This window comes from Janibacter terrae NBRC 107853 (genome assembly GCF_001591405.1).
In the GTDB taxonomy this organism is placed as follows: Bacteria; Actinomycetota; Actinomycetes; order Actinomycetales; family Dermatophilaceae; genus Janibacter; species Janibacter terrae.
Map to the genome: position 1 here is coordinate 112,892 of NZ_BCUV01000003.1, position 55,397 is coordinate 168,288.

At 72.2% G+C, this 55,397-nt stretch carries 58 protein-coding genes and 1 riboswitch (1 of these 59 cut by a window edge); of the genes, 32 read left to right on the top strand and 26 right to left on the bottom strand.

What is annotated here, in order from left to right; all coding sequences use genetic code 11:
• The first annotated feature begins 22 nt into the window (after positions 1–22).
• Positions 23–763: a 4-hydroxy-tetrahydrodipicolinate reductase gene (gene dapB, locus JT1_RS02995; protein ID WP_068322827.1), complete on the top strand. Its 741-nt coding sequence runs from the start codon at positions 23–25 to the stop codon at positions 761–763.
• Positions 764–781: 18 nt separating this feature from the next.
• Here dapB and JT1_RS03000 read toward each other — a convergent pair whose 3' ends face one another.
• The 4 genes from JT1_RS03000 to JT1_RS03015 are packed head-to-tail and all read right to left on the bottom strand — an operon-like array spanning position 782 to position 3,088.
• Positions 782–1,102 carry an AzlD domain-containing protein gene (locus JT1_RS03000; protein WP_068322831.1) on the bottom strand — a complete coding sequence of 107 codons (321 nt, stop codon included), beginning with the start codon at positions 1,100–1,102 and terminating at the stop codon, positions 782–784.
• Positions 1,099–1,815: an AzlC family ABC transporter permease gene (locus tag JT1_RS03005; RefSeq protein WP_068322833.1), complete on the bottom strand. Its 717-nt coding sequence runs from the start codon at positions 1,813–1,815 to the stop codon at positions 1,099–1,101. Before JT1_RS03005 ends, JT1_RS03000 begins: the two co-directional genes overlap by 4 nt.
• Entirely contained in the window at positions 1,812–2,366 is a 555-nt protein-coding gene (locus JT1_RS03010; protein ID WP_068322836.1) for a GNAT family N-acetyltransferase, read from the bottom strand. Before JT1_RS03010 ends, JT1_RS03005 begins: the two co-directional genes overlap by 4 nt.
• Positions 2,366–3,088 carry an enoyl-CoA hydratase-related protein gene (locus JT1_RS03015; RefSeq protein WP_068322839.1) on the bottom strand — a complete coding sequence of 241 codons (723 nt, stop codon included), beginning with the start codon at positions 3,086–3,088 and terminating at the stop codon, positions 2,366–2,368. The genes JT1_RS03010 and JT1_RS03015 overlap by 1 nt, the downstream gene beginning before the upstream one ends.
• A gap of 77 nt (positions 3,089–3,165) precedes the next feature.
• On the opposite strand from JT1_RS03015, the gene JT1_RS03020 reads away from it, so the two are divergent.
• Complete coding sequence (locus JT1_RS03020) at positions 3,166–4,155, top strand: SMP-30/gluconolactonase/LRE family protein (RefSeq protein WP_068322842.1); 990 nt, start codon at positions 3,166–3,168, stop codon at positions 4,153–4,155.
• 11 nt (positions 4,156–4,166) lie between these two features.
• Here JT1_RS03020 and JT1_RS03025 read toward each other — a convergent pair whose 3' ends face one another.
• The 4 genes from JT1_RS03025 to JT1_RS03040 are packed head-to-tail and all read right to left on the bottom strand — an operon-like array spanning position 4,167 to position 7,390.
• The gene (locus tag JT1_RS03025; RefSeq protein WP_068322845.1) at positions 4,167–4,928 is read right to left on the bottom strand and encodes a hypothetical protein; all 762 of its coding nucleotides are present in this window, start codon (positions 4,926–4,928) and stop codon (positions 4,167–4,169) included.
• Complete coding sequence (locus JT1_RS03030; RefSeq protein ID WP_068322848.1) at positions 4,925–5,554, bottom strand: SatD family protein; 630 nt, start codon at positions 5,552–5,554, stop codon at positions 4,925–4,927. Before JT1_RS03030 ends, JT1_RS03025 begins: the two co-directional genes overlap by 4 nt.
• Before the next feature lie 37 nt (positions 5,555–5,591).
• Positions 5,592–6,584 carry a dihydrofolate reductase gene (locus JT1_RS03035; protein ID WP_068322850.1) on the bottom strand — a complete coding sequence of 331 codons (993 nt, stop codon included), beginning with the start codon at positions 6,582–6,584 and terminating at the stop codon, positions 5,592–5,594.
• Positions 6,581–7,390, bottom strand: a complete 810-nt coding sequence (locus JT1_RS03040) for a thymidylate synthase (protein WP_068322852.1) — start codon at positions 7,388–7,390, stop codon at positions 6,581–6,583. Before JT1_RS03040 ends, JT1_RS03035 begins: the two co-directional genes overlap by 4 nt.
• A 43-nt stretch (positions 7,391–7,433) precedes the next feature.
• Here JT1_RS03040 and dapA point away from each other — a divergent pair, with 43 nt between their 5' ends.
• Together dapA and JT1_RS03050 are read left to right on the top strand one after the other, a co-directional pair.
• Positions 7,434–8,327, top strand: a complete 894-nt coding sequence (gene dapA, locus JT1_RS03045; RefSeq protein WP_068322855.1) for a 4-hydroxy-tetrahydrodipicolinate synthase — start codon at positions 7,434–7,436, stop codon at positions 8,325–8,327.
• Positions 8,324–10,009, top strand: coding sequence for a ribonuclease J (locus tag JT1_RS03050; protein ID WP_068322858.1), 1,686 nt, complete (start codon positions 8,324–8,326; stop codon positions 10,007–10,009). Before dapA ends, JT1_RS03050 begins: the two co-directional genes overlap by 4 nt.
• Positions 10,010–10,156: 147 nt before the next feature.
• Here JT1_RS03050 and JT1_RS03055 read toward each other — a convergent pair whose 3' ends face one another.
• Both JT1_RS03055 and JT1_RS03060 read right to left on the bottom strand, forming a co-directional pair.
• A complete protein-coding gene (locus tag JT1_RS03055) occupies positions 10,157–11,374 on the bottom strand; it encodes an aminotransferase class V-fold PLP-dependent enzyme (protein WP_068322861.1) in 1,218 nt (405 codons plus the stop codon).
• Positions 11,375–11,416: 42 nt separating this feature from the next.
• Positions 11,417–11,532: riboswitch (SAM riboswitch) on the bottom strand.
• A gap of 73 nt (positions 11,533–11,605) precedes the next feature.
• Positions 11,606–12,250 (bottom strand): prepilin peptidase, encoded by a 645-nt coding sequence (locus JT1_RS03060; RefSeq protein ID WP_068322864.1) that lies wholly within the window; start codon positions 12,248–12,250, stop codon positions 11,606–11,608.
• A gap of 111 nt (positions 12,251–12,361) precedes the next feature.
• Here JT1_RS03060 and JT1_RS03065 point away from each other — a divergent pair, with 111 nt between their 5' ends.
• From JT1_RS03065 to JT1_RS03090, 6 genes are all read left to right on the top strand, one after another.
• A complete protein-coding gene (locus JT1_RS03065) occupies positions 12,362–15,178 on the top strand; it encodes a DNA translocase FtsK (RefSeq protein ID WP_082807433.1) in 2,817 nt (938 codons plus the stop codon).
• A gap of 67 nt (positions 15,179–15,245) precedes the next feature.
• Positions 15,246–15,950, top strand: a complete 705-nt coding sequence (locus JT1_RS03070; protein ID WP_068322867.1) for an ion channel — start codon at positions 15,246–15,248, stop codon at positions 15,948–15,950.
• A 41-nt stretch (positions 15,951–15,991) separates the two neighbouring features.
• Positions 15,992–17,395: a 30S ribosomal protein S12 methylthiotransferase RimO gene (rimO, locus tag JT1_RS03075; RefSeq protein ID WP_068322870.1), complete on the top strand. Its 1,404-nt coding sequence runs from the start codon at positions 15,992–15,994 to the stop codon at positions 17,393–17,395.
• A gap of 41 nt (positions 17,396–17,436) precedes the next feature.
• Positions 17,437–18,057: a CDP-diacylglycerol--glycerol-3-phosphate 3-phosphatidyltransferase gene (gene pgsA / locus JT1_RS03080; protein WP_068323445.1), complete on the top strand. Its 621-nt coding sequence runs from the start codon at positions 17,437–17,439 to the stop codon at positions 18,055–18,057.
• The gene (locus tag JT1_RS03085; protein ID WP_068322872.1) at positions 18,044–18,529 is read left to right on the top strand and encodes a CinA family protein; all 486 of its coding nucleotides are present in this window, start codon (positions 18,044–18,046) and stop codon (positions 18,527–18,529) included. Before pgsA ends, JT1_RS03085 begins: the two co-directional genes overlap by 14 nt.
• A gap of 60 nt (positions 18,530–18,589) precedes the next feature.
• A complete protein-coding gene (locus tag JT1_RS03090) occupies positions 18,590–18,889 on the top strand; it encodes a helix-turn-helix domain-containing protein (protein ID WP_068322875.1) in 300 nt (99 codons plus the stop codon).
• 11 nt (positions 18,890–18,900) lie between these two features.
• Here JT1_RS03090 and JT1_RS03095 read toward each other — a convergent pair whose 3' ends face one another.
• The 7 genes from JT1_RS03095 to JT1_RS03125 form a co-directional block, all read right to left on the bottom strand.
• Complete coding sequence (locus tag JT1_RS03095; protein WP_068322878.1) at positions 18,901–19,764, bottom strand: Fpg/Nei family DNA glycosylase; 864 nt, start codon at positions 19,762–19,764, stop codon at positions 18,901–18,903.
• A 2-nt stretch (positions 19,765–19,766) separates the two neighbouring features.
• Positions 19,767–24,305, bottom strand: coding sequence for an Lhr family helicase (locus tag JT1_RS03100; RefSeq protein ID WP_068322881.1), 4,539 nt, complete (start codon positions 24,303–24,305; stop codon positions 19,767–19,769).
• Positions 24,306–24,338: 33 nt separating this feature from the next.
• A complete protein-coding gene (locus tag JT1_RS03105) occupies positions 24,339–24,629 on the bottom strand; it encodes a hypothetical protein (RefSeq protein WP_068322882.1) in 291 nt (96 codons plus the stop codon).
• A 63-nt stretch (positions 24,630–24,692) separates the two neighbouring features.
• Positions 24,693–25,166 carry a DUF2306 domain-containing protein gene (locus JT1_RS03110; RefSeq protein WP_068322885.1) on the bottom strand — a complete coding sequence of 158 codons (474 nt, stop codon included), beginning with the start codon at positions 25,164–25,166 and terminating at the stop codon, positions 24,693–24,695.
• On the bottom strand, positions 25,163–25,579 hold the full coding sequence (locus tag JT1_RS03115) for a MarR family winged helix-turn-helix transcriptional regulator (RefSeq protein ID WP_068322888.1): 417 nt from the start codon (positions 25,577–25,579) through the stop codon (positions 25,163–25,165). The genes JT1_RS03110 and JT1_RS03115 overlap by 4 nt, the downstream gene beginning before the upstream one ends.
• Positions 25,580–25,582: 3 nt before the next feature.
• Entirely contained in the window at positions 25,583–26,224 is a 642-nt protein-coding gene (locus JT1_RS03120; RefSeq protein ID WP_255218239.1) for a lysoplasmalogenase family protein, read from the bottom strand.
• Positions 26,221–27,267: an agmatine deiminase family protein gene (locus tag JT1_RS03125; protein ID WP_068322891.1), complete on the bottom strand. Its 1,047-nt coding sequence runs from the start codon at positions 27,265–27,267 to the stop codon at positions 26,221–26,223. The genes JT1_RS03120 and JT1_RS03125 overlap by 4 nt, the downstream gene beginning before the upstream one ends.
• Positions 27,268–27,345: 78 nt before the next feature.
• On the opposite strand from JT1_RS03125, the gene JT1_RS03130 reads away from it, so the two are divergent.
• The 4 genes from JT1_RS03130 to JT1_RS03145 are packed head-to-tail and all read left to right on the top strand — an operon-like array spanning position 27,346 to position 30,081.
• Positions 27,346–27,600: a DUF3046 domain-containing protein gene (locus JT1_RS03130; protein ID WP_082807434.1), complete on the top strand. Its 255-nt coding sequence runs from the start codon at positions 27,346–27,348 to the stop codon at positions 27,598–27,600.
• Positions 27,597–28,529, top strand: coding sequence for an ABC transporter ATP-binding protein (locus JT1_RS03135; RefSeq protein WP_068322897.1), 933 nt, complete (start codon positions 27,597–27,599; stop codon positions 28,527–28,529). The genes JT1_RS03130 and JT1_RS03135 overlap by 4 nt, the downstream gene beginning before the upstream one ends.
• The gene (locus tag JT1_RS03140; RefSeq protein WP_068322900.1) at positions 28,529–29,296 is read left to right on the top strand and encodes an ABC transporter permease; all 768 of its coding nucleotides are present in this window, start codon (positions 28,529–28,531) and stop codon (positions 29,294–29,296) included. The genes JT1_RS03135 and JT1_RS03140 overlap by 1 nt, the downstream gene beginning before the upstream one ends.
• Complete coding sequence (locus JT1_RS03145; RefSeq protein ID WP_068322902.1) at positions 29,293–30,081, top strand: ABC transporter permease; 789 nt, start codon at positions 29,293–29,295, stop codon at positions 30,079–30,081. The genes JT1_RS03140 and JT1_RS03145 overlap by 4 nt, the downstream gene beginning before the upstream one ends.
• A gap of 13 nt (positions 30,082–30,094) precedes the next feature.
• On the opposite strand, the gene JT1_RS18835 is transcribed toward JT1_RS03145, so the two are convergent.
• A complete protein-coding gene (locus JT1_RS18835; RefSeq protein WP_255218240.1) occupies positions 30,095–30,652 on the bottom strand; it encodes an acetyl-CoA hydrolase/transferase C-terminal domain-containing protein in 558 nt (185 codons plus the stop codon).
• Positions 30,653–30,666: 14 nt separating this feature from the next.
• On the opposite strand from JT1_RS18835, the gene JT1_RS18840 reads away from it, so the two are divergent.
• From JT1_RS18840 to JT1_RS03160, 3 genes are all read left to right on the top strand, one after another.
• Positions 30,667–31,335 (top strand): hypothetical protein, encoded by a 669-nt coding sequence (locus JT1_RS18840; RefSeq protein ID WP_255218241.1) that lies wholly within the window; start codon positions 30,667–30,669, stop codon positions 31,333–31,335.
• Between the two features lie 218 nt (positions 31,336–31,553).
• On the top strand, positions 31,554–32,624 hold the full coding sequence (gene recA, locus JT1_RS03155) for a recombinase RecA (protein ID WP_068322905.1): 1,071 nt from the start codon (positions 31,554–31,556) through the stop codon (positions 32,622–32,624).
• 8 nt (positions 32,625–32,632) lie between these two features.
• Positions 32,633–33,235, top strand: coding sequence for a regulatory protein RecX (locus tag JT1_RS03160; RefSeq protein WP_082807435.1), 603 nt, complete (start codon positions 32,633–32,635; stop codon positions 33,233–33,235).
• Here JT1_RS03160 and JT1_RS03165 read toward each other — a convergent pair.
• Positions 33,192–33,803: an FMN-binding negative transcriptional regulator gene (locus tag JT1_RS03165; protein ID WP_068322908.1), complete on the bottom strand. Its 612-nt coding sequence runs from the start codon at positions 33,801–33,803 to the stop codon at positions 33,192–33,194. The genes JT1_RS03160 and JT1_RS03165 overlap by 44 nt on opposite strands.
• Before the next feature lie 95 nt (positions 33,804–33,898).
• Here JT1_RS03165 and JT1_RS03170 point away from each other — a divergent pair, with 95 nt between their 5' ends.
• The 4 genes from JT1_RS03170 to miaB are packed head-to-tail and all read left to right on the top strand — an operon-like array spanning position 33,899 to position 38,807.
• Positions 33,899–35,449, top strand: a complete 1,551-nt coding sequence (locus JT1_RS03170; RefSeq protein ID WP_082807453.1) for a circularly permuted type 2 ATP-grasp protein — start codon at positions 33,899–33,901, stop codon at positions 35,447–35,449.
• Entirely contained in the window at positions 35,449–36,369 is a 921-nt protein-coding gene (locus JT1_RS03175; protein WP_068322911.1) for an alpha-E domain-containing protein, read from the top strand. Before JT1_RS03170 ends, JT1_RS03175 begins: the two co-directional genes overlap by 1 nt.
• Positions 36,366–37,214: a transglutaminase family protein gene (locus JT1_RS19070; protein WP_068322914.1), complete on the top strand. Its 849-nt coding sequence runs from the start codon at positions 36,366–36,368 to the stop codon at positions 37,212–37,214. The genes JT1_RS03175 and JT1_RS19070 overlap by 4 nt, the downstream gene beginning before the upstream one ends.
• Positions 37,215–37,268: 54 nt before the next feature.
• Positions 37,269–38,807, top strand: coding sequence for a tRNA (N6-isopentenyl adenosine(37)-C2)-methylthiotransferase MiaB (miaB, locus tag JT1_RS03185; RefSeq protein ID WP_068322917.1), 1,539 nt, complete (start codon positions 37,269–37,271; stop codon positions 38,805–38,807).
• Positions 38,808–38,891: 84 nt separating this feature from the next.
• Here the strand turns inward: miaB and JT1_RS03190 are convergent, their stop codons facing one another.
• Positions 38,892–39,701, bottom strand: a complete 810-nt coding sequence (locus JT1_RS03190) for a DUF2382 domain-containing protein (protein WP_068322920.1) — start codon at positions 39,699–39,701, stop codon at positions 38,892–38,894.
• A 138-nt stretch (positions 39,702–39,839) separates the two neighbouring features.
• Complete coding sequence (locus JT1_RS03195) at positions 39,840–40,019, bottom strand: hypothetical protein (RefSeq protein ID WP_068322922.1); 180 nt, start codon at positions 40,017–40,019, stop codon at positions 39,840–39,842.
• Between the two features lie 200 nt (positions 40,020–40,219).
• On the opposite strand from JT1_RS03195, the gene JT1_RS03200 reads away from it, so the two are divergent.
• The 5 genes from JT1_RS03200 (at position 40,220) to JT1_RS03220 (ending at position 44,215) form a co-directional block, all read left to right on the top strand.
• On the top strand, positions 40,220–40,765 hold the full coding sequence (locus JT1_RS03200; protein ID WP_082807454.1) for a YceI family protein: 546 nt from the start codon (positions 40,220–40,222) through the stop codon (positions 40,763–40,765).
• Positions 40,766–40,877: 112 nt separating this feature from the next.
• Positions 40,878–41,477: a peptide deformylase gene (gene def / locus JT1_RS03205; RefSeq protein WP_068322927.1), complete on the top strand. Its 600-nt coding sequence runs from the start codon at positions 40,878–40,880 to the stop codon at positions 41,475–41,477.
• Complete coding sequence (gene miaA, locus JT1_RS03210) at positions 41,477–42,397, top strand: tRNA (adenosine(37)-N6)-dimethylallyltransferase MiaA (protein ID WP_218005553.1); 921 nt, start codon at positions 41,477–41,479, stop codon at positions 42,395–42,397. Before def ends, miaA begins: the two co-directional genes overlap by 1 nt.
• A complete protein-coding gene (gene dapF, locus JT1_RS03215) occupies positions 42,394–43,263 on the top strand; it encodes a diaminopimelate epimerase (RefSeq protein WP_068322933.1) in 870 nt (289 codons plus the stop codon). Before miaA ends, dapF begins: the two co-directional genes overlap by 4 nt.
• A 58-nt stretch (positions 43,264–43,321) precedes the next feature.
• Complete coding sequence (locus tag JT1_RS03220) at positions 43,322–44,215, top strand: hypothetical protein (RefSeq protein ID WP_068322935.1); 894 nt, start codon at positions 43,322–43,324, stop codon at positions 44,213–44,215.
• Here JT1_RS03220 and JT1_RS03225 read toward each other — a convergent pair.
• Positions 44,178–44,789, bottom strand: a complete 612-nt coding sequence (locus JT1_RS03225; protein ID WP_068322938.1) for a class I SAM-dependent methyltransferase — start codon at positions 44,787–44,789, stop codon at positions 44,178–44,180. The genes JT1_RS03220 and JT1_RS03225 overlap by 38 nt on opposite strands.
• A gap of 82 nt (positions 44,790–44,871) precedes the next feature.
• On the opposite strand from JT1_RS03225, the gene JT1_RS03230 reads away from it, so the two are divergent.
• Positions 44,872–46,353 (top strand): DUF222 domain-containing protein, encoded by a 1,482-nt coding sequence (locus JT1_RS03230; protein ID WP_068322941.1) that lies wholly within the window; start codon positions 44,872–44,874, stop codon positions 46,351–46,353.
• Between the two features lie 23 nt (positions 46,354–46,376).
• Here JT1_RS03230 and glpK read toward each other — a convergent pair whose 3' ends face one another.
• Entirely contained in the window at positions 46,377–47,909 is a 1,533-nt protein-coding gene (glpK, locus tag JT1_RS03235; protein ID WP_169701825.1) for a glycerol kinase GlpK, read from the bottom strand.
• Between the two features lie 59 nt (positions 47,910–47,968).
• Between glpK and JT1_RS03240 the strand changes: the two genes are divergently transcribed.
• On the top strand, positions 47,969–49,675 hold the full coding sequence (locus JT1_RS03240; RefSeq protein WP_068322947.1) for a glycerol-3-phosphate dehydrogenase/oxidase: 1,707 nt from the start codon (positions 47,969–47,971) through the stop codon (positions 49,673–49,675).
• A gap of 3 nt (positions 49,676–49,678) precedes the next feature.
• Here JT1_RS03240 and JT1_RS03245 read toward each other — a convergent pair whose 3' ends face one another.
• Positions 49,679–51,127 carry an amino acid permease gene (locus tag JT1_RS03245; RefSeq protein ID WP_068322950.1) on the bottom strand — a complete coding sequence of 483 codons (1,449 nt, stop codon included), beginning with the start codon at positions 51,125–51,127 and terminating at the stop codon, positions 49,679–49,681.
• A gap of 82 nt (positions 51,128–51,209) precedes the next feature.
• Here JT1_RS03245 and hflX point away from each other — a divergent pair, with 82 nt between their 5' ends.
• Both hflX and JT1_RS03255 read left to right on the top strand, forming a co-directional pair.
• Positions 51,210–52,709 (top strand): GTPase HflX, encoded by a 1,500-nt coding sequence (gene hflX, locus JT1_RS03250; protein ID WP_068322953.1) that lies wholly within the window; start codon positions 51,210–51,212, stop codon positions 52,707–52,709.
• Between the two features lie 9 nt (positions 52,710–52,718).
• Complete coding sequence (locus JT1_RS03255) at positions 52,719–53,000, top strand: hypothetical protein (RefSeq protein WP_068322956.1); 282 nt, start codon at positions 52,719–52,721, stop codon at positions 52,998–53,000.
• Here JT1_RS03255 and JT1_RS03260 read toward each other — a convergent pair.
• Complete coding sequence (locus JT1_RS03260; RefSeq protein ID WP_255218242.1) at positions 52,990–53,583, bottom strand: LysE/ArgO family amino acid transporter; 594 nt, start codon at positions 53,581–53,583, stop codon at positions 52,990–52,992. The two genes, JT1_RS03255 and JT1_RS03260, sit on opposite strands and share 11 nt — an antisense overlap.
• Before the next feature lie 71 nt (positions 53,584–53,654).
• Between JT1_RS03260 and JT1_RS03265 the strand changes: the two genes are divergently transcribed.
• The gene (locus tag JT1_RS03265) at positions 53,655–54,536 is read left to right on the top strand and encodes a LysR family transcriptional regulator ArgP (protein WP_068322959.1); all 882 of its coding nucleotides are present in this window, start codon (positions 53,655–53,657) and stop codon (positions 54,534–54,536) included.
• Positions 54,537–54,577: 41 nt separating this feature from the next.
• Complete coding sequence (locus JT1_RS03270) at positions 54,578–55,000, top strand: VOC family protein (RefSeq protein WP_068323458.1); 423 nt, start codon at positions 54,578–54,580, stop codon at positions 54,998–55,000.
• 1 nt (position 55,001) lies between these two features.
• Here JT1_RS03270 and JT1_RS03275 read toward each other — a convergent pair whose 3' ends face one another.
• Positions 55,002–55,397, bottom strand: partial view of a cysteine hydrolase family protein gene (locus JT1_RS03275; protein WP_255218243.1) — the 3' portion only. 189 nt of this gene lie beyond the right edge of the window; the window shows 396 of its 585 coding nt (coding positions 190–585); its start codon lies beyond the right edge, outside the window; it ends in the stop codon at positions 55,002–55,004.

Here is a 55,397-nt window from a genome sequence, read left to right on the forward strand (position 1 = left end):
ATCCCCTTCGTAGGCTGTGCCCATGACGACGAAGGTGGCAGTGATCGGCGCCGCGGGGCGCATGGGTGCGACGGCGTGCGAGGCGGTCGAGGGGGCGGACGACCTCGAGCTCGTCGCCCGCTTCGACGACGGGGACGACCTGGGTGACCTCGGCGGCGCCGACGTCGCCATCGACTTCACCGTCCTGTCCGCGAGCGAGCGCAATGTCCGCCACTGCGTCGAGCGCGGCGTCCACGTCGTCGTCGGGACCTCCGGGTGGACCGACGAGCGCGCCGCCGCCCTGCGGACCGAGGTCGAGGCGAAGGGGGGAGTGGGCGTGCTCATCGCCCCCAACTTCGCGATCGGTGCCGTCCTGATGATGCAGTTCGCCAAGCAGGCCGCGCGCTTCTACGAGTCCGTCGAGGTCGTCGAGCTGCACCACCCGCGCAAGGTCGACGCCCCGAGCGGCACCGCCACCCGTACCGCCGAGCTCATCGCGCAGGCGCGCACCGAGGCGGGGCTCGGCGAGGTCCCGGATGCGACGACGGAGGACCCGGACGGCGCCCGCGGTGCGCGCGTCGAGGGCGTCCCGGTGCATGCGGTCCGCCTGCGCGGCCTCGTCGCCCACCAAGAGGTCCTCCTCGGCAACGAGGGCGAGATGCTGACGATCCGCCACGACTCCTTCGACCGGGTCTCCTTCATGCCCGGTGTCCTCACCGGTGTGCGTGAGGTCGCGAAGCACCCCGGCGTCACGGTCGGCCTGGAGCACGTCCTGGGCCTGTGAGACCCGGGGTCGGGTCCGTCAGCCCCAGCCGAGTGCGCGCAGGCCTGCGGCCAGGGCGGCCGCGCCGAAGATGACGACGACGAAGTTCGCCCGCAGCCACATCAGCACGACGGCCAGCGCGACGGCGGCCAGCCGGGCGTCGAGGACGATCCCGTCGCCACCGCCGACGCTCTGGGTGACGAGCAGCCCGGCGAGCAGCGCGACCGGCAGCAGGCCGATGATCCGCGAGCGCCTCGGTCCGTCGACGAGGGACTCCGGCACCAGGTAGCCGGCGTACTTCGCCGCGAAGCCGAGCGCGCACGCGGCGAGGACGGTGACCCACAGGGCGGTCGTGCTCACAGCAGGTCCCCCTCGGGCTGCTCGATGTCGCGCGCCGTGCTCGGCGTGCGGTCGAGGAGGCCCACGACGACGGCGGCGATCGCGGCGAGCAGGACCGGTACGCCGGCAGGCGTGGGCACGAGCATGACGAGGGCGATCGCGGCGGCGAGCGCCGCGGTCACCCGACCGGTGCGGTCCTGCAGCCGGGGCCAGATGAGGGCGACGAAGGCCGCTGCCGCCGCCGCGTCGAGACCCCACACCCGGGGGTCGCCGAGGGCGTTGCCGAGGAGCGCGCCGAGCAGCGTCGAGAGGTTCCAGAAGACGAAGACCCCGGTGCCGCCGGCCCAGAACCCGGCCCGGCGCCCCTCGGGTGTGCTCTGTGCCAGCGAGATCGCCGTCGACTCGTCGATCGTCAGCTGCGCGGCGGTGACCCGGCGCCACCCGGTCAGTCGCAGGATCCGGGCGAGCTGCAGGCCGTAGAGGCCGTTGCGGATCCCGAGCAGGGTCGAGGTCGCGACGGCCGTCACGGGGTTGCCGCCGGAGCCGATGATCCCGACGAGGGCGAACTGCGAGCCCCCGGTGAAGAGCAGCAGCGACAACGCCATCGTCTGCCACAGGTCGAGCCCGGCAGCGATCGACAGGGCGCCGAAGCTGATGCCGTACGTCCCGCTCGCGATGCCGATCGAGAGCCCCTGCTTGCGGGCCTTGGCGACCTCACGCACGGCTTCGCTCACGAGGGCGAAGGGGGGGCCGCCACCGCCGCGGTGAGGCGCACCTCGCGTGCGGTGGCACCGTCGGGGGAGACGACCCGGTCGCGGTAGGCGCCGTCCGGCTCGAGCCCGGAGCCGGTGAGGAAGGCGCGCAGCCCCTCGTGCTCGACGAGGCACCAGGCGGCGACGTGCTCGGCGCCCGCCTCGCGCAGGATGTCGACAGCGGCGTTGACGAGTCGCGACCCGTGGCCCTGCCGGCGGTGCATGGGGTGCACGCCGAGGGCCGTGACCTCACCGGTCGCCTGCCCGGCGTCGGGGTCCTGGCTCGGACCGATCGCGACGAAGCCGACGACCTGCTCGCCGGCGCAGGCGACGAGGAGGCGGTGCACCCCCTGGGGCGGCGTGCGCAGGGAGTCGCGCCAGGCGGTGGCGAAGGACTGGGGGTCGAAGGCGGCGTGCACCTGCGGCGGCACGATGCCGTCGTAGGCCTCCTGCCACACGAGCGCCTGGGTCTGCCCGACGGCAGGTGCGTCGTTGACCGTGGCGCTGCGGACGCTGGCGTCGGCGGTGGTCATCAGCGGCCGACGAACGTGGGGGTGCGGCGCTCGCCGAAGGCACGCTGGCCCTCGACGAGGTCCTCGCTCGCCCAGGCGCGGGCGAAGGCGGCGGAGTAGTCGCCGTCGGGGCCGGGGGCGGTGCCCATCCCGAGCTTGGACCCGGCCTGCGACAGGGGTGCGAGCGGCACGGCGGAGCGGGCGAGGTCGACCGCGGTGTCGAGGCCGCCGCGGACCTGGGCGAAGCCGAGCCGCCACGCGTCGTCCTCGGTGAGGACGGCGGCGGTGAGCACCATGTGGCGGGCGGCGCCCTCGCCCCAGCAGCGCGCGACCCGGTCGAGCGTCCACTTGTCCACCATGAGGCCGAGCTTGGCGACCGGCACGGCGAAGCGGGCCGGGGTGTCGACGACGCGCAGGTCGCAGGCGACGGCCAGCTGCATGCCCAGGCCCATGCACGAGCCGGAGATCGCGGCGACGGTCGTGATCGGGACGCCGGCGAGGTGCTGGAGGACCTCGGCGAGCCGCTCGGTGAAGGACACGTCCTCGAGCTCGGTGAGATCGGCGCCCGCGCAGAAGTGCCCCTCGGCACCGGCGAGCACGAGCGCGCGACAACCGGACCCGACGGCTGCGACGACTGCTGCGTGCAGCTCCTCGAGCGTCGTCAGGTCGAGGGCGTTGCGGCGATGGGTGCGGTCGATCGTCAGGACCGTGACGGCATCGGTGGTCTCGCTGGTGATGGGCACGTCGCCAGCATACGAAGCGGCGAAGGGAGGGCACGCTGGCCCTCCCTTCCTCCGCCCGTCGTCCCTAGGGTGGGGTCATGGACCACCACGAGCCCACGACCGTCGAGATCACCACGGTGCCGGTGCCCGGCGCCGGAGCCGAGGACGTCCTCCTCGGGCCGGACGGGCGGGTGTGGACGGGCACCGCCGACGGGGCGGTGATCGTCATCACCCCGGACGGCCGTCGCAGCGAGCGGGTCGTCGAGACCGGCGGCCGACCGCTCGGACTGGAGTGGCTGCCGGACGGCCGCCTCCTCGTGTGCGACGCACGCCGCGGCCTGCTCGCCGTCGACGTCGACGGCGACCTGGGGATCGACGAGCTCGTGACGCACGTCGACGGGACGCGTCTGGCCTTCACCAACAACGCGGCGGTCGCCGCGGACGGCACGGTCTGGTTCAGCGACTCCTCGCGTCGGTGGGGCATCGACGAGTGGAAGTCCGACCTCGTCGACCACACCCGCAGCGGTCGCCTGCTGCGCCGCGACGTCGACGGCAGCGTCGAGACCGTCCTCGACGGGCTGGCCTTCGCCAACGGCGTCGCGCTGCTCGCGGACGAGAGCGCCGTCCTCGTCGCCGAGTGCGCGCTCGGGCGGATCCGTCGGGTCGGGCTGGACGCTGGCCGGCCGGCGGCGGGTCACGTCGTGGGGGACGAAGGGAGTGCCGCCGCGCCTCCCGCGGAGCAGGTCTTCGTCGACGGGCTGCCGGGGTATCCCGACAACATCTCCCGTGGCTCCGACGGCCTCGTCTGGTCGGCGATCGCCTCCCCGCCGGACCCGGTCCTCGGCCTGCTCCAGCGCGGCCCGCAGCGGGTGCGCGACCTGGCGCTGCGGCTGCCGGACGCGCTCAAGCCGAGCCCGCGCCGCACCGTCCGGGTCACGGCCCACGACGACTCCGGCGTGCTCGTGCACGACCTGTCGGCGGACGCCACCGACTGGCACATGGCCACCGGCGTGCGGGAGCAGGACGGCCGCGTCTGGCTGGGCAGTCTCGTCGAGCCGGCGCTCGCGTGGATCGACGTGCCGGGCTGACGCGCCGGTCGTCAGGAGGCGAGCACGAGGGCGGTCATCGCGACCAGCCAGCTGACGAAGCTGCCGACGAGGAAGTACTCCGTCACCTTGTCGATCCCGAGGGCTCCGGGCGAGGTGTCGTCGTCGGCGTGCGAGCGCAGCTCGGGCCAGCGGATGAGGCCCTTGGCGGCGATGACCAGCCCGGCCGCGGTCAGCTCGCCGGCGAGGCCGAGGCCGAGGATGAAGAGCCGCTCGAGCGGGCCGAGCAGCCGCCCGCCGCGCAGCTCGCCGTCGCTGCGTCCCGGGAGCGGTCGGGCCGGCAGGGCGCCCGTGGTGACGAGCACGAGGCGCACCAGGCGGTTGCCCGTGGCGAGCTGGACGAGGGCCAGGCCGGCGAGCAGGAGCGCCCGGTCGGGATCGGGCTGCCAGGGCAGGTGGCTCCACGCGAGCCAGTCGGCGAACCACCCGCCGACCGGCGGCGCCCACCCCGACCCGAGGAGCTGCGCGAGCACGGCGAGGGCGAAGACCGCGAGGGCCCGGGCGTGACCGCTCCCGCGGTCGGCCCGCTCCGCGCAGACGAGCCAGGCGACGAGGCCCACGACGGCCAGGGCGGTGAGGACGACCCCGCCCCAGGTCGTGAGCAGGCCGGCGGCGGCCGCGACGACGACGAGGACGAGCAGGCCGGCGGCCGGGACGCCACGCGTCTCGCGGCCGGCGTCGGAGGGTTGGGGGCCGAGGCTGCGCAGCAGGTCAGCGGCGCCGACGGCGACGAGCAGGGCGGCGAGCACGCTCACGGGAGGACCTCCAGGTCGGCGTCGAGGCGGATGAGCTGGTCGAGGGCGTCGACGTGGACGCGCTTGCTGACGGCAGCCGCGGAGATGTCCTCGTCGGCCGCGAGCTGGCGCTGGGTGCGCCCGGCGAGCAGCCCGCGCAGCAGGCGGACCGAGCGGTCGTCGAGCGCGGCGAGGAGCAGGTCTCGGTGGCGCACGGCGGCGTCGATGGCCAGGCCCGTGGGGGAGTCCTCGCACCAGCGCGTGCGCACGACCCGGCCGTCGGCGCGGGTACGCTCCTCGTCGTCCTTGGCGCGGGTGATCGCCTCGCGCGCCAGCCACCAGCCGGGACCGTCCTGGACGGCGCCGTCGTCGCTGAGTGCGGTCACCTCGCCGAACCCGAGGCCGTAGCGGGTGTCGACGGCGGGCAGGAGCGCCAGGCGCAGCACCAGGGCCGCGTGGACCGCCTCGCCGCGGCGCGTCCAGGCACCTTGGAACTCGTCGCCGACGGTGATCCGCAGCGGCTGGACGGGCGAGGTCGTCGTGTTGACGGTCTCGAGGGCGGTCTCGAGGGCGTCGTGCAGGGCGTGACGGTCGGGGGTGGTCCGGGATCCGACGACGTCTCCGATGAGGGTGGCCACGGTGCTCATGTCAACACCATAGGTGAATCCATCGCCAAATCAACCCCTAAGGTTGATCTGAACGGGAAACAACCTCTGCGGTTGATAGGGGGTTCCGTTCGTAGGTCACGAAGTCGAAGCCCTCTCGCGCCTCGCGCCGCGCCTCGTGCCACGCCGTGGGGTCGACCTCGGGGAAGAAGACCTCGGCGTCGGGCGCGGCGTCGATCTCGGTCAGCTCCAGCCGCGAGGCCAGGGCGATGGTCTGGCGGTAGATCTCGCCGCCCCCGACGACGAAGACCTCTCCGGGGCCGCCCGCGACGAGGGCCTCGGCGAGCGAGTGGACGACGACGGCGCCGGGGGCCGACCAGGCGGGGTCGGAGGTGACGACGATCGTCGTGCGCCCGGGCAGCGCGCGCCCGATGGAGTCCCAGGTGCGCCGGCCCATGATCATCACCCCGCCCATGGTCAGGGCCTTGAAGTGCGCGAGGTCCTCGGGCAGGTGCCACGGCATGCCGCCGTCGACGCCGATGGCACGGTTGGCGCCGAGCGCGGCGACGAGGACGAGCCGTTGGTCGTGGCCCAGCTCGACGAAGGGGGGCAGCCCCCCGTCACGCAGCCCCTCCAGCACGACCCGCTCGTGCGGCACGACCCGCGCCGGCAGCCCGGCCAGGGGCCACCACCGCAGGTCCGCCGCCTTGTCCGGCTCCCGCAACGTCGGCTCGCCGACCCAGTCGGTGACGTGGAAGAAGAAGTCGGCGCGCTGCTCGAGACGTCCCGCCAGCGTCGAGCGCTGCACGGTGGTGAGCGGCGACGCCGTGACGACCCGCACGCCGAGCTCCTCGTCGACCTCGCGGGCGAGCGCCTCGCTGGGCGGTGCGACGTCCTCGACGTGGCCGGCGGCGCCGCACGCCCACCAGCCGTCCATGAAGCCGGTGCCCCGGCGCAGCTGCAGCAGCACCTCGGTGCCGGAGGCGCCCTCGCGGGTCATCACCGCGTACGAGGCGGCGACGAGCGGCACGCGGCCACGCAGGTCCTCGGGGACGGGGCGGGGCCGGCTCATACGGCGATCGGTGCCTTGATGCTCGGGGCGGCCTCGTAGCCGACGAGGGTGAAGTCCTCGATCTCGTAGGCGTCGATCGAGTCGCGGTGGGCGATCTCCATCCTCGGCAGCGGGCCGGGGGAGCGGGTCAGCTGCAGGTCGGCCTGCTCGAGGTGGTTGAGGTAGAGGTGCGCGTCACCGAGGGTGTGCACGAACTCACCCGGCTCCATGTCGACCTGCTGGGCGACCATCATCGTCAGCAGCGCGTACGAGGCGATGTTGAACGGGACACCGAGGAAGACGTCGGCGCTGCGCTGGTAGAGCTGGCAGGACAAGGTGGGCCTGCCCCCTTCGCTCGCCGGCGTGACGTAGAACTGGAACATCGTGTGGCAGGGCGGCAGCGCCATGTCCCCGACCTCGGTGACGTTCCACGCGGACACGATGTGCCGCCGGCTGTCGGGGTTGGTGCGCAGGCCCTCGATGACCCCGGCGATCTGGTCGATGCTCGAGCCGTCGGGTGCGGGCCACGAGCGCCACTGGTGCCCGTAGACGGGACCGAGGTCGCCCTGCTCGTCGGCCCACTCGTCCCAGATGCTGATGCCGCGCTCCTGCAGCCAGCGCACGTTGGTGTCGCCCCGCAGGAACCACAGCAGCTCGCCGATGATCGAGCGCAGGTGCAGCTTCTTGGTCGTGAGCACCGGGAAGCCCGCGGCCAGGTCGAAGCGCATCTGGTGGCCGAAGACGCTGCGGGTCCCCGTGCCGGTGCGGTCGGACTTGTCGACCCCGTGGTCGCGGACGTGCTCGAGGAGGTCGAGGTACTGGCGCATGGCGCCACGATAGACGTCCCCACCGACGGCTACCCTGAGACGCATGACGACTTCCCCCTTCGGCCGGGTGATCACCGCGATGGTGACCCCGATGACCCCAGACGGCGCGGTGGACACGAAGGGTGTCACCGACCTCGTCGAGCACCTCGTCGCCACCGGACACGACGGTGTCGTCGTCAACGGCACGACCGGCGAGTCGCCGACCCTCAGCTCCGCCGAGAGCATCGCGATGGTCGAGACCGTCAAGGAGGCCGCCGGTGACCGGTTGGCCGTGACCGCCGGTGTCGGCTCCAACAACACGGCGCACGCCATCGAGATGTCGCAGGCCGCGACCCGCGCCGGCGCCGACGCCCTGCTGGTCGTCTCGCCGTACTACAACAAGCCGACGCAGGCGGGCCTGCTCTCCCACACCCGCGCGATCGCCGACGCGGCGCAGCTGCCGATCATGCTGTACGACATCCCGGGGCGCACCGCGACCCCCTTCGCCGTGGACACGCTCATCGCGCTCGCCGACCACGAGCGGATCCTTGCCGTCAAGGACGCCAAGGGCGACCTCTGGGCCTCCTCCGAGGTCATGGCCGCGACCGACCTGCTGTGGTTCTCCGGTGCCGACGAGGTCAACCTCGCGCACCTCGCCCAGGGCGCCCACGGCGTCGTCTCCGTCGTCGGCCACGTCGCCGGGCGCGAGTACCGGGCGATGGTCGAGGCCGTCGACGCCGGTGACCTCGCCGCCGCCCGCGCGATCCACCACCGCCTCATCCCCGTGACCAACGCGATCATGTCCACCTCGCAGGGCGCGATCATGGCCAAGGCCGCCCTCGTCGAGCTCGGCGTCATCGAGCACGCGAGCGTGCGCCTGCCCTACGTCGAGGGGCCGGACGAGCACCTCGACATCCTGCGCAAGGGTCTGGCCGCCTCCGGGATCGGGGCAGCATGAGCCACCCGCACCCCGACCTGCTGCTGCCGCCCGCCCTCGCCCCGGGCGCGCTGCGCATCATCCCGCTCGGCGGCCTCGGTGAGGTCGGACGCAACATGGCGGTCATCGAGCACGAGGGCCAGCTGCTCGTCATCGACTGCGGCGTCCTCTTCCCCGAGGACCACCAGCCGGGCGTCGACCTGATCCTCCCGGACTTCGAGTACATCCTCGACCGGCTCGACGACGTGCAGGCCATCGTCCTCACGCACGGCCACGAGGACCACATCGGCGCCGTGCCCTACCTGCTCAAGCACAAGCCCGACATCCCGCTCGTCGGCTCGACGCTCACGCTGGCCCTTGTCGAGGCCAAGCTCAAGGAGCACCGGATCAAGCCTTGGACCCTCGGGGTCAAGGAGGGCGGGCGCGAGTCCTTCGGCGTCTTCGACTGCGAGTTCATCGCCGTCAACCACTCGATCCCCGACGCGCTCGCGGTCTTCGTGCGCACCGGGGGAGGCACGGTCCTGCACACCGGTGACTTCAAGATGGACCAGCTGCCGCTGGACCGTCGCCTCACGGACCTGCGGGCCTTCGCCCGCGTCGGTGAGGAGGGCGTCGACCTCTTCATGACCGACTCGACCAACGCCGAGGTGCCGGGCTTCACCACGCCCGAGCGCGAGATCGGTCCCGCGATCGACACCGTCTTCCACAAGGCGCAGCGCCGGATCATCGTCGCCTGCTTCTCCAGCCACGTGCACCGCGTCCAGCAGGTGCTCGACGCCGCCGAGCGCAACGGCCGCAAGGTCGCGATGGTCGGTCGCTCGATGGTGCGCAACATGGGCATCGCTGCGGACCTGGGGTACCTGCACGTGCCCGACCGCGTGCTCGTCGACGTCAAGAAGCTCGACAACTACCCGGACAACGAGGTCGTGCTGATCTGCACGGGCAGCCAGGGCGAGCCGATGGCGGCCCTGTCGCGCATGGCCAACCGCGACCACCGCATCGACGTGGGCGACGGGGACACCGTGCTGCTCGCCTCGAGCCTCATCCCCGGCAACGAGAACGCCGTGTACCGCGTCATCAACGGCCTCATGCGCCTGGGTGCCGACGTCGTGCACAAGGGCAACGCCAAGGTGCACGTGTCCGGTCACGCGAGCGCCGGCGAGCTGCTCTACTGCTACAACATCGTCAAGCCGCGCAATGTCATGCCGGTCCACGGCGAGTGGCGCCACCTCGTGGCCAACGCCGAGCTGGCGATCCAGACCGGGGTCGACCCCGACCACGTCGTGCTCGCCGAGGACGGTGTCGTCATCGACCTCGTCGACGGCCGCGCCCGCATCGCCGGCGCCGTGCCCTGCGGGTACGTCTACGTCGACGGCTCGAGCGTCGGCGGCACCACCGAGGAGCTGCTCAAGGACCGCCGCATCCTGCGCGACGAGGGGTTCATCTCGGTCATGGTCGTCGTCGACTCCTCGACCGGCAAGGTCATCGCCGGCCCCGAGATCACCGCCCGCGGCTTCGCCGAGGACGACGAGATCTTCACCCAGGTCAAGCCCAAGATCATCGCCGCGCTCGACGAGGCGACCAGGAAGGGCACGACCGACACCCACCAGCTGCAGCAGGTCGTGCGCCGTGCCGTCGGTGGCTGGGTCGGCGGCAAGATCCGTCGCCGCCCGATGATCATCCCGGTGGTCGTGGAGGCCTAGGAGACGGTGCCCCGGGCGTCCCAGGATTCTCGGGTGACCCGATAAACCTCGCCTTCGCAAGAGTTTGAGACTCTTGCGAAGGCGAGGTTTCTCTTGCTGAGCGAAGGGGGACTGCCGGGTCCCCCCTTCGACCTCACCCGAGGAGGGTCAGAGGGCGCGAAGGGCGCCGAGGAGCCGGTCGATGTGGGCCGGGGTGGTGCCGAGGCCCGCGCTGATCCGCACCGCGGTGTCCTGCTCGTGCTCGAAGAGCAGGTCGTCGACGAGCAGGTGCGCGCAGAACTTGCCGTCGCGCACACCGATGCCGTGGTCGTCGCCGAGGATGCGCGCGACCTCGCTGCTGTCGTGGCCGTCGACCGTGATCGCCGCGACGGGGGCGCCCTCTCCACCGCCGAAGAGCGTGTGGACGCGCACACCCTCGATCCCGGCCAGACCGCTCAGCAGTCGGATGCGCAGGGCCTGCTCGTGGTCGATGATCGGCCGCTCGCGCTCGGCGATGATCTCGCAGGCCCTCGCCAGGGCGATCGCGCCGAGGACGTTGGGGGAGCCGGCCTCGTGCCGGGCCGGACCGCAGGTCCACTCGGTCGTGTCGAGACCGACGCGGGCGGTGGCGCCGCCACCGGCGAGGTAGGGGTCGGCGGCGTCGAGCCAGTCGCTGCGGCCGACGAGCACCCCGGCGCCGAAGGGGGCGTAGATCTTGTGGCCGGAGAAGGCGACCCAGTCGATCCCGAGGGCAGCGATGTCGACCCGACGGTGCGGCGCGACCTGGGCGGCGTCGAGGGCGAAGCGGGCGTCGTGCTCGCGGGCGACCGCGGCCAGGCGCTCGATCGGCCAGTGCTCGCCCGTGACGTTGGACGCGCCCGTGGCGACGACGAGGCGGTGCTCGGCGGGGTGGTTGCGCAGGGCCTGCTCGAGGAGCTCGACGGCCTCGTCGCGGCTGTGCGGCACGGGCAGCCGCAGTGCGTCGCCCCACGGGAGGAGCGCCGCGTGGTGCTCGGAGGCGAAGACGAAGACCTTCGTGCCCGCCGGCAGCGCCCGGGCCAGCAGGTTGAAGGAGTCGGTCGTGTTGCGGGTGAAGACGACCTGGTCGTCCTCACGCGCCCCCACGAAGTCGGCGACGCTCTCGCGAGCCTGCTCGTAGCGCGAGCTGGTCACCCGGGAGGCGAAGCCGGCACCGCGGTGAACGGACGAGTAGGTCACCGCGGCGGTGGCGACCTCCTGCGCGACGGCCTCGAAGGCCGGGGTCGTCGCCCCGTGGTCGAGGTGCGCGTACTCGACGGTCGAGCCGTCGCGGTCGCGGTAGGTCAGGCACTCGGAGACGAGGCGGGGGAGGTCGGTCGAGGTCTGCTGCACGTGGGACACGGTCATGGGGATGCTCCTGGTCCGTCAGGGACCCGGGTGTCGACCACGAGTCCGCGCTTGCCGGGCGACAATGGCATCGCCGGCCAGGTCGTCACCCGGAGCACCCCACCGCGGAGGAGGGTTGCCGACCAGCTAGCCGGGGCTTGTCGCTGGTACTCGTGACCTTGCGGATAACTATATCGGACACCGGTGGGTCCGTGTCGAGAGGAGGCGAGGCGCGTCTCGCCACCTGGGACGTCAGCCGAGGGCGACGGCGATGACCGCTCCGGCGACGAGGTAGGGGCCGAAGGCGAGGTGCGTCCCCCGGTCGGCCCGGCGCGCGAGCAGCAGTGCGAGAGCGGCGAGTCCACCGATGACGAAGCCCACCCAGACCCCCACGACGAGGTGCGTCCAGCCGAGCCAGGCGAGCGTCGGCGCGATCGAGACCATGAGCTTGGCGTCGCCCATCCCGATCGAGCGGCCGAAGAGGAGGAAGGCGAGCGCGAGCGTCCCGCCCCCGACGAGCAGGGCCGCGAGCCCGGCCCGCTGCAACGCCTCCCACTCGCCGGTCGCGGCGGAGGCGAGGGTGAGCAGCACGGCCTGCACGGGGACCAGGGGCAGGGTGATCGCGTTGGGCAGGCGGTGGACGTCGGCGTCCACCGCGGCGAGGACGAGGCCGGCGAGGGCCAGCGAGAGCGGTGCCGCGAGCACCGGCCACGGCAGGTCGGAGAGCCCGCGGGCGATCGCCCACCCGACGGAGGGGGCGACCGGCAGGACCCACAGGTGTCGGGGGAGGGGACCCCCTTCGTCCTCCCGCCGGTACGTCCCGGTGCGCAGCCAGAGGTACCCGACCACGCCGCCGACGAGCGCCAGGAGGGCGACGATGAGGGTGCGTGCGTCCACGGCGGCGACGCTACTCGGCGGGTGCCGGGGCCGCTCCCCGATCTCCACAGGTTGCCGTTGTTGCGCGTGTGACGCGTGTGTCGGGCGGGGCTTTCGCCTAACCTGCGGAACATGGCCACTCGTCCGTCGACCTCCTCGCGCAGCACCAAGGGCGCCTCGTCGCGCCCCAAGGGCAGCACCCGTCCGTCGGGTCGCACGTCCGCTGCGAAGGGGAAGACCGCCGCCCCGCGCAAGAAGGCCGCGTCCGGCGGTGGTCTCCCGCTGCCGCTGGTCGCGGTCCACAGGACGTGGGTGGGCGTCGCCCACGCCACCGGCGCCGGCGTGCGCCGGATCGGCACGAGTGCCGGCGAGATCGAGCCCGAGCACCGGCGCGACGGGTGGGGCTTCCTGGCCCTCGCGCTGGCCCTGGTCGTCGCGGTCCGCGAGTGGTGGGGCCTGTCGGGCGCCTTCGGTGACGTCGTGCACGCGGTCTTCGCGGGCACCTTCGGCCGGGTGGCGTACGCGCTGCCGATCGTCCTGCTGCTCCTCGGGGTCCGCCTGCTGCGCTCGGCCGGCGAGTCCGCGGCCGACGCTCGCCTGGGCTTCGGCACGGCGGGGCTGCTCTTCGCCGTCTCCGGCCTGACGCACGTCTCCAAGGACATCCCGCAGCCGCCGGACGGCGCCGGGCCCATGCGGGACGCGGGCGGCATCGTCGGCTTCCTCGCCGCGGACCCCCTGACCACGGCGGTCACGGAGTGGCCGGCCATCGTCCTGCTGGTCCTCCTCGGCCTCTTCAGCCTCCTCCTGCTCACCGGCACCCCCCTGCACGAGGTGCCGCAGCGCCTGGCCTACGTCCGGGCCGCCTTCACCGGGGAGGTCCCCTCGCACGTCACCAGCGCCGACGTCGCGGCGAAGGGGGACGCTCCCCAGGCCGCGGTCGCGCGGGCCCGGCGTCGGCGCACCTTCGACGACGACGAGAACCTGGGCGAGCGCGACGGCGACACCGCCTTCGACCAGGCCGCGGTGGTCCAGCCCGCGGGGAAGGGACGCAAGCGCAAGGGCGCCGCCGCGCCCGTCGACGCGGTCGACGAGCCGGCCGCGGATGCCGCGGCCACCGACGGTCCCCGCCCGGGGGAGAAGCGGCCGACCAAGAACCCGGTCGTCGCGCCGATCAGGAGTGCGGACAAGCCGGCCCTGGAGCCGCCGCCCACGACCCAGCTGCCGCAGCGGGTCGAGCAGCTGGCCCTGGCCGGCGACGTCACCTACACGCTCCCTGACAGCCAGCACCTCAAGCCCGGCGCACCCCACAAGGAGCGCTCGGCGGCCAACGACAAGGTCGTCGAGTCCCTGACGAGCGTCCTCGACGAGTTCGGCATCGACGCGCAGGTCACCGGGTTCCACCGCGGCCCGACCGTCACCCGGTACGTCGTCGAGCTCGGCCCGGGCGTGAAGGTCGAGCGGGTCACCGCGCTGTCGAAGAACATCGCGTACGCGGTCGCCTCGGCCGACGTGCGCATCCTCAGCCCCATCCCGGGCAAGTCCGCCATCGGCATCGAGATCCCCAATGCCGACAAGGAGATGGTCTGCCTCGGCGACGTGCTGCGGTCCGACGTCGCCCGCAACAACGAGCACCCGATGGTCATGGGCGTCGGCAAGGACGTGGAGGGCGGCTACGTCATCGCCAACCTCGCGAAGATGCCGCACCTCCTCGTCGCCGGCGCCACCGGCTCCGGCAAGAGCTCCTTCGTCAACTCGATGATCACCTCGATCCTCATGCGGGCCACGCCCGACGAGGTGCGGATGGTGCTCGTCGACCCCAAGCGCGTGGAGCTGACGGCCTACGAGGGCATCCCGCACCTCATCACGCCGATCATCACCAACGCCAAGAAGGCGGCGGAGGCCCTGCAGTGGGTCGTGCGCGAGATGGACATGCGCTACGACGACCTCGCGACCTTCGGCTACAAGCACCTCGACGACTACAACAAGGCCGTCAGGGCCGGCAAGGTCGAGCCGATCCCCGGCAGCGAGCGGGTCATCCAGCCCTACCCCTACCTGCTGGTCATCGTCGACGAGCTCGCCGACCTGATGATGGTCGCCCCGCGAGACGTCGAGGACTCGATCGTGCGCATCACCCAGCTCGCGCGCGCGGCCGGCATCCACCTCGTGCTCGCGACCCAGCGACCCTCGGTCGACGTCGTCACCGGCCTCATCAAGGCCAACGTCCCCTCACGGATGGCCTTCGCCACCTCGTCGCTCGCCGACTCGCGCGTCGTGCTCGACCAGCCGGGCGCGGAGAAGCTGCTCGGCCAGGGTGACGCGCTCTTCCTGCCGATGGGCAAGTCCAAGCCGATGCGTGTCCAGGGCGCCTGGGTCACCGAGTCGGAGATCGAGGCCGTCGTCAGCCACGTGACCGGTCAGCTCAAGCCGACCTACCGCGAGGACGTCGCCCCCGAGACGCCCAAGAAGCAGATCGACGAGGACATCGGCGACGACCTCGACGTGCTGCTCCAGGCGACCGAGCTCGTCGTCACGAGCCAGTTCGGCTCGACCTCCATGCTCCAGCGCAAGCTGCGCGTCGGCTTCGCCAAGGCCGGTCGCCTCATGGACCTGCTCGAGTCGCGCGGCGTCGTCGGTCCGTCCGAGGGCTCCAAGGCCCGCGACGTGCTCATCACGCCCGAGGACCTGCCGACCACCCTCGCCCTGATGCGCGGCGAGGAGCCGCCGGCGTCCACCGGGGACGAGGGCGACCCCCACGACGACGAGGACGAGGCCGTCGTCGTCACCGAGGCCGAGGCCGCCGCCGGGGACACCGCGGTCATCGACGTGCGCGAGGGATCACCGGCTGCGCCGCACAACCGCTACCTGACGGACCCCATCGGTACCGAGGTCGTCGAGGAGTGGACCGAGGACGACGACGAGGACGCCTGGTCCCTCACCGACCGTCACTGACCGGCCGGCGCAGGAGCGGGGGCAGGATCAGCGGGCCGTCGGCGACGGGCGAGTCTAGGGTTGCCGCATGACGAAGGCCTGGTACGAGCTCGACAGCCGACCGACGGGTGCCCGGTACTGGGCCGCAGTGGTGCGCAAGCAGCCATCCGCTGTCCTCGTCGCGATCCAGCTGTTCGCGATCATCCTGCTGCCGTGGGTCGAGTCCGAACCCTGGGGACGCGTGGTCATCACGTCGTTGTCGCTGTTCGCGGTGACCTTCGGCATCTGGGTCGTGCGCTCCACCCCGGCCCTGACGTGGCTCGCACTGCTGATCGGCTTTCCCGCCTTCGTCCTCGAGGTCTGGTCCGTCCTCGAACCTGCCGACCACGTCGTCGGCTTCACCGCGCACGCGCTCCTGGCGGTCTTCTACTTCTATGTCGCCTACGGCCTCGTCTCGTACATGTTCGCCGACACCTGGGTGACCAAGGACGAGCTCTTCGCCGTCGGGGCGGCCTTCACCGTGCTGCTCTTCGGCTTCGCCTACCTCTTCGTCGCAATCCAGACTCTGGCGCCCGGCTCCTTCACCGGTCACACCGGCGAGGGCCGCAAGACCTTCCTCGAGCTGCTCTACTTCTCCGGAGCCAACCTCACCAGTGTCGGGCTCTCGGATGTGGGCGCAGTCAAACCGCACGCCAGAGCGGCAGTGATCATCGAGCAGCTGAGCGGCGTGCTCTACGTCGCGATGGTCATCTCGCGTCTGGTCGCCCTCACCGTGATGCGGGCCCGCAGCTGACGGTGTCCGTCGCCCTGCACCGAGCACCTAGAGTGGGGGGCATGTCCGTCCCCACCCGTAGCGTCGCCCTCGTCACCCTGGGGTGTACCCGTAACGACGTGGACTCCGAGGAGCTCGCCGGGCGCCTGTCGGCGGAGGGCTGGACCCTCGTCGACGACGCGGCCGAGGCCGACGTCGCCGTCGTCAACACGTGCGGGTTCATCGAGCAGGCCAAGAAGGACTCGATCGACGCGATCCTCGAGGCGAACGACCTGCGTGAGCACGGACGCACGCAGAAGGTCGTGGCGGTCGGCTGCCTCGCCGAGCGCTACGGCAAGGAGCTGGCGGACGAGCTGCCCGAGGCCGACGCGGTCCTCGGCTTCGACTCGTATGCCGACATGTCCAGCCACCTGCGAGCGGTCCTCGACGGGCACGCCCCCGAGGCCCATACCCCGGGCGACCGCCGCAGGCTGCTGCCGATCTCCCCGGTCGAGCGGGACGCGAGCGAGCTCTCCGTGCCGGGTCACGGCGCTGGTGACCTCCCGCGCGCCCGTCTCGACGACAAGCCGTGGGCGCCGCTGAAGATCGCCTCTGGCTGCGACCGGCGCTGCGCCTTCTGCGCCATCCCGGCCTTCCGCGGCGCCTTCGTCTCGCGCCGCCCGAGCGACGTCGTGGCCGAAGGGAGGTGGCTCGCCACCCAGGGCGTGCGTGAGCTCTTCCTCGTGAGCGAGAACTCCACGTCCTACGGCAAGGACCTCGGCGACCTCGACCTCCTCGAGCAGGTCCTGCCCGAGCTGACCACGATCGAGGGCATCGAGCGCGTCCGGGTGTCCTACCTGCAGCCCGCCGAGATCCGCCCCGGCCTGCTGCGGGCGATGGCGAGCACCGAGGGTGTGGTGCCGTGGTACGACATCTCCTTCCAGCACGCCTCCGGTCCGCTGCTGCGGCGGATGCGCCGCTTCGGTGACACCGACTCCTTCCTCGGCCTCATCGAGGGCATCCGTGAGCGCCAGCCCGAGGCCGGCATCCGCTCCAACGTCATCGTCGGGTTCCCCGGGGAGACCGAGGAGGACGTCGCCGAGCTCGAGCGCTTCCTCGTCGGGGCGCGGCTCGACGTGGTCGGGGTCTTCGGGTACTCCGACGAGGACGGCACCGAGGGCGAGCTGCTCACAGACAAGATCGACCCCGATGTCATCGCCACGCGGGTCGACCGCCTCACCCGGCTCGTGGAGGAGCTCACCGCGCAGCGTGCCGAGGAGCGCATCGGCCAGGTCGTCGAGGTGCTCGTCGAGGACGTCGACGAGGAGAGCGGTGAGGTGAGCGGCCGCGCCGCGCACCAGGGCCCCGACGTCGACGGCGTCACGCTGCTGACCGGTGCGCTCGAGGGTGTCGAGATCGGCGCCTTCGTCGCTGCCGAGGTGGTCGGCACCGAGGGCATCGACCTCGTCGCGGAGGTCCTGGCGTGAGCCAGGACCATCCCACCCCGGAGGCACCGGAGGGCATCTCGATGCCGATCCCGGAGCCGAGCCCGTGGAACTTCCCCAATGCGCTGACCGTCCTGCGGATCCTGCTCGTCCCCGTCTTCGTCTGGCTCGTGCTGCGTGACGGCGGCGAGGACCCGGCGACGCGCTGGTGGGCCTGGGGCGTCTTCGCCGTCGCGATCATCACCGACCGCATCGACGGTGACCTGGCCCGGGCCAAGGGGCTGGTGACGACCTTCGGCAAGGTCGCCGACCCGATCGCCGACAAGGCACTGACGGGCGCCGGCCTCATCACGCTGTCGATGATCGGCGAGATCCCCTGGTGGATCACGGTCGTCATCATCGCCCGCGAGCTCGGCATCACGCTCCTGCGCTTCTGGGTCATCCGGCACGGGGTCATGCCGGCCAGCCGTGGCGGCAAGGTCAAGACCTTCCTCCAGGCACTGGCCATCGGGCTCTTCGTCATCCCGCTGAGCAGCCTGCCCGTCGAGTGGCTGTGGCGGGGGATCGCCTGGCTCATCCTCGTCGCCGCGCTCGTCGTGACGATCGCGACTGCGATCGACTACGTCATGAAGGCCCTGACCCTGCGGACCACGAGCGATCGCGCCCGGATGAAGCGCGCCCGTCGGGCCAGTGGCGGCCGCTGACGGCTCGCCGGCGGGTGCCGCCGGGCTGCTGGCCTCCCTTCGCGCCGTCGGGTGGTCCCTCGGCACCGCCGAGTCCCTGACGGGTGGTCGGCTCGCGGCGACGATCGTCGACGTCCCCGGGGCCTCCGCGGTCTTCCGCGGATCCGTCGTCGCCTACGACCCAGCGGTCAAGATCGAGGTCCTCGGCGTCGACCCCGAGCTGGTCGCCCGGGTCGGGACGGTCGACGAGGAGGTCGCGACGCAGATGGCGAAGGGGGCCGCCCGCGTCCTCGGCGTCGACGTCGCCATCGCGACGACCGGGGTCGCCGGCCCCGGGCCGAGCGAGGGACATCCCGCCGGGACGGTCTGGCTGGCGTGCCTGACCCCCGACGGATTACGGACGCGACGCCTGGCGTTGACGGGGGACCGGGACGCCGTGCGGTCCGGGGCGGTGGAGGCGGCACTGGACCTCGCTGTGCGGGACTCACCCTGACCGTTGTCGGGGTGGCGGGGTACGGTTGGAACCAGTAGATGCGAGTAGGAGGTGAGCGCGATGGTGCTGCTGCGTGAGGAGCTCGGGGACGTGCTGCGCGATGCGCGCCGTGCCCAGGGCCGGACCCTGCGCGACATCTCCGCCAAGGCCTCCGTCTCCCTCGGCTACCTCAGCGAGATCGAGCGCGGGGAGAAGGAGGCGAGCTCGGAGCTGCTCGCCTCGATCTGCACCGCCCTCGAGATGCCGATGTCGCTTGTCTTCACCGAGATCGCCCAGCGGGCCGACCGCGCCGAGCGCGCCTCGGCTCCGGTGACCCTGCCGGTCGCCAACCGGTCCGAGGACGTCGTCTCCGCGGCCTGATCGGCTCGGCCTCAGGGCCGTGGCCGTCGGCGGGAGCCGAGCGGCCCCTGCGGTCGGCCGTCGTCCGTCGGCCCCACCCCTCCCTGGCACCCCGGGCAGGAGAAGAAGACCCGGTCCGGCCCCTGGCGCCCGAGAGGGGCGACCCGCACGGTCTGGCCGCAGCGTCGACAGGGGCGACCCGACCGTCCGTGCACCCACGCCCGCTGGTCGGCGCGCAGGATGCCGGTGGCCGACTGGACCGCGTGCTCCCGGCCGCGCAGCATGAGCTCGTGCAGGCGGGCGAGCAGGGCGGTGACCTCGTCGTCGCCCAGGTCCGCTGCCGGACGCCACGGGTGCAGCCGCTGGACGAAGAGCCCCTCGCTCGCCCAGAAGGTCCCCACGCCGGCGAGGACGCGCTGGTCGAGCAGCGCCGCGGCGACCGAGACCTGCTCCGGCTGCTCGCTGATCCGTCGGGCGACCAGGTCGGGGTCCCAGTCGTCCCCGAGGATGTCGGGTCCGAGGTGCCCGACGAGCCGGTGCTCCTCGTCACGCCGCACGACGTCGAGCTCACCGAGCCGCAGCCCGAGCGTCGTCCAGTCGTCGTTGCCGATGGCCGCGCGCAGGTCAGGGCGGCGAAGGGAGCGCCTCGCCGCCTCGGACCCCGCCGCCTCGACCCGCCAGGATCCCTCCATCCGCAGGTGCGTGTGCAGGGTCCAGCCCGAGTCGAAGCGGTGGAGCAGGTGCTTGCCCCGGGGCACGACCTCGTCGACGACCGCCCCGCGCAAGGGCGCCTCGTCGACCTCACCCCACCGGATGTCGACGAGCAGCGCGCGCCGGCCCGCGAGGGCAGCGTGCAGCCGCTGTGCCGTCCGCCAGACGGTGTCGCCCTCGGGCACGGTCAGCCCCGCCCGCTCGGCCGTAGCCGCAGGCCCCGCGGCGTCATCGTGAACCCGGCGTCGGTGAGGGCCTGCGCGAGCGGGTCCTGCGACCCGAGCACGGGAGCGCCGTCGGCCCGCTGCACCGTGAGGCGGCCGAGCGCGCCCCGGTGCACCGCGTCGGCGAGCCCGCGCGCGGCCAGGGCGAGGGACTCCTCGTCGCTCTCCCAGGACAGCAGCGTGCGCCCGCCGCGCTCGACGTAGAGGACGAGCTGCCCGTCCACCGCGACGACGAGTGCCCCCGCCTTGCGGCCGGGCTGGTGCCCGGAGTCCCGCTCGGGCCAGCGCAGCGCCGCTCCCCACGGGTTGGCAGGGTCGGTCGCCGCGAGCACGACCGGCCCCTCGGGAGCGCGGGTCGAGCGCACCTCGTCCACGGCGCCCGGCACCGCGAACTGCGAGGCCCCCAGCCCCTCGATGAAGTAGCCGCGCCGCACCTGGCCGGCCTCCTCGGCGGCCCCGAGCACGCGGTGGATCGCCGCGAAGCCGCCGGTGACCTCCTCGGCGACGACGGCGCCGCGCGTGACGACGCCGTGCCGGTCGAGCAAGCCCTCGGCGGCCGCGTGGATGCGCGTCGTCGGGTCGCTCTCGGCGATCGGCAACGCAGACCACCGGCCGGCGGCGCGCGAGGGCCCGCTGCGCTGAGGCAGGGCGGCACGGCCCAGCCGCGGCCGACCGCCGTACCGGCCCCGAGGGGTCGGCCGGCGCTGCGCCTTGTGCGCGGTGCGTCCACCGGCGAGCAGACCCCGGACCGGGGCAAGCGTGTCGCCGGTGACCAGCCCGCGGTGGGCGAGCGACCACAGCGTGTCGGCGAGCTCCTCGTCGTCGATCCGCTCCTCGTCCTCCGCCCGGCTGCGGGCGAGGGCGTCGGAGAGGTCGCGGAAGAAGTAGGCGCCTCCGCCGGCCAGCGCCGCGTGGACCCGCTCCTCGACATCGCCCAGACCGGACGCGTCGGGGACCGGGAGCGTCGTGTCGGCGCCGTCGGCGAGGTGCAGGCTGATCCACGCGTCGTCACCGGGGAGGCTGCCGTGGCCGGCCCAGAGCACCTGACCGGTCGCCATGAGGTCGTCGAGGATCGGCCTGACCGTGTCGTCGACGCGCGCGGGCAGGACGAGCGACTCGAGCGCGCTGGCCGGGACCGGGACCCCGCTCAGCTGCTCGACGACCCGCAGCATGCCGTCACGTCCGCGCATGCGACGCCCGACGCCCTGCCACGCCGGCAGGAAGCGTGCGTACTGCCGCGGCTCGACCGGTTCGACCTCGTGCCTCAGGGCGGCCAGCGATCGGCGCCGCAGGGTCCGCAGCACCTCGGCGTCGCAGAACTCGCCGCCCCGGCCGCCGCACTCGACGGGCAGCAGGTCGCCCTCGACGAGCCGGCCGGTCTGGACGAGGCGCCGCAGGGCGTCGGTGGCGACCGCGCGGCCGATGCCGTAGTGGGTCGCGAGGTCGGCCGCCGCGAAGGGGACGTGGGTGCGGGCATATCGTGCGACGAGGTCACCGAGCGGGTCGCTCGTCGGCTGGAGCATCGAGTCGGCGAGCCCCGGCGGCAGGCTGACGCCCAGGGCGTCGCGCAGGCGGGCGGCGTCCTCGGTGCTCGCCCAGCGGTCCTCGCCGGCGACGCGCACGGGGATGACCTGGCGGCCGCGCTCGAGCTCGGCGAGGGCGGCGCGGACGTCCTCCTCGTCGAGCCGGCTGCGTCGGTCGAGCTCGGCCACGGAGAGCGGGCCGAGCACCCGCAGCAGGTCCAGCAGGTCCTCGCCGTCGCGGGCCGCGCGCTCCGGGGTGAGGCTCTGCAGCTCGGCGGCGGTGCGCTCCACCGCGGCCGGGTCGAGGAGGTCGGACAGTGCGAGCTGCTCGCCGCGCCCGAGGAGGTCGGCGAGCAGGCTGGGGTCGAGCGTCAGGGCCGCGGCGCGCCGCTCGGCGAGGGGGGAGTCCCCTTCGTAGAGGAACTGGGCGACGTAGCCGAACATCAGTGACGCGGCGAAGGGGGAGGGCCGTGTGCTCTCGACGTCGACGAGCGTCACCCGGCGCCCGGCGATGTGCGTCATGAGCTCCGTCAGCGCCGGCACGTCGAAGACGTCCTGGAGGCACTCGCGCACGGCCTCGAGCACGATCGGGAAGTCGGAGTGACCGCTCGCGACCTCGAGCAGCGCCGCGGCCCGCTGCCGCTGCTGCCACAGCGGCTGACGTCGGTCGGGCCGGCGCCGGGGGAGCAGCAGAGCCCGGGCGGCGCACTCGCGGAAGCGCGCGGCGAAGAGCGCCGAGCCACCGATCTCCTCGGTGACCGCCCGCTCGACGTCGGTCGGGTCGAGGGTGATGAGGTCGAGGACCTGGGTGCTCACGGCGCCGGAGTCCGGCGCTGCGTCGAGCTCGATGTCCGGGAGGCGCAGGACGATCCCGTCGTCCCCGTGCATCGCCTGCACGTCGATGCCGAAGCGCTCCCGCATGCGCCCGGAGATCGCGAGCGCCCACGGCGCGTGAACCTGCGCGCCGAAGGGGGAGTGCAGCGCCACCCGCCAGTCGCCGATCTCGTCGCGGAAGCGCTCGACGACGATCGTGCGGTCGTCGGGCAGGTGACCGGTGGCGGTGCGCTGCTCGTCGAGGTAGGCGAGCAGGTTGTCGCGGGCCCACTCGTCGAGGCCGGCCTGCGCGAGGCGGGCGTGCGCCCCCTTCGCGTCGAGCCCGCCGACCTCGCGGAGGAAGCCACCGACGGCGGCGCCGAGCTCCGCCGGGCGCCCGAGCTGGTCGCCGTGCCAGAAGGGCAGCTTGCCCGGCTGCCCGGGAGCGGGCGTGACGAGGACCTGGTCGTGGGTGATGTCCTCGATGCGCCAGCTGCTCGTGCCGAGGGTGAAGACGTCGCCGACGCGCGACTCGTAGACCATCTCCTCGTCGAGCTCGCCGACCCGTCGGCCGGGGCCGTCGCCGGACGCGAGGAAGACGCCGTAGAGGCCGCGGTCGGGGATCGTGCCCCCACTCGTCACCGTCAGTCGCTGCGCCCCGCGCCGCCCGACGATGGTGCCGGCGACCCGGTCCCACGTGATCCGTGGCCGCAGCTCGGCGAAGTCCTCGGACGGGTAGCGCCCGGCGAGCATGTCGAGCGTCGCGTGCAGCAGCGTCGCCGGCAAGGAGGCGAAGGGGGCCGCCCGCCGCACGAGCGCCTCCACCTCGGTGACCTGCCAGTCGTCGAGCGCGCACATCGCGACGACCTGCTGGGCGAGGACGTCGAGCGGGTTGGCGGGGACGTGCAGGGCCTCGATCTCGCCGGCGCGCATGCGCTCGACGACGACGGCGGACTGGACGAGGTCCCCGCGGAACTTCGGCAGGACGACACCGTGGCTCACGGCGCCGACCTGGTGGCCGGCGCGGCCGACGCGCTGGAGGCCGGAGGCGACCGAGGGCGGGGACTCGATCTGGACGACGAGGTCGATCGCGCCCATGTCGATGCCGAGCTCGAGGCTGCTCGTGGCGACGACGCAGGGCAGGCGGCCGGCCTTGAGGTCCTCCTCGATGAGCGAGCGCTGCTCCTTGCTCACCGAGCCGTGGTGGGCGCGGGCCAGGATGGTCTCCTGCCCCACCCGCTCGGAGTGGATCTCGTTGAGCCGCCCGGTGAGCCGCTCACCGAGTCTGCGGCTGTTGACGAAGACGAGGGTCGAGCGGTGCTGCTCGACGAGGTCAACGACCCGCTCCTCGACGTGCGGCCAGATCGACGCCCGGCGCTCCTCGCCGGCCGCAGCACCGGAGAGGTCGCCCGTCGGCTCCCCGAGGTCGGTGAGGTCGGCGACGGGGACGACGACGTCGAGCTGCCACTGCTTCGTCGACTCGGGCTGGACGATCTCGACGGGACGGCCGCCGGCGAGGAAGCGGGCGACCTCGTCGACCGGGCGCACGGTCGCGGACAGGCCGATGCGCTGGGCGGGGGACTCGAGGAGGGCGTCGAGGCGCTCGAGCGAGAGGGCGAGGTGGGCGCCGCGCTTGGTCCCGGCGAGCGCGTGGATCTCGTCGATGATGATCGTGTCGACCCCGCGCAGGGCGTCGCGGACCCCCGAGGTGAGCATGAGGAAGAGCGACTCGGGCGTCGTGATGAGCACGTCGGTCGGCGCCTTGGCGAAGGCGCGGCGCTCGTTCGCCGGGGTGTCACCCGAGCGGACGGACACGGAGACCTGCGGCGCCGGCAGTCCCAGCCGGTCGGCGGCGTGGCCGATGCCGACGAGCGGGGCGCGCAGGTTGCGCTCGACGTCGACCGCCAGGGCCTTGAGCGGGGAGATGTAGAGCACCCGGCAGCGCGCCTGCGGGTCCTCCGGTCGCGGCGTGGAGGCGAGCCGGTCGAGCGCCGAGAGGAAGGCCGACAGTGTCTTGCCCGACCCGGTCGGGGCGACGACGAGCGCGTGGCTGCCACCGCTGATCGCGCTCCACGCCCCGGTCTGGGCCTCCGTGGGCGCGGCGAAGCTGTCGCGGAACCATGCCGCGGTCGCGGGGGAGAAGCTCTCGAGGATGTCGTTGGTCATCGCAGGGACAGCCTGCCACCGACCACCGACAGCTCAGCGCTGGAGCAGCTCCAGCACCTGGTCGACCTTGCCCCCGAGCGAGTCGACCTTGCCCCCGAGCGAGTCGACCTTGCCCTCGAGCGAGTCGACCTTGCCCTCGAGCGAGGTCATCCGCGTCTCGATCGATGACATGCGCTCGCCCAGTGCCCCGACGTCCTCGGTCAGCTCGTTGAACCGGTTGGTGTGTCGTCCCTGGGTGTTGTGGATGTCAGCGATCATCGTGTAGATCGCCGAGATGTCGTTCTCGTGCTGCCGCACCTTGCGCTCGATGTCCGCCGCCGTCATCCCTCCACGATAGGCGTCCCGGCGCGACACGCCGAGGGCCCGTCGCACATCTGTGGACAACCGTCAGCTGGTCGTCACCCGCTCCCGCGCCAGCATCGCCCCGACCCTGACCAACCCGACGGTCAGTCCGACGACCAGCACCACCACGACGAGTGCCTCGATCGGTCGGGTCACGACGAAGGTCGGGATCGCGCGGTCCGGCACGGCCACCGCGCCGACGAAGGCGGCGCACAGCCCGAGCCAGCTGCCGCGCATGTTGCCCCTGTGCGCGGCGATGTTGCCCCGTCGCGCCTGGACCACCCCGAGGGTGACGGTGACGAGGGTGACGGTCGAGAGGATGTGCAGCAGGGACAGCTCACCGTGGCGGATGTCGCGGATCCAGTACGAGCTGAGCGCGACCCAGATCATCAGCCCCGCCCAGACCCGGCCGAGGAGGACGTGACGGACGTCCCCCTTCGTCGGCCGGAAGAGCTGGTAGCCGCCGAGCGGCAGGGCCACGAGCGCGGCGAGCAGGTGGGCGACGAGCAGCGGGGTCATGGTGACTCCTCGAGGAGGGCGGTGAGCCGGCGCACGTCGCGGGCCAGGGCCTCGGGGCTGCGTCCGATGGCGCGGACGGCGTCGTCGAAGTCCCGGCCGAGGCTCGTGCCGGCGCGGTCCAGCAGCGCGCGACCAGCCTCGGTGAGCGCCAGGGTGCGGCGGTTGCCGGATCCGGGCGTCCGGGCGATGTCGATCCAGCCGTGCTCGCCCAGCCCGGTGGTCGTGCGGCTGGCGGAAGCCTCGCTCAGCCCGAGCCTCGCGGCGAGGTCACGCTGGGTCAGCCCCGGGGCGTCGCCGACCACGAGCAGGGCGAGGTAGCGCGCGTACGTCAGTCCGAAGGGGGCCAGACGCACCTCCGCGGACCGGTCGAGGGCCTTGACGAGGAGGTGGAGGTCATGGGCGAGCGTGCTCATGACCTAGACGAGCAGCGCCAGCGCCGCCGTGTAGGTCGAGAGGATCACGCCGGATGAGATCGCCTGTGCCCGAGGGGACGTCGCGAACCGCTGCCCGACGATGATCGCGGCGTCGGAGACGAGGAAGAGCGCCCCGCCGAGGGCCACGGCCCGCCCGGTGCGTGCGCGGCCACCGTCGCCCAAGGCCAGCGCCGACATCGAGCCGAGCAGGAGACCGTAGCCCGTGAGCACCGCGTCGGGAGCCCCTCCGTCGGAGTCGAGGACGGCGAGCCCAGCCAGGGTGGTCGCCGCGACGCCCACCGGCCCCCGTCGGGGCCGTGCGCCGTCCCGCACGAGCAGGGCGACGAGGCCGGCCTGCTGCACGGCGAAGGCGCTCGCGCCCCGCCGCATCATCGCCCGTGACAGCTCGCCCTCGGTCCGGCTCGAGCGGTACATGTACCAGTCCCCGACGGTGGAGCCGACGAGCGCGATGAGCAGGGTGCCGGTGCGGCGGGGGCTGCGCCCGGACCGGGTCGAGAGCACCCCGGCTGCGAGCGTCGGGGCGAGCGCCAGCTTGCTCACGAGGTGGGCGCGGTCGCGACCGAGCACGTCGGCCGCGGTCGTCGCCACGGCGAGCGGGAGGTAGCCGAGCAGGTCGGGCCTCACGAGGACTCCGGCTGCTGCTGGGTGATGCAGTGGATGCCGCCACCGCGGTCGAAGAGCGGGCGGGCATCGACGCCGACGACCTCGCGGCCCGGGTAGACCTCGCGCAGGATCTCGAGCGCCCGCTCGTCGTGCGGGTCGTCGAAGACGCAGGCCACGACCCCGCCGTTGCACACCAGGTGGTTGACGTAGGACCAGTCGACCGGTCCCTCGTCGTCCGTGAGCGTCCGGGGCGCAGGGATGCGCGTGACCTCCAGCCGGCGTCCGGCGGAGTCGGTCGCCGCGAGCAGCGCCTGCTCGATCTCGCGGCTCACCGCGTGGTCCGGGTGCGACTCGTCCTCCTGCCAGTGCAGCAGCACGTGCCCCGGTTCGGTGAAGGTCGCGACGATGTCGACGTGCCCGCGCGTCCCGAGCTCGTCGTAGTCGCGCGTCAGGCCCCGCGACAGCCAGATGAAGGTGTCCACGCCGAGCAGCCGGCCGACCTCGGCCTCGATGTCCCCCTTCGTCGCCCCCGGGTTGCGACCCGGGTCGAGCTGCACGGTCTCGGTGAGCAGGACGGTGCCCTCCCCGTCCACGTGCAGCCCGCCCCCTTCGTTCACGATCGACGAAGGGAGGTGGTGCGCGCCCGCGGCGTCGGCCACCTGTGCGGCGATCCGGGCGTCGAGGTCCCACGTCGCCCAGTCCTGCCCGCCCCACCCGTTGAAGACCCAGTCCACGCCACCGAGCTCGCCGTCGGGGGAGAGGACGAAGCTCGGCCCGATGTCGCGCATCCACGCGTCGTCGAGGTCGGCGATGACGATGTCGATGGGGTGCGCGGTGTCGTTGCGCAGGTACTCGCGGCACAGGTGGATGTCGCTCGGCGACACGACCATCGTCACCGGCTCGAAGCCGGCCACCGCCCGCGCGACCGCGGCCCACGTCCGCCGGGCGCGCTCCACCTCGTCGGGGGTGTCGCCCAGGGTGTAGCCGTTGCTCGGCCACGCCATCCACGTGCGCTCGTGCTCGGTCCACTCGGCGGGCATCCGCCACGGGATCGTCTCGCCCATCGGGCGACCTCCTTGGTCGTCGTGGCTGCAGTATGCCGCCCCGCACCGACGGCCGCCGGACACACCTACACTCGCCGGGTGCGCCTGAGTCACTTCTGGACCCTCATGGAGGACGAGTTCGGGGAGGGGTATGCCCACACCCTCGCCCGCGGGCACGTCGTCCAGGCGCTCGGTGACCGCACGGTCGAGCGCGCGCTCGCCGACGGTGAGCCGCCCCGCCGGGTGTGGGAGAGCCTGTGCGAGGACCTGTCCATCCCGCCCCACCGCCGCCTCGGGCTCGACCGGGAGCCGATGGAGGTCCCGCCGGAGATCGCGAACGAGAGGCCGGAGTGAGCGTGCTGCTGAGCGCGCGCGGCCTGACCAAGACCTTCGGTGACTTCACGGCCGTCGACGGCATCGACATCGAGGTGCGGCGGGGGGAGTCCTTCGGGTTCCTCGGTCCCAACGGCGCCGGCAAGTCCTCGACGATGAAGATGGTCGCCGCCACCTCTCCGCCGAGCGCCGGCGAGCTGCGCATCCTCGGCCTCGACCCGGTGACCGACGGCGCCGCGATCCGGGCCCGCCTGGGCAACTGCCCGCAGCAGGACAACCTCGACGAGGAGATCACCGTCGAGGAGAACCTCTACGTCTACGGGCGCTACTTCGGGTTGCCGCGCCGGGTGATCCGCGAGCGGATCGACGAGCTGCTCGACTTCGCCCAGCTCACCGAGCGGCGCAAGGACAAGGTCGAGCCCCTGTCGGGTGGCATGAAGCGACGCCTGACCATCGCCCGCTCGCTCATCAACGAGCCGGAGATCCTGCTCCTCGACGAGCCGACGACCGGTCTGGACCCCCAGGCGCGGCACGTCCTGTGGGACAAGCTCTTCCGGCTCAAGCGCCAGGGCGTCACGCTCATCATCACGACGCACTACATGGACGAGGCCGAGCAGCTGTGCGACCGGCTCGTCGTCATGGACCGCGGTCGCATCGTCGCCGAGGGCTCTCCGCGCTCGCTCATCGGGTCCTACTCGACGCGCGAGGTGCTCGAGCTGCGCCTGCCGCTGGACGAGCAGGCGGACCACGCCGACGCGGCGCACCTCGTCGAGGGCGTCGGCGAGCGCGTCGAGGCACTGCCGGACCGCCTCCTCGTCTACACCGACCACGGTGACGCGGCCCTCGAGGCCGTCCACGACCGCGGCCTGCAGCCGCTCAGCGCGATCGTGCGCCGCTCCACGCTCGAGGACGTCTTCCTCCACCTCACCGGCCGCACCCTCGTCGACTGATGCTCGGCCGCGTCGGCGCCGTCGCGGGGTACTTCCTCGTCGTCTACCGGCGCACCTGGATGGGCTCGCTCTTCTCGCGCTTCGTCTCGCCGCTGCTCTTCCTGCTCGCGATCGGGCTCGGCCTCGGATCCCTCGTGGACGCGTCGTCCGGGGGAGTGGACGGCGTCTCCTACCTGCTCTTCGTCGCGCCGGGCATGGTCGCGGTGCAGGCGATGATGACGGCGGTCGGTGAGTCGACCTACCCCGTCTACGGGCTCTTCACGTGGAACCGCATGTACCACTCGATGCTCGCCACGCCCCTCACGGTGAGCGACCTGCTCCTCGGGCACCTGACGGTCATCGCCGTGCAGGGTGGCCTCGCTGCGGCGGCCTTCGTCCTCGTCGCCTCGTTCTTCGGCAGCTTCGCGTCCTGGTGGGTCCTGCTCGCGGTGCCCATCGGGGTCCTCGTGACCCTCGCCTTCGCCGTCCCGCTCTTCGGCTTCACCGCCCGGGCGAAGGGGGACTCCTCCTTCAACATCGTCTACCGCCTCGTCATCACCCCGCTCATGCTCTTCTCGGGCGTCTTCTTCCCGGTCGACCGCCTCCCCTTCGTCCTCGAGATCCTGGCCTGGGCTACCCCGCTGTGGCACGGGGTCGAGCTGGTGCGCTCGTCCGCCCACGGGAGCTTCGCCCCCTTCGGCCTCGTGCACCTGCTCGTGCTGCTCGCCTTCGTCGCCCTCGGCTGGGTCTACGCCCGGTCCGGCATGACCCGGCGGTTGGTGACATGACGACCGGTGTCCTCACGCCCGGCCTGGCCATGTGGCGCGCCGTGGTGGAGCGCAACGTCGTGACCTTCCGACGGCAGTGGATCGCCTTCGTCACCGGTTTCGCCGAGCCGGTCTTCTACCTCTTCTCGCTCGGCATCGGCGTCGGGTCGCTCGTCCCATCCGTCATGACCGACGGCGGGACGCAGGTCTCGTACGCGGCCTTCGTCGCCCCGGCGATGCTCGCCAGCTCGGCGATGAACGGCGCGGTCATGGACTCGACCTTCAACGTCTTCTTCAAGCTCAGGTACGCGCGCATCTACGACGCGATGCTCGCGACCCCGCTCGGGCCGCGGGACATCGCCGTCGGTGAGGTCGTTTGGAGCCTGGTCCGCGGTGGGGTCTACGCACTCGTCTTCTACCTCGTGGCGCTCGCGGTGGGCGTCGTCGAGTCCTGGTGGTCGGTGCTCGCGGTGCCGGCGGCGGTCTTCATCGGCCTCGCATTCTCCGCGGTCGGCATGTACGCGACGACCTTCATGCGCTCCTGGGTCGACTTCGACTGGGTGATGCTCGTCATCCAGCCGCTCTTCCTGCTCTCGGCGACCTTCTTCCCGCTGGCGACCTACCCGGGGTGGGCGCAACCGGTCGTCATGGCCACCCCGCTCTACCACGGCGTCGCACTAGAGCGCGGCCTCATGCTCGGCGAGGTCGGGTGGGGCCTGCTCTGGCACGTCGCCTACCTGCTCGTGCTGGGCGTGGTCGGCATCTGGGCCACCTCCCGCCGCATCGAGACCCTCCTGCGCGCCTAGGGACGGAAGGGGGTCAGGCCAGCCCGAGCTCCGCGGCCTCCTCCCACAGCTCCTCGCGCACGCGGGGGTGGGCGGCCTGCTCGATGAGCGCCCGGGCCTGGTCCCGCTCGGAGTGGCCGAAGAGCGGGGCGGTGCCCTGCTCGGTGACGATCGCGGTGGCCTGGAAGGAGGTCACCGGCTCGTCGACGAGCGGCACGATCGTGCTGACGTCGGCGCGTGGGTGCCACGAGCGCAGCGCGAGGAAGGCCTGCCCGCCGGGGGAGTGCAGCGCGCCGACGATGAAGTCGGTCTGCCCGCCGAAGCCGCTGTGGATGCGGGCGCCGAGCCGGGAGGCGTTGGCCTGCCCGAAGAGGTCGACCTGCAGCGCCGTGTTGATCGAGGTCGCTGCCGCGCGATGAGCCCAGGGTCGTTGGTGCGCTCGGTGCGGGCCATCTGCACCCGCGGGTTGCCATCGACCCAGGCGTAGAGCTCGGGGGAGCCGAAGAGGAAGGACGTGGTGAGGGGATGGTCCGGGTCGAGCGCTCCGGCCGCGTCGAGGGCCAGGACGCCGTCGGAGAACATCTCCGTCCACAGCCGCAGCTCGCGGTGCTCGGTGAGCGCGGCGAGCGCCGCGTCGGGGACGGCCCCGATGCCCATCTGCAGGGTTGCGCCGTCGGGGACCATCGCGGCGACGCGGCGGCCGATGGCGCTCGTCTCCTCCCCGAGGGGCGCGTGGGCGGCGGGCGAAGGGAGCGGCTCGCTCACCTCGACCGCGAGGTCGACGTGGTCGAGCGGGACGCGCGCGTCACCGTGGGTGTAGGGCATGCGGTCGTTGACCATCGCGACGACGAGGCCGCCGCGCTCGCGGCAGGCCTCGACGGCGCCGGGCAGGAGGTTGACCTCGAGGCCGAGGGAGAGGTGCCCCTCGCGCGGGGGAGCGCAGTGCACGAGGACGCAGTCGACAGGGAGCCGGTCGCGGTAGAGGACCGGGACGAGGGAGAGGCGGCTCGGCACGTACCGCAGCCCGGCGCGGCGCCGCTGCCCGGGCCCGACGAAGCTCGTCTCGAGCGTCACGCCCGCGCGGTCGGGGAGGCCGGCCGGGCCGTTGAGCATGTTGAGCGTGTAGGTCTCGAGGGTCGCGTCGAGCAGGTGCACGAGCGCCCACGGGACGCTGTGGTTGCCGGAGACGACGACCCGCGGGTCGTCGGGCAGGGCGGTCAGGGCGCGGGCGAGGGCCTCGGGGGTGACGGTCTGCACGTCCTCATCCTGTCGTGACGGCGTGTCGGCGCGCCACCTCCCACCCTCGAACACCTGTACGGGTAACGTCGTCCACAGGTGCCCATCCGGCAGCCGCGGTGTCCACAGCCCCACGGCAGCTGCGGACGGTTGTCGGTGGTGGCTCCTAGCGTCTGACCAGACAGCACGAGACGTCCGACTGTGTGGGAACTGGTCGCCGGTGGACGCGCCCGACACGATGACAAGGAAGGTGTGGCATGGCTGAGGTCACCGCCATCGACAGCAAGCTCCACGAGCAGAAGCTCAAGTCCCTCGACAACGTCATGGGGCAGATCGAGAAGGCCCACGGCAAGGGCGCGGTGATGCGCCTGGGCGACGACGTGCGCCCCCCGATCGCGGTCATCCCGACCGGCGCGATCGCCCTGGACGTCGCCCTCGGCATCGGCGGCCTGCCCCGTGGCCGAGTCGTCGAGATCTACGGCCCGGAGTCCTCCGGAAAGACGACGGTCGCCCTGCACGCGGTCGCCAACGCGCAGCGAGCCGGGGGCATCGCGGCGTTCATCGACGCCGAGCACGCCCTCGACCCCGAGTACGCCAAGAAGCTGGGTGTCGACACCGACGCCCTCCTCGTCAGCCAGCCGGACACCGGTGAGCAGGCGCTCGAGATCGCCGACATGCTCATCCGCTCCGGCGCGCTCGACGTCATCGTCATCGACTCCGTCGCGGCGCTCGTGCCCCGCGCCGAGATCGAGGGCGAGATGGGTGACAGCCACGTCGGTCTGCAGGCCCGTCTCATGAGCCAGGCGCTGCGCAAGATCACCGGCGCGCTCAACACCTCCGGCACGACCGCGATCTTCATCAACCAGCTCCGCGAGAAGATCGGCGTCATGTTCGGCTCGCCCGAGACCACCACGGGTGGCAAGGCGCTGAAGTTCTACGCCTCCGTCCGCCTGGACGTGCGCCGCATCGAGACCCTCAAGGACGGCACCGACCCGGTCGGCAACCGCACCCGGGTCAAGGTCGTGAAGAACAAGGTCTCCCCGCCCTTCAAGCAGGCGGAGTTCGACATCCTCTACGGCCAGGGCATCTCCCGCGAGGGCGGCCTGATCGACATGGGCGTCGAGCACGGCTTCGTCCGCAAGGCCGGAGCCTGGTACACGTACGAGGGCGACCAGCTGGGTCAGGGCAAGGAAAATGCCCGCAAGTTCCTCAAGGACAACCCGCAGCTCGGCGAGGAGATCGAGGCCAAGATCAAGACCAAGCTCGGCATCGGGGTCGTTCCCGTCGAGGAGGCCGACGAGCCGGCCGAGGTCCCGGTCGACTTCTGAGCCGCGACATGAGCACTGACGAGGGAGCCGCCGCGCGCAGGCTCGAGGGCCTGCGTGCGGCGGTCTCCGCCGTCGAGCGCGGCGCCGCCCCTCCTCCGGACCCCGCGGGCCGGGAGGGTGACCCCGACGCCGACCCGTACGCGGTGGCCCGCGCCGTCGTCCTGCGCCTGCTGACCGGTTCGCCCAAGTCGCGCGCCGAGCTGGAGAAGGCCTTGCGCCGCAAGGGCTGCCCCGACGACGTCGCGGCGGATGTGCTCGATCGCTTCGAGCAGGTGGGCCTCGTCGACGACGAGGCCTACGCCCAGGCCTTCGTGCGCTCCAAGCAGGCCGGTCGCGGTCTGGCGAAGCGCGCGCTCTCCCACGAGCTGCGCAGGAAGGGGGTCGACGACGAGCTCGCCCAGGCGGTGCTCGACGAGGTCGACCCGGAGGACGAGCGGGCCCGCGCCCATGAGCTCGTCGCGAAGAAGCTGCGCTCCATGCACGGCCTGGACCGCACCGTGCAGGCTCGGCGCCTCGCCGGGATGCTCGCCCGCAAGGGCTACGGCAGCGAGGTCGCGCGCCTGGTCATCAACGAGGCGCTCGACGCGCAGCCGGAGCACCAGCGCGACTAGTTCCGCCGGGCGGCCGGCTCATCCACTCGACGAGCAGGTCCGGGTTCGACCCGGCGCCCGGGCCGGGGCCGTCGGCCGCGACGCCGTCGCGGGCCCCGAGGCGGTCGGGGTCGCTCTTGTGCGCCGAGACCTTGAACTTCCCGGTCACCCGGCGCACGGGGATGCGGATCCCGACGACATGGGCCAGCTGCTCGTCCACGTACCCGGGCGGTGCCATGCCCGCCCGCACCCACCGCGGGTCGTCGTGCACCTCCAGCGGACCCCAGGCGTGGACGGCGACGTAGTTCCACGTCGGCACGGTGCGGTGGTGCTCGGCCTTGCTCGGGTACCAGGTGGGGGAGATGTAGTGGTCCGTGGCCCGGAAGACGGCGAGGGACTCCCCTTCGTGCCGCCCGACCTGCCACACCCGGTTGACGCGGGCGACGTGCCCGACGAGCTCGATGCCGGATGCGGTCCGCTGCGCGAGCAGCGGGATGAGGTCGACCTCGGGGGAGGCGCCGTCATGGGTGACGAGCGAGGCGAGCGGGTGCCGGGCGATGACGTCGAGCACCAGGGCCTCGTCGTCCACCCGGTCGTGGCACCACCGCTCGTGCGTAGGGTGGGCGCGTGACCGTCAACGACTCTCTCTTCGGGACCTACGCACCCAGTGCGGCATGGGACGAGATGCTCGGCGAAGGGGGCGAGCCCCGCCCGCCGTACAAGCCGATCCACCACACGCTGCGCTCGATGGAGCCGCAGGAGCTGAAGGACCGTGCGGACGCCCTCGCCCGGATGTTCTTCGACCAGGGGGTCACCTTCGACCACGCCGGCGAGGAACGCCCCTTCCCCCTCGATGCCGTCCCTCGGGTCATCGACGCGGACGCCTGGCAGGCGGTCGAGCAGGGCGTCGCGCAGCGGGTCAAGGTCCTCGAGGCCTTCCTCGACGACATCTACAGCCGCACCGGCGGGCTGCCCCGGGCGGTCGAGGACGGCATCGTCCCGTGGAAGCTCATCGCCACGTCGAGCCACTACCACCGTGCGGTGACCGGTCTGCGACCGCCGGGTGGGGTGCGCGCGCACGTGAGCGGCATCGACCTCATCCGCGACGAGGAGGGGACCTTCCGCGTCCTCGAGGACAACGTCCGCGTCCCCTCCGGCGTCTCCTACGTCATCGCCAACCGCCGCGCGATGACCAACGTCTTCCCCGAGGCCTTCGCGACGATGCGGATCCGGCCCGTGCACGACTACCCGCGCATGCTCCTGCACGCGCTGCGCGCCTCGGCGCCCGAAGGGAGGGTCGACCCGACCGTCGTCGTGCTCACCCCCGGCGTCTACAACAGCGCGTACTTCGAGCACACGCTGCTCGCCCGGATGATGGGCGTGGAGCTCGTCGAGGGGCGTGACCTCGTCGTGCGCGGCGGCGAGGTGCGCATGCGCACGACGCACGGGGAGGAGCGCGTCGACGTCATCTACCGGCGCATCGACGACGACTTCCTCGACCCGGTGCACTTCCGGCGCGACTCGATGCTCGGCGTGACAGGACTGGTCTCCGCCGTCCGCGCGGGGCGCGTGACGCTGGCCAACGCGATCGGCAACGGCGTCGCCGACGACAAGCTCGTCTACTCCTACGTCCCGGAGCTCACGCGGTACTACCTCGACGAGGACCCGATCCTGCCCAATGTCGACACCTACCGGCTCCAGGAGCCCGAGGCCCTGCGGGAGGTGCTCGGCCGGCTCGACGAGATGGTGACCAAGCCGGTGGACGGATCCGGTGGCAAGGGCCTCGTCGTCGGACCCGCGGCCAGCGGCGCCGAGCTCGACGAGCTGCGGGCCAAGCTGCTCGAGGACCCGCGCGGGTGGATCGCCCAGCCGGTGGTCCAGCTGTCGACCGTGCCGACGCTCATCGACGGGCAGCTGCGCCCGCGCCACGTCGACCTGCGCCCCTTCGCCGTCAACGACGGCACCGACGTGCAGGTCCTCCCCGGTGGCCTGACCCGCGTCGCCCTGCCCGAGGGCCAGCTCGTCGTCAACTCCAGCCAGGGGGGTGGCTCCAAGGACACCTGGGTGCTCGCCGGACGCTACAACCGGCTGCCGCACGACGTCGACGAGCGCGAGGTCATCTTCCTCGGTACCGGGACGGGCACGCACGAGCGCGACGACGGCCCTGTCCCGCAGTCGCAGTCCCAGTCCCGGTACCAGGGCCAGTCGCAGGACCCGAGCGAGGAGGACGTCTGATGCTGAGCCGGATCGCTGACTCCCTCTTCTGGATCGGTCGCTACATCGAGCGCGCCGACGGGACCGCGCGCATCGTCGACGTGCTGCGCCTGCAGCTCCTCGAGGACCCCGCGGCGGACGAGCAGACCGCGTGCACGATGGTGCTGCGCGGGATCATGGGCTACGACGACGTCGGCGAGGTCGACTACGCCGACACCAGCCGCATGCTCGTCTTCGACGCGGGCAACCCCAACGCCGTCTCGGGCTCGTGGCACGCCGCGCGCGAAAACGCCCGGCGTGCCCGCGAAACCGTCTCCACCGAGATGTGGGAGGCGATCAACACGACCTACCACCGGTGGAACTCCTTCACCCCGGGACCCGCGACGCAGTACCACCTCGGGTGGGTGCGCGAGCGCTCCGCGCTGCTCGACGGCCTCACCGACACGACGATGAGCCACGACGACGCCTGGGACTTCCTCGTCCTCGGCCGGGCGCTCGAGCGTGCCGACATGACCGCCCGTCTCGTCGCGACGGGCGCCAGCGACCTGGGCCCCGGCTGGGGGCAGGTCCTCGCCAGCTGCGGCGCGCAGCAGGCGATGCTGCGCACGATGCGTGGCGTCGTCACCGACCGCACCGCGGCCGCCTTCCTGACGCTCGACCGGCGCTTCCCGCGCTCGGTCATCGCGGCGCTCAAGGAGGCGGAGGAGCGGCTGATCAACCTCTCGCCCGACAAGGACCGGGTCGGCTTCTCCGACGAGGGCCGCCGCATCCTCGGGCAGATCCGCACCTCGCTGGAGTTCAGCAACCCGGACACGGTGCTGCACGACCTGCCGGAGCGGATGCAGCTGGTGCAGGAGGCCGTCATGGCCGCCTCGGACGCGATCGGGGCGCGCTACTTCTTGTCCGCGCCGGTCCAGGAGTGGATGGGAGAGGTCGTATGAGCAGCAGGCGCCACCGCATCGTCCACCGCACGACGATGCGCTACGAGGGCGAGGTCACCGCCGCGCACAACGAGCTGCGCATGATCCCGGTGAGCGAGCCGGGCCAGGCGACGCTCGAGGCGCGCGTGCGCGTCAAGCCCCTCACCTGGAGCCACGTCTACGAGGACCACTGGGGTACCCAGGTCATGGCGATGGAGTCCCAGACCGGCCACGAGGTGCTCGAGATCGAGGCCACGAGCACCGTCGAGCGCTCCGAGCTGCCCGTCCAGGCCGACGCCGTCGGCTGGGCCGCGGTCAGGGACGCGACGACCTGCGACCGGTTGAGCGAGTTCCTCGCGCAGACCGGCCGGACCGCGCCGCCCGAGGAGGTCGTCGCCCTCGCACAGGAGCGCGTGGAGGACCCGACCCCGCGAGCCGCCGGGCTCGCCATCGTCGAGCGGCTGCGCGAGCGCCTCACCTACGAGAGCGGCATCACCGGCTGGCAGTCGACGGCCGCCGACGTCTGGGCCGGCGGCAAGGGCGTGTGCCAGGACTTCGCCCACGTGACCCTCGGCGCCCTGCGGTCGGCCGGGATCCCCGCCCGCTACGTGAGCGGGTACCTGACGGCCGAGGACACGGACGTCCAGCGCGGCACGACGGTGCCCGCGCGCAACCACGCGTGGATCGAGCTGTGGGACGGCGGCTGGCACGCGCTCGACCCGACCAACACCGGGCCGGTCGGGCTGGACCACGTCGTCATCGGCCGCGGCCGCGACTACGACGACGTCTCGCCCTTCCGCGGCATCTTCGTCGGCCCCCCGGTCAGCGACCTCGACATCGAGATCACCTACACCCGGCTGGGGTGAGGCGCGGACGCAGGGGGAGGGCACCCCCTTCGTCCGACGTACCCTTGACGGGCCATGACTGCGACGCCCAAGACCTATGACGTGCGCACCCACGGGTGCCAGATGAACGTGCACGACTCCGAGCGCCTGGCCGGCCTCCTCGAGACGGCCGGCTATGTCGACATCGCGAGCCTGCCGCGCCACGAGCGCGGCGAGGTCGCCGACGTCGTCGTGTTCAACACCTGCGCGGTGCGGGAGAACGCCGACAACAAGCTCTACGGCAACCTCGGCCAGCTCCGCCCGTTCAAGCAGCGCAACCCCGACCTGCAGATCGCCGTCGGCGGCTGCATGGCGCAGAAGGACCGCACGACCATCGTCGAGCGGGCGCCCTGGGTCGACGTCGTGTTCGGCACCCACAACATCGGCTCGCTGCCCGCCCTGCTCGACCGCGCCCGCCACAACGCGCAGGCGCAGGTCGAGATCCTCGAGTCGCTGGAGACCTTCCCCTCGACGCTGCCGACGCGGCGCGACTCCGCCTACTCGGGGTGGACGTCGATCTCGGTCGGCTGCAACAACACCTGCACCTTCTGCATCGTGCCCGCGCTGCGCGGCAAGGAGAAGGACCGCCGTCCCGGCGAGGTCCTCGCCGAGGTCGAGGCGCTCGTCGCCCAGGGCGTCCTCGAGGTGACCCTGCTCGGGCAGAACGTCAACAGCTACGGCGTCGAGTTCGGTGACAAGCTCGCCTTCGGCAAGCTGCTGCGCGCCTGCGGCGACATCGAGGGCCTGGAGCGGGTGCGCTTCACCAGCCCGCACCCGGCCGCGTTCACCGATGACGTCATCGAGGCGATGGCAGAGACGCCCAATGTCATGCCGAGCCTGCACATGCCGCTGCAGTCCGGCTCCGACCGCGTGCTGAGGGCGATGCGGCGCAGCTACCGCTCCGAGCGCTTCCTCGGGATCATCGAGCGGGTCCGCGACCGGATCCCCGACGCGGCGATCACGACCGACATCATCGTCGGCTTCCCGGGGGAGACGGAGTCGGACTTCGAGGAGACCCTGCGGGTCGTGCGCGAGTCGCGCTTCAGCTCCGCCTTCACCTTCCAGTACTCGATCCGCCCCGGGACACCGGCCGCGACGATGGCCGACCAGGTGCCCAAGGAGGTCGTCCAGGAGCGCTACGAGCGGCTCGTCGCGCTCCAGGAGGAGATCTCCTGGGCGGGCAACCGCGAGCAGGAGGGGCGCGAGCTCGAGGTGCTCGTCGCGACGGGGGAGGGACGCAAGGACCGCGAGACCGCCCGTCTGAGCGGTCGCGCCCCCGACAACCGCCTGGTGCACTTCGCGGTCCCCGAGGACCTGCCCGAGGTCGGGCGCCCGCGCCCCGGCGACATGGTCACGGTGGGCGTCACCTACGGCGCCCCGCACCACCTCGTCGCCGACTCCGCCCTGTCCGGCGGCACCTTCAGCGTCCGCCGCACGAAGGGGGGCGACGCATGGGCCGCCCTCCAGGACAAGGGCGTCGAGGGTGCCGTCGCCAAGCCCGGCGTCTCGCTCGGCATGCCGCGCATCGGGGCTCCGGAGCCCGTGGAGGCCAACGGGCCCGCCTGCAGCGCCTGATCCGCCCGGGCAGGACCACGACCGAGCACGACGAAGGGGGTCGGTCACCGTCACGGTGACCGACCCCCTTCGGGCTGGGACGGGTCAGACGCGACGGTCGTCCGGGACGTCGTCGACGCCCTCGGTCTCGATGCGCTCCTTGCGCACCGTGCCGCTCACCTGCTCCTCGTCCGTGACGGTCTCCTTCTCGAGGCGGACGCGCTCGACGGGGACGGTCTCCTTCTCGACCACGGGGCGCTCCTCGTGGAGGGTGACCTCGTGCTCCTCCTCGGAGATACCGGGGCCGTCGAGGGCGTCGCCGCGATTGGCGTCGGTGATCGGCTCGCGCTCGACGCGGACCTCCTCGCGGGTGACGGGGACGGTGACCTGCTGCTCCTCGGTGACGACGTACTTGCGCAGACGGGCACGGCCGGTCTCGCGGCGCTCGGTCCCCACGTCGAGCCGCTCCTCGGAACGGGTCATCGCGTCGTCGGTCGTGGGTCCGGAGGTGTCGTGGCCGACGACGCGCTCACCGGTCTCGTCGTCCAGGTCCCGGCCGCCACGGCCCTCGGCCACACCGGCGACGGGTGCGCCGGTGGTGCCCGTCCTGCCGTAGTGCGCGAAGAGACGCTCCTCCTCCTCGGGCTCGAGGTGCCCGTCGTCCTCGACGTTGGGTGCGTCCTTGACCTGGTCCTTCGTGTACGGCACCCGCAGTCCCTCGTCCGTCTGCTGCGCGTCGGTCAGCGGCACGAAGCTCGAGCGGGTCCCGAAGAGCCCGGTCCTGACGGTGATCCAGTCCGGGCGCCCGGTCTGGTCGTCCAGGTACACCTGCCCGACGCTCCCGATCTTCTCCCCGTCGGAGCCGTGGACGTCCCGCCCGCTGATCTGGTCGATGGCGTTGTGGTCGATGCTCATGTTCCGTTCCTCTCGTGGTCGTGTCGACGGCCGGGGTTCGGCCGGAGGCACCACTGGCTTACCCCAGCCGAGGGAGCCAAAACACGACCAAGGGGGTCGATCGCCGTGGTGATCGACCCCCTTCGCGTCAGAGCGGTCTCACTCGCCGATCTTGCCGTCGAGGAACTCCCTGCCCTGGTCGCTCTTGTCGGCGTCAACGCCCTTGCCCTCGGCGAACTCGCCGGCCTTGTCGAGGCCCTGGTCGCTGTGCTCCTCGACCTTGTCGCTGTGCTCACCGAGCGCGTCGGTGGCCTGGCCCTTCAGATCGTCGAACCCCATGGCGTTCTCCTTCTGTGTCGGCATGCCCGGTACGGGCCGTGGCACCACACAAGCACGACATCTCTGGCGCTTCAACGGGAACGGGCGTACGGTCGATAGTGGTTGAAAAACGAATAGTTGACACGACAAGCAAAAGGTCCTAACGTATGTCGTGTTCCAACCACCTCCCGGACCACGGCACCACCACCAAGGAGCTCCACATGACCGACCTGAACATCCCCGCCGGTACCTACGCCATCGACCCGAGCCACACCGAGGTGAGTTTCGTCGCTCGCCACGCGATGGTCACCAAGGTCCGCGGCTACTTCCGCGACCTCGAGGGCACCATCACCGTCGCCGAGGACCTGGGCGCCTCCAGCGCGACGGCCACGATGAAGACCGCTTCCGTCGACACCGGCAGCGCCGACCGTGACGGCCACCTGAAGTCGGCCGACTTCTTCGACGTCGAGACCAACCCGGAGATCACCTTCGTCTCCACCGGCGTGCAGAACGCCTCGGGCAACAGCTTCGACCTCGTCGGCGACCTGACGATCAAGGGCGTCACCAAGCCGGTCACCCTGAAGGCCGAGTACGACGGCACCGCCCAGGACCCCTTCGGCAACGTCCGTGTCGGCTTCACCGCCCAGACGGTCGTCGAGCGCGAGGACTGGGGCCTCACCTGGAACGCCGCGCTCGAGACCGGCGGCGTGCTCGTCTCCAAGAAGATCACCCTCAACCTCGAGGTCTCGGCCATCAAGCAGGCCTGAGCCTCGACCCCGGGCTCGTAGAGCCCGCCACCCCCGCGGAGCCGGGACCGGTACCCCCTGACCGGTCCCGGCTCCGTCATGCCCGTCCCGCGGGCCAAATAGGATGCCGCCCATGACGATCCGCCCCATCACCATCACGGGTGAACCGGTCCTGCACACGCGCGCCCAGCCGGTCACCGAGTTCGACGCCGAGCTGCGCACCCTCGTCGAGGACATGTACGAGACCCAGGAGGCCGCGCACGGCGTCGGTCTGGCAGCGCCGCAGATCGGGGTCGGCCTGCGGGTCTTCACCTGGAGCATGGCCAACGACGACGGCGTGCCGACCCTCGGTCACGTCATCAACCCCTACGTCAAGGCAGCCAAGCCCGCCGTCGGCGAGCCCGACCGCGACAACGAGTCCGAGGGCTGCCTCTCCGTGCCCGGCTACTCCTTCCCGCTGCGCCGCGGTGAGAGCGCCGAGGTGAGCGGCTACGACTGGGACGGCAACGAGATCGCCTTCACCGCCACCGGGTGGTTCGCCCGCTGCATGCAGCACGAGTACGACCACCTCAACGGCTTCCTCTACGTCGACCGGCTGGGCGAGAAGTGGAAGAAGAAGGCCCGCAAGGCCGTCAGGGCCGAGGGCTGGGGTGTCCCCGGCCACACGTGGATGCCGGGCGAGGTCCCGGACCCCTTCGGTCACGACGACGAGCAGGACGACGAGCAGGAGTGATCCCGCAGGTCATCGCCGTCGTCGGCGCCACCGCGACCGGCAAGTCGGACCTGGCGCTCGACCTCGCCGAGCGGCTGGGTGGCGAGGTAGTCAACGCCGATGCGATGCAGCTCTACCGCGGCATGGACATCGGCACCAACAAGTTGCCTCCCGCTGAGCGCCGTGGGATCCCGCACCACCTCCTCGACGTCCTCGAGGTCACCGACGAGGCGACCCTCGCAGACTTCCAGTCCCGTGCCGAGGCAGCGATCGGCGACGTGCTCGCGCGCGGTCGGGTGCCGGTGCTCGCCGGCGGCTCCGGCCTGTACGTGCGCGCGGCCCTGGATCACCTCGACATCCCGCCGACGGACCCGGTCGTGCGCGCGCGGCTCGAGGCGCAGGCGCAGGACGAAGGGGGGAGCGACGCCCTGCGTCGTCGCCTGCGCGAGCTCGACCCCGCGGCCGCGGCTGCCATCGAGCCCAACAACATCCGCCGGATCGTCCGAGCACTCGAGGTCGTCGAGATCACCGGCCGTCCCTTCTCGGCGACGGCGCCCACGAAGCGGTACCGACGCCCTTCGCTCGTCATCGGTCTGCGTGACGACCGGGACGCGCTGACCCGCCGGATCGAGCGGCGCGCCCGCGCGATGTGGGAGGGCGGGTTGCTCGACGAGGCGCGCCGGCTGGACGCTGCCGGGCTGCGCGGCGGCCGGACCGCCTCGCGGGCGATCGGCTACGCGCAGGCACTCGGTCAGCTCGACGGGCGCTGGGGCGCGGAGCAGGCGATCAGGGACACCGCGCAGGCCACCCGGCGGTACGCCCGACGGCAGGAGTCGTGGTGGCGGCCCGACCCGCGCCCCGTGTGGTTGGACGCCGCCGCGCCGGACCTCGCGGACGCGGCGCTGGAGCTCACCCGCCGTCCGACACAATGGGTCCCATGAACCTGCCTTTCACCAAGGGCCACGGCACCGAGAACGACTTCGTGCTCGTCCCTGACCTCGACGGCGAGCTCGAGCTCACCCCGACGCAGGTCGCGTTGCTCGCCGACCGCCAGGCCGGGATCGGCGGTGACGGCGTCATCCGCATCGTGCGCACGGCGGCGGCCGCGGAGGAGGACGTCCGCGCGCTGGCCGACCGGGCCGAGTGGTTCATGGACTACCGCAACGCCGACGGGTCGCTGGCCCAGATGTGCGGCAACGGCACGCGGGTCTTCGCGACCTGGCTGCGCCGCGAGGGACTGGTCGGCGAGGAGCTGACGATCGCCACCCGAGCAGGCATCCGCCGGATCCGTTTCGAGGGCGACGAGGTCGTCACCCACATGGGGACCTGGCGCTTCGTCGACGAGGCCAAGGCGCAGGCGCAGGGGTTCGACTCCCTCGTCCACGTCGAGGAGGCCGAGGACATCACCGAGCCGTACTCCGCGCTCTCGCTCGACCTCGGCAACCCGCACACCGTCGTGGCGCTGCCGGAGAACGTCAACCTCAACGGCCTCCGCCTGCGCCAGCCGCCGAAGGTCAACCCCGTCCCGCCCGAGGGCAGCAACGTCGAGTTCGTCCGGGTCCTCGGCCCGGGCCACGTCTCGATGCGCGTCCACGAGCGCGGCGTCGGGGAGACCCGCTCCTGCGGCACCGGCGTGTGCGCCGCCGCGATCGGGCTCGCCTTCTGGTCCGGCGACGTCGACGCCCCGGGGCAGGTGCAGGTCGAGGTGCCCGGCGGGACGCTGCGGGTGCGCCTGCTGCCCGGCCGTGAGGTGGAGCTCGCCGGTCCTGCCGTGCTCGTCGCCGACGGGACGACGACGCTCGTCTGAGGCGCTCCCCTTCTCGGCTCAGCCCGTCGCGGGTGGATGGCGCCCCTAGACTCCCGCTGTGGAGCTGATGAGGGACGTCACCGCGGGTGGCTGGCTGATCGACCGGGTGGGTGACTGGGGTCTGGTCGGGGGCGTCGCGGGGACCGGCTTCGACTCGTACGCGCGGATCCTGCACCCGGTCCCGGTCACGCGCTGGGACCGGTCCGTGGTCGACGAGTGGGGCATGCCGCGTCTGCTCGAGGAGACCCGGTGGCCGTGGTCCGAGGTCGCAGCCCGACAGGGCCTGACGACGCACCCGCTCGTCCAGTTCAACCGCTTGGCCGACGTTCACGAGGGCGTGGAGCTCGCCGATGGGTGGAGGGTCGGTCAGACGCAGGAGGGGTTCTTCGACCTCGACCTGCTCGCCGGGCTGACCGAGCACCTGGCGGTCGCGACGACGACGCCGGACGACCTCGTCACCGGGATCTGGGCGGGGTGGGGCCAGCTCGGTGAGCGTGGGGTCGCCCGGTACCTCGAGGAGCGCAGCGGGTGGCTGCCACGCAGGCGGGCGCAGCGCGAGGCCGACATCGCGCAACAGGCTGGTGTCGCACCCGAGGTGCGCCGCGCGGTGAATCACGGGCCGTGCCTGCAGTGGCCGGGACGGGAGATGCTCCTCCTCGCCACGTCGACGAGCGAGCTGGCGGACCGGACATGGCCGCAGCGGGCCGGGCTGGGGGCGGACGACGGGATGTGGGAGATCAGCCCGCAGCTGCTCTGGCCGGCCGACCGGGCGTGGGTCGTGGCGAGCGAGATCGACTGGGACAGCACGATCGTCGCCGGACCGCGCTCTCTCGTCGATGCAGTCCTAGCGGACGAGAGGTTCGTGGCCTTCGAGGTCGATGCGGACGCGGACCTGAGCTACGAGGGCGACACGGTCAACCCGCCGCGGGGCGGGTGGACCGCAGCACCCTGAAGCCCTTGCTCGTCGTGACCCGCTCGGTGGGCAGCCCGAGCTCGTCGGTGATCCAGCGGGCGTAACCGTCGGCGCCGAGGTTCTTGCCGATGACGAGGTGGGCATCGGCTCCCTTCGCCAGGCGGGGGAGCCACGTGCCCAGCAGGTCCTGGACGGCCGGCTTGCCGATGCGGATCGGCGGGTTGGACCAGATCGCCGCGAAGGCGACGTCTGCCGGCACCTCGTCGGGCCGGGCCGTGCGGACGTTGGCCAGGCCGAGTCCGGCAGCATTGCGCCGGGTCAGGTCGAGGGCGCGCTCGGTGACGTCGACCGCCCAGACGGTGGCCTCGGGGGAGCGCATCGCGAGCGTCAGGGCGATGGGCCCCCACCCGCAGCCGATGTCGAGCAGGTCTCCGGCCGCGGGGGGCCCGGGCACCTCGGCGAGGAGGATCGCCGTCGCCCGGTCGAGGCCGCCGGGCGAGAAGATGCCGCCGGCCGTCTCCACCGTGACCTCGCGGCCGGCGAGCTCGAGCGTGAGCGGACGGCGCTCGCGGTCGGTCGCGGCGGGGGAGTCGGTGAAGTAGTGGTCGGTCACGCAGCAACCCTAGGTCGGTTGTCGGTGCCCGGTGGGATGCTGGCGCCAGCGATGGACATGCAGGGCGAGGGGAGGAGGCGCGATGACGGATCCAGGGACCGACAGCACGGGGAGCGAGTCGATGCCGCCGGTCGTCCTGCCGGACCGGTTGGCCGCCTCGCTGGAGGCCTTGTCGGCGGCCCGCCCGGAGGGGTTGTCGCAGGCGGAGCTGCTCCGCGTGGTCAGCCTGCTGGAGGCGACGAAGGGGGCGGCTGCGGCTCTGCAGGCCCGCGCGACCGCTCGGTTCGTCGAGGACCGCGACGCGCGGGTGGCCGAGCAGCTGGCGAGCGACGAGATCTCAGCCCGTGAGGCCCGGTGCCGTCGCGCCGCGGCGCGGGCGGAGTTGGCCCTGGCACGGCGGGTCTCGCCGAGCCAGGCCGATCGGCACGTGGGTCTGGCCCAGGGTCTGGTCCACGACCTGCCGCACACGATGGCGGCCCTGACCGCCGGTGAGCTCAGTGAGTGGCGGGCGACGATCGTGGCTCGCGAGACGGCGTGCCTCTCCCACGAGGACCGCATGGAGGCCGACCGGCGGATCGCCGGGTGCCTGACGACGGCGGGGGACCGAGAGCTGTCCGCTGCGGCGCACCGGGCGGCGGTCGACCTGGATCAGGAGTCATTGGTGAGGCGTCGTCGCCGGGCGGCCGCCTCCCGCAACGTGTCGGTGCGCCCGGCCCCGGACGGCATGGCCTGGTTGAGCATCCTGGGTCCGTTGACGGATGTCGTCGGCGCGTTCGCAGCACTGAAGGCCGCGGAGCACGCGCGTCACACCCTGACGGGCGACCCGGTCGTCGACGCGGCGCGCGTGGCGGACGAGCGAGGCCGCGGCGCGTGGATGGCTGACACGGCGTTGGAGCTGCTGTCGGGGCGCCACGCAGGGCAGGTGCAGCCCGTCGAGGTCGCCCTGGTGATGCGTGAGGAGGCGATCGTGCGTACGGACGGCGAGAGCGACGAGGTCGAGGTCCCGGGTTTCGGGGCGATGCCGGGACCGATGGCTCGTGAGCACCTCCTGCGGCTGTGTGACAGCGACACCCGGACCTGGCTGCGCCGCCTGTGGACCGCTCCGGGGCGACGAGACCTCGTGGCCATGGACTCGCAGCGGCGCCTCTTCTCCGGGGTGCTGCGTCGGCTGATCGAGCTGCGGGACGCGTCGTGCCGGGTGCCGTGGTGCGGTGCCCCGATCAGGGACATCGACCACGTCAACGCCCACGCGGGCGGGGGCGAGACCTCCGCGGCCAACGCGATGGGGACCTGTCAGCGGCACAACCTGGCCAAGGAGTCGCCGGGTTGGTCGGCCGAGCTCGTCGCGGACGGGCTCGACCCCGGCGGTGGTCCGCATCAGGTCAGGCTGACGACACCGACGGGCGAGGACTACTCCTGCGTGGCGCCACCGCTGCTGGGTCACGGGCGACCCACGCGTCCCGGTACCTCGGGTGCCAGGGTGAGGCGCCGACCGGAGCCGGTGCCCGACCGGGCCTGGTCACCGCTTGAGGTTCACCTCGACGGGCTCGTCGACGCGGCCTAGGACGCCGACCTCGGACCCCGACCTCAGACGACGTCCTCGTCCACCCAGTCCAGGGTCTTGCCGATCGCCTTGGTCCAGTTGCGGTGCAGCCGCCCCACCTCGGTCTCGTCCATGGCCGGCGACCACCGGCGGTCCTCGGCCCAGTTGTCGACGATCTCGTCGGTCGACTCCCAGTACCCGACGGCGAGGCCGGCGGCGTAGGCGGCGCCGAGCGCGGTGGTCTCGGCGATCCTGGGCCGCACGACGTCGACGCCGAGGACATCCGCCTGGAACTGCATGAGGGTCTCGTTGGCCACCATGCCGCCGTCGACCTTGAGCTCGGTGAGACGGCCGCCGGCGCGCTCGGCGTCCGCCTGCATCGCGTCGAGCACGTCCTTGGTCTGGTACGCGGTGGACTCCAGGGCTGCCCGGGCGATGTGGCCCTTGTTGGCGAACCGGGTGAGCCCGAGGATCGCGCCGCGGGCATCGGGCCGCCAGTGCGGTGCGAAGAGCCCCGAGAAGGCCGGGACGAAGTAGACCCCGCCGTTGTCCTCGACGCTCCCGGCGAGCTGCTCGACCTCGGGGGCCTCCTTGATGAGGCCCAGGTTGTCGCGCAGCCACTGGATGAGCGAGCCGGTCACGGCGATCGAACCCTCGAGCGCGTACACGGCCGGCTCCTCGCCGAGCTGGTAGCAGACGGTCGTCAGCAGGCCGTTGTCGCTCCTGACGATCTCGGTCCCGGTGTTGAGCAGCATGAAGTTGCCCGTGCCGTAGGTGTTCTTCGCCGTCCCCGGCGTCAGGCACGCCTGGCCGAAGGTGGCCGACTGCTGGTCGCCGAGGACCCCTGCGATCGGCGTCCCCTTGAGCACTCCCGGCTTGCACTCGCCGTACACCTCCGAGGAGGAGCGGATCTCGGGGAGCACCTGCATCGGCACCCCGATCGCCTCGCAGGTCGCCTCGTCCCACGCGAGGGTCCGCAGGTCCATGAGCATCGTGCGGGAGGCGTTGGTGACGTCGGTCACGTGGACCCCGGCGTTCTCGCCGCCGCCGGTGAGGTTCCACAGGACCCACGTGTCCATCGTCCCCGCGAGCAGCTCGCCGGCCTCGGCGCGCTCGCGCGCCCCCTCGACGTGGTCGAGGATCCACGCGATCTTCGGTCCGGCGAAGTACGTCGCGAGCGGCAGGCCGCAGACCTCCTTGAAGCGGTCCAGGCCGCCGTCCTGGGCCAGCTCGTCGACGATCCCCTGGGTACGCGTGTCCTGCCAGACGATGGCGTGGTGGATCGGCTGGCCGTTGCTCCTGTCCCACACGACGGTGGTCTCGCGCTGGTTGGTGATGCCGACCGCCGAGATGTGCCCGCTGTTGAGGTTGGCCTTGCCGAGCGCCCCGCCGATGACCCGCCGGGTGTTGTCCCAGATCTCCATGGCGTCGTGCTCGACCCAACCGGCGCGCGGGAAGATCTGCTCGTGCTCGATCTGGTCGGTCGCCACGACCGAGCCGTCCCGGTCGAAGATCATCGCCCGGGTGCTGGTCGTCCCCTGGTCGATGGCCAGCACGTAGGTCTTGGCAGCGCTCATGTGCGGCATCCTGTCAGGTCCCTTTCGCCTGTGGTGCCGACCGCGACTACCGTTGTGCCATGCCGAATCCCACGCCCCTCGACCCCCAGCAGCGCGTCGCGGCCTGGCGCCGCATCGCGGAGGAGGACCTTGACGTCCTGGTCATCGGCGGTGGGGTGACCGGCGCCGGCGTCGCCCTCGATGCGGCGACCCGTGGCCTCAAGGTGGCCCTCGTCGAGCAGCGCGACTTCGCCTCGGGGACCTCCTCCCGCTCGAGCAAGCTCTTCCACGGCGGCGTGCGGTACCTCGAGCAGCTCAACTTCGGCCTGGTCCGCGAGGCGCTCAAGGAGCGCGAGCTCATGCTCACCCGCATCGCGCCGCACCTCGTCAAGCCGGTCTCCTTCCTCTACCCGCTGGCGCACCCGGTCTGGGAGCGGCCGTACGTGACCGCCGGGTTGACCCTCTACGACTCGATGGGCGGCGGCCGGTCCGTGCCGCGCACCAAGCAGCTGACGAAGGGGGGAGTCCGTCGCCTCGTCCCCGCGCTCAAGCCGTCCGCCCACCACGGCGGGCTGCTCTACCACGACGCCCAGTGCGACGACGCCCGCCACACGCTCACGGTCGTGCGCACGGCGGCGTCCTACGGCGCGACCGTCCTCAACTCGGCGAAGGTCACCGGTCTGCTCCACGCGGGCGAGCGGGTCGTCGGCGCGCGGGTGCTCGACGTCGAGACCGGTGACGAGGTGGAGGTCAGCGCGTCGGTCGTCATCAACTGCACGGGCGTGTGGACCGATGACATCCAGCGGATGGCCGGTGGCCGCGGCCGGTTCCACGTCCGGGCGAGCAAGGGCGTGCACATCGTCGTCGCCCGCGACCGGGTCAACTCCGAGACGGGCCTGATCCTGCGCACGGAGAAGTCGGTCCTCTTCTGCATCCCGTGGGGCACCCACTGGATCATCGGTACGACCGACACGGACTGGAACCTCTCTCGGGCGCACCCGGCGGCGACCTCCACGGACATCGACTACATCCTCGAGCAGATCAACGGCGTGCTCGTCACCCCGCTGACCCGCGACGACATCCAGGGGGTCTACGCCGGGCTGCGCCCCCTGCTGGCCGGTGAGTCCGAGGAGTCCTCGCAGCTCAGCCGCGAGCACGCGGTGGCCCGTCCCCAGCCGGGTCTGGTCTCCATCGCGGGCGGCAAGTACACGACCTACCGGATCATGGCGCAGGACGCGGTCGACGCGGCCCGTGTGGACCTGTCGCCCGGGGTCCCGGACAGCGTCACCGAGCACATCCCGCTCGTCGGGGCCGAGGGCTACCAAGCGCTGGTCAACCAGCTCGACACCCTGAGTCGCCGTCACGACCTGCCGGTCTGGCGCCTGACCCACCTGCTCGACCGCTACGGGTCCCTCGCCGTCGACCTCTTCCGGATGATCGACGAGGACCGCGCCCTCGCCGAGCCGCTCGAGGGAGCGGAGGAGTACCTCGTCGTCGAGGTCGTCTACGCCGCCCGCCACGAGGCGATGCTCCACCTCAACGACCTCCTGACCCGTCGCACGCGCATCTCGATCGAGACGACCGACCGCGGCGTCCAGGCGGCCGCACCGGCGGCGCGGGTCCTCGCGGCCGAGCTGGGCTGGGACGCGGAGCGCACCGAGTCGGAGGTCCAGCACTACCTGCGGCGGGTGCAGGCCGAGATCGAGAGCCAGCAGATGACCGAGGACGAGCGGGCCGATGCCGAGCGCACCGAGGCGACCGACATCCGCACCCTGGCCAAGGGCTGAGGCCTACGCCCTGGAGCCGACGTCCGGGCGCTGCTCGATGGTGTGCGCGGGCAGGTCGACCGGAGCCCGACCCTCCCCGCGGACCAGCGTGAAGTACGCCAGCGTGAGCAGGACCAGCGCGCCGGCCCCCACGTAGAAGGCGTTGCGTCCGGAGTCGGTGGTCGCGAGCAGCACGATGACGCCCAGCATGAAGACGATCGCGATGCTGTTGAGCACCGGGAAGAAGGGCATCCGGTAGGGCGTGTCGGGCGCGCCCTCGCGGATCATCCGCGCCCGCATCCGCCAGTGGGCGAGCAGGATCATCAGCCACGTGAAGACCGTGGCGAAGGTGGCGATGGCCGCGACGTAGAAGAAGAGCCGGTCCTCGATCGTCAGGAAGAGCGCGATGCCGACGGCGCCGGTGACGAACATGATGAGCACGGGGACGACCGGGATGTGCGCCCGGCGCGAGACGTGGTGGAAGACGCGTGGCGCGTGGCCCTGCTCCGCGAGGCCGTACATCGTGCGGGAGCAGGCGTAGAAGATCGCGTTCATCGCCGACAGGGCCGCCGTGATGACGACGAAGTTCATGATGTGCTCGGCCGCGGGGATGTCCAGGGCGGCGAAGACCTCGACGAAGGGAGAGGTCTCGCCGGTCACCTCGTCCCACGGGATGATCGACATGATCACCGCGAGCGCGGCGACGTAGAAGAGCAGGATGCGCACGGGCACGGTGTTGACCGCTCGCGCGATGGAGCGGTCCGGGTCGTCCGCCTCGCCGGCCGTCATGCCGAGCGTCTCGATCCCGCCGAAGGAGAAGACGACGACGCTCAGGCTCATGACGATGCCCCACAGGCCGAAGGGGGCGAACCCGTCGTTGCTCCACAGGTTGGCGAAGTCGGGGGTGGTGCCACCGACGTCCTTGCCCCAGAAGATCAGGACGAGGCCACCGACGACCAGGGCGAGGATCGCGAGGACCTTGATGAGGGAGAACCAGAACTCCATCTCACCGAAGACCCGCACGGCCATGAGGTTGAGGCAGCCGATGAGCACGAGCGCGGCGACCATCCACACCCAGCCGGGCACGCCGGGGAACCACAACCCCATGTACGTCGCCACGGCGGTCATGTCGGCGATGGCGACGACGGCCAGCTCGAGCCAGAAGACCCACCCCGTGATGAACCCGGCGAAGGGGCCGAGGAAGGACCCGGTGTACTGGGCGAAGGACCCGGCGACGGGGTGGCGCACGGCCATCTCGCCCAGCGCGCGCATGACGATAAAGACCATGGCACCGGCGACGAGGTAGGCCAGCAGCACGGCCGGGCCAGCGGCCTGGATGGTCTCGGAGGAGCCGAAGAACAAGCCCGTGCCGATGGCGGTGCCGAGGGCGATGAACTGCACGTGGCGGGGGTTCAGACCCCGATCCAGGTGGTCCTCGGTGGGCGTGGGGACGACGTCGTGGGTGGCGGACACGAGGTCCGAGCCTACGTCCGGGCTCCCACGCAGGACTAATGGGTGGATCGTGGGCGTTGGAAGGTGAGATCCTGAGGAGAACATGACAGAACCACTTCACGACCACGACGCGTCCGCCGACGACATCCGCCTCGACGCCACGATCGACCGGGTCCTCTCCCGACGCGCACAGGCGCTCGCCGACGACGAGGGCTTCCTCGACCGCAGCGACTACGACGGCGACCAGCTGGACCGCGAGGAGCGCTCCGCCCTTCGCCGTGTCCAAGGGCTGTCCACCGAGCTCGAGGACATCACCGAGGTCGAGTACCGCCAGCTGCGGCTCGAGCGCGTCGTGCTCGCCGCGGTGTGGAACGACGGCACGATCGAGGACGCGGAGAACTCGCTGCGCGAGCTCGCCGCCCTCGCCGAGACGGCCGGCTCCGAGGTCCTCGCCGGCGTCCTGCAGCGCCGCCAGAACCCCGACCCCGGCACCTACCTCGGCTCCGGCAAGGCACTCGAGCTGCGCGACATCGTCGAGGCCGAAGGAGCCGACACTGTCGTGTGCGACACCGAGCTCAGCCCGAGCCAGCGGCGCGCCCTCGAGGACGTCGTCAAGGTCAAGGTCATCGACCGCACGGCTCTGATCCTCGACATCTTCGCCCAGCACGCCACCTCCCGCGAGGGCCGCGCGCAGGTCGAGCTGGCCCAGCTGACCTACCTGCTCCCGCGCCTGCGCGGCTGGGGTGAGTCGATGTCTCGGCAGGCCGGTGGCCAGGCGGCCGGCGGCCAGGGCATGGGGTCGCGCGGTCCCGGTGAGACCAAGATCGAGCTCGACCGCCGCCGCATCAACTCGCGCATCTCCAAGCTCAAGCGCGACATCGCGGGGATGAAGACCCACCGTGACACCAAGCGCTCCTCGCGCCGCAGCAACGGCACGCCGTCCGTCGCCATCGCCGGCTACACCAATGCCGGCAAGTCGACATTGCTCAACCGCCTCACCCACGCCGGGGTGCTCGTCGACAACCAGCTCTTCGCGACCCTCGACACCACCGTGCGGCGCTCCGAGACGGCCGACGGGCGCGAGTTCACCCTCGCCGACACCGTCGGGTTCGTGCGCGAGCTCCCCCCGCAGCTCGTGGAGGCCTTCCGCTCCACGCTCGAGGAGGTGGGCGAGGCCGACCTGCTGCTGCACGTCGTCGACGGCTCGCACCCCGACCCGGAGGGGCAGATCTCCGCGGTCCGTTCTGTGCTCGCCGACGTCGACGCGACCGATGTCAAGGAGGTCATCGTCATCAACAAGGCCGATGCCGCCGACCCCGAGGTCGTCGACCGCATCCTGCGCAACGAGAAGCACTCGATCGCCGTCTCGGCGCGGACGGGGGAGGGCATCCCGGAGCTGCTCGCGCTCGTCGCGGACGAGCTGCCCCGTCCGGACATCGACGTCGAGGTCCTCGTCCCGTACGCGCGCGGCGACCTCGTCAGCCGGTTGCACGACGAGGCCGACATCCTCTCGGAGGACCACGTCGCCGACGGCACCCGGGTCAGTGCCAGGGTGCACCCGGACCTCGCGGCCGAGCTCGCCCCCTTCGTCGCGGTCGCCTGACCCGTTCCGGTGGAACCACTGGCGGTCCTGGCCGCCGCCCTCGTCGGAGCGTTCTTCGTCGTCCCGACGGCGCGCGGGATCGCCCAGGCGGTCCGGGCACGCGATGCGTGGGCGCCCTTCGAGCGTTCGCGCGGGCACCGTGGTGCCCTCGCCCCGGGCGGTGGGTACCTCAGCTCGTTGCGGGCGCCCGGGCACGGCCAGCGCTCCAGGACGGGACTCTGGGTCCGGTGGGTCTGCTGCGTGGGCGTCACCGCGAGCACCGTGCTGGCGGTGGCTCGCCTCATCTGGTGACGAGCAGCACGGCTAGCCCGATCATCGTCACGCCGATGACGCCGTCGAGCACCCGCCAGGTGCCCGGCCGGCCGAGCGGCCCGGCCAGGGCCCGTGCGCCCAGGCCCAGCGCCGAGAACCACAGGGTGCTGCCGAGCGCGGCCCCGCCCGCGAAGGCCCAGCGCTGCTCGCCGTGACCGTTGGCGATCGACCCGAGCATGAGGACGGTGTCGAGGTAGACGTGCGGGTTGAGGAAGGTGATGGCCAGCGTCGTCATCACGACCGACCCGCGCGAGGTGGGCGCATCGGCGGTCAGCGTCTCCGGTCGGGCGGCACGCCGCAGGGCGACGAGACCGTACCCGAGCAGGTAGGCCGCCCCCAGCCACGTGACGACGCGCACCAGTTCGGGGTGGGCACCCACCAGCGCGCCGACGCCGGCAGTGCCCAGACCGATGAGCAGGGCGTCGGCGGCGATGCAGATGAGCACGACCGGTGCCAGGTGCTCGCGACGGATGCCCTGGCGCAGGACGAAGGCGTTCTGCGCGCCGATGGCGACGATGAGGGTGAGTCCGGTGAGCAGACCGGCGAGGGCGGAGACGGGCACAGGGCACGACGCTAGGCGCTCGCCACCGTGCAGGCCAGTGAAGGATCCTTCAGGATCATTAGCATGGCTTCATGCAGCTCGAGCAGTTGCGAGCCCTGCTCGCCGTCATCGACGCCGGTACCTTCGACGCCGCGGCCCGCTCCCTCCACGTCACTCCCTCCGCGGTGAGCCAACGGATCAAGGCGCTCGAGCGCGACACGGGTCGGGTACTCGTCGAGCGCGCGATCCCGTGCCGGGCGACCGAGGCAGGGCAGTCGCTGGTCCGTACGGCTCGGCAGATGGTCCTGCTCGAGGACGAGGCGCGTGCCGCGTTGGGCGAAGGGGGATCCACGCACGTCGCGCTGCCGGTCGCCGTCAACGCCGACTCCCTCGCGACGTGGTTCGCGCCCGTGCTCGAGGTCGCCGCCGGCTGGCCGGACACGCGGCTGCAGCTCGAGGTCGAGGACGAGGAGTACAGCGCCGACCACCTGCGGCGCGGGGGAGTGGTCGGTGCGGTCACGGCCGACCCGACGCCGGTCGCCGGTTGCCGCACGGAGCCGCTCGGGGCGATGCGCTACCTCCCGGTGGCCTCGCCGGCCCTGGCCGAGCGCTTCATCCGAGGGCGGGGCCACGACTGGGCTGCCATGCCCGTGCTGCGCTTCAACTCCAAGGACGACCTGCAGGCCGAGGTGCTGCGGGACCTGGGCGTCATGACCGAACCGCCGACGTCGCAGGTGCCGTCGTCGGAGGGCTTCGTCGCGGCCGTGCGCGCCGGCCTCGGCTGGGCGATGGTCCCCGAGGCACAGCTCGGCGACGACCTCGACACCGGCGAGCTCGTGCTCCTGCGCAGCCGTGAGCGCCGTGACGTGCCGCTGTACTGGCAGGTCTGGACCCTCGGCACCCCACGCCTCACCCGCCTCACGGAGGCGGTTCACGACGCCGCTCGGCGACTGCGTCCGGTCCGCACCCGCTGAGGCCTACCGCCGGTCGGTGCGCCGGGGCCACCATGGGTGGCATGGCATCGACACTCAACCCGTACCTGAGCTTCGACGGCAGTGCCCGTGAGGCGATGGAGTTCTACCAGTCCGTGCTCGGCGGCGAGCTGGTCGTGCACACCTTCGGCGAATCCATGCCCGACGCCGGCGACATCGCCGACCAGGTGATGCACGCGAGCCTGCAGACCGACGCGGGCTACACGATCTTCGCCAGCGACACGCCACCCGGCATGACGGCCACGCCCGGCAGCGCCATCACCATCAGCATCAGCGGCGACGAGGCGGAGCGGCTGCGCGGCTACTGGTCGGGGCTCACCGACGGCGGCACCGTCGAGGTGCCCCTCGAGATGCAGATGTGGGGGGACGAGTTCGGCTCCTTCACCGACCGCTACGGCGTCCCGTGGATGGTCAACATCGCGGGGAGCTCGGTGAGCGGCGGCTGAGCTACCGCTCGGCGAGGACCTCGGCCGAGGTCGACACGACGATCTGCGGCGCGTACAGGCCCATGACCTGCAGTGCGGCCGCGTGGTCCTCCTCGCTCGACCCCGCGCAGGCGTCGGCGGCGACGACGAGCGTCGCGCCGGCGTCCGCTGCGGGCAGCGCGGTGGAGATGACGCAGCAGTCCGTTGAGACCCCCGCGAGTACGAGCGTGGGCGTCTCGCCGGTGACGCGCCTCAGCGCCGTGCCCCACTTGCCGAAGGTCGTGACGTCGACCGTGCCCCGGCTGCTCCACCCGTTGGCGGGGGAGACGAGGTCGAAGAGCGGATCGGTGTCGGGCCGGTCGGCGAAGGCCCAGCGCTCGAAGTACGGCCCCCAGGAGCCCTCCCGTGAGGTCCCCGG

Excerpts from the sequence above, each read along its gene's own strand:
- dapB (WP_068322827.1), top strand. The coding sequence starts at position 23 with ATGACGACGAAGGTGGCAGTGATCGGCGCCGCGGGGCGCATGGGTGCG.
- JT1_RS03010 (WP_068322836.1), bottom strand. The coding sequence starts at position 2,366 with ATGACCACCGCCGACGCCAGCGTCCGCAGCGCCACGGTCAACGACGCA.
- JT1_RS03020 (WP_068322842.1), top strand. The coding sequence starts at position 3,166 with ATGGACCACCACGAGCCCACGACCGTCGAGATCACCACGGTGCCGGTG.
- JT1_RS03030 (WP_068322848.1), bottom strand. The coding sequence starts at position 5,554 with ATGAGCACCGTGGCCACCCTCATCGGAGACGTCGTCGGATCCCGGACC.
- JT1_RS03035 (WP_068322850.1), bottom strand. The coding sequence starts at position 6,584 with ATGAGCCGGCCCCGCCCCGTCCCCGAGGACCTGCGTGGCCGCGTGCCG.
- JT1_RS03040 (WP_068322852.1), bottom strand. The coding sequence starts at position 7,390 with ATGCGCCAGTACCTCGACCTCCTCGAGCACGTCCGCGACCACGGGGTC.
- dapA (WP_068322855.1), top strand. The coding sequence starts at position 7,434 with ATGACGACTTCCCCCTTCGGCCGGGTGATCACCGCGATGGTGACCCCG.
- JT1_RS03050 (WP_068322858.1), top strand. The coding sequence starts at position 8,324 with ATGAGCCACCCGCACCCCGACCTGCTGCTGCCGCCCGCCCTCGCCCCG.
- JT1_RS03055 (WP_068322861.1), bottom strand. The coding sequence starts at position 11,374 with ATGACCGTGTCCCACGTGCAGCAGACCTCGACCGACCTCCCCCGCCTC.
- JT1_RS03065 (WP_082807433.1), top strand. The coding sequence starts at position 12,362 with ATGGCCACTCGTCCGTCGACCTCCTCGCGCAGCACCAAGGGCGCCTCG.
- JT1_RS03070 (WP_068322867.1), top strand. The coding sequence starts at position 15,246 with ATGACGAAGGCCTGGTACGAGCTCGACAGCCGACCGACGGGTGCCCGG.
- rimO (WP_068322870.1), top strand. The coding sequence starts at position 15,992 with ATGTCCGTCCCCACCCGTAGCGTCGCCCTCGTCACCCTGGGGTGTACC.
- pgsA (WP_068323445.1), top strand. The coding sequence starts at position 17,437 with ATGCCGATCCCGGAGCCGAGCCCGTGGAACTTCCCCAATGCGCTGACC.
- JT1_RS03090 (WP_068322875.1), top strand. The coding sequence starts at position 18,590 with ATGGTGCTGCTGCGTGAGGAGCTCGGGGACGTGCTGCGCGATGCGCGC.
- JT1_RS03100 (WP_068322881.1), bottom strand. The coding sequence starts at position 24,305 with ATGACCAACGACATCCTCGAGAGCTTCTCCCCCGCGACCGCGGCATGG.
- JT1_RS03105 (WP_068322882.1), bottom strand. The coding sequence starts at position 24,629 with ATGACGGCGGCGGACATCGAGCGCAAGGTGCGGCAGCACGAGAACGAC.
- JT1_RS03110 (WP_068322885.1), bottom strand. The coding sequence starts at position 25,166 with ATGACCCCGCTGCTCGTCGCCCACCTGCTCGCCGCGCTCGTGGCCCTG.
- JT1_RS03115 (WP_068322888.1), bottom strand. The coding sequence starts at position 25,579 with ATGAGCACGCTCGCCCATGACCTCCACCTCCTCGTCAAGGCCCTCGAC.
- JT1_RS03125 (WP_068322891.1), bottom strand. The coding sequence starts at position 27,267 with ATGGGCGAGACGATCCCGTGGCGGATGCCCGCCGAGTGGACCGAGCAC.
- JT1_RS03140 (WP_068322900.1), top strand. The coding sequence starts at position 28,529 with ATGCTCGGCCGCGTCGGCGCCGTCGCGGGGTACTTCCTCGTCGTCTAC.
- JT1_RS03145 (WP_068322902.1), top strand. The coding sequence starts at position 29,293 with ATGACGACCGGTGTCCTCACGCCCGGCCTGGCCATGTGGCGCGCCGTG.
- recA (WP_068322905.1), top strand. The coding sequence starts at position 31,554 with ATGGCTGAGGTCACCGCCATCGACAGCAAGCTCCACGAGCAGAAGCTC.
- JT1_RS03160 (WP_082807435.1), top strand. The coding sequence starts at position 32,633 with ATGAGCACTGACGAGGGAGCCGCCGCGCGCAGGCTCGAGGGCCTGCGT.
- JT1_RS03170 (WP_082807453.1), top strand. The coding sequence starts at position 33,899 with ATGCTCGGCGAAGGGGGCGAGCCCCGCCCGCCGTACAAGCCGATCCAC.
- JT1_RS03175 (WP_068322911.1), top strand. The coding sequence starts at position 35,449 with ATGCTGAGCCGGATCGCTGACTCCCTCTTCTGGATCGGTCGCTACATC.
- JT1_RS19070 (WP_068322914.1), top strand. The coding sequence starts at position 36,366 with ATGAGCAGCAGGCGCCACCGCATCGTCCACCGCACGACGATGCGCTAC.
- miaB (WP_068322917.1), top strand. The coding sequence starts at position 37,269 with ATGACTGCGACGCCCAAGACCTATGACGTGCGCACCCACGGGTGCCAG.
- JT1_RS03190 (WP_068322920.1), bottom strand. The coding sequence starts at position 39,701 with ATGAGCATCGACCACAACGCCATCGACCAGATCAGCGGGCGGGACGTC.
- JT1_RS03195 (WP_068322922.1), bottom strand. The coding sequence starts at position 40,019 with ATGGGGTTCGACGATCTGAAGGGCCAGGCCACCGACGCGCTCGGTGAG.
- JT1_RS03200 (WP_082807454.1), top strand. The coding sequence starts at position 40,220 with ATGACCGACCTGAACATCCCCGCCGGTACCTACGCCATCGACCCGAGC.
- def (WP_068322927.1), top strand. The coding sequence starts at position 40,878 with ATGACGATCCGCCCCATCACCATCACGGGTGAACCGGTCCTGCACACG.
- dapF (WP_068322933.1), top strand. The coding sequence starts at position 42,394 with ATGAACCTGCCTTTCACCAAGGGCCACGGCACCGAGAACGACTTCGTG.
- JT1_RS03230 (WP_068322941.1), top strand. The coding sequence starts at position 44,872 with ATGACGGATCCAGGGACCGACAGCACGGGGAGCGAGTCGATGCCGCCG.
- glpK (WP_169701825.1), bottom strand. The coding sequence starts at position 47,909 with ATGAGCGCTGCCAAGACCTACGTGCTGGCCATCGACCAGGGGACGACC.
- JT1_RS03240 (WP_068322947.1), top strand. The coding sequence starts at position 47,969 with ATGCCGAATCCCACGCCCCTCGACCCCCAGCAGCGCGTCGCGGCCTGG.
- hflX (WP_068322953.1), top strand. The coding sequence starts at position 51,210 with ATGACAGAACCACTTCACGACCACGACGCGTCCGCCGACGACATCCGC.
- JT1_RS03265 (WP_068322959.1), top strand. The coding sequence starts at position 53,655 with ATGCAGCTCGAGCAGTTGCGAGCCCTGCTCGCCGTCATCGACGCCGGT.
- JT1_RS03270 (WP_068323458.1), top strand. The coding sequence starts at position 54,578 with ATGGCATCGACACTCAACCCGTACCTGAGCTTCGACGGCAGTGCCCGT.